Raw genomic sequence first — 57671 nt, forward strand, 5'->3', positions numbered from 1 at the left:
ACCGGAGTTTATACTTTATGATTAAAAGTGATATCATTCGGCTTATTTTTCATAGGGTCTAACGAATTTTAATTATTTGTCACCAAATCTTACTCATATTACATAAGAAATAAAAATATCAATAGGATTATTTATGGCAAAATTAATAATAGAATAATTCAAAGAATTTATATGTATTTAGGGTCTAATAAATCTCATGCATTTCAAGATCAAAACTATAAAAGGTAATAAATATCTTTATGTCATCAAGAATGAATGGATCGATGGAAAAGTCGTTCAAACAATTCAAAAATATGTTGGAACCGCGGACCATGTTTATGAGCTCATAACAAAAAACACTGAAAAAAAGGTAGCTTCCTACTCTTTTGGTAAACCAGCTGCCTTACTCAAGGCAGCTGAAGAAGTGGGACTAATCAAAAGTCTGAACAAACACATTGATCGGAAAAACATAAAAGGTCTCACACCAGCAGAATATCTTCTCCTAATCATCATCGGTAGATCTGAACATTCCTTAAGCAGAAATGTTCTTGATGACTATTTTAAAGAAAGTTCGCTTCAATTTTTCATGAAGCCAAAGTACAAACTCTCAAGTCAAAACTTCCTTAATTACATGGAAAAATTGGATGAAGAAACAATCCGCAAAATCGAACTTGACATCTCTCAAACCTTGATCAAAAAAGGAATAAGACCAACCAAGCTAACATTTGATACAACTAACTTTTACACTCACATCGAGCATGGGGAGGATCTTCCAAAAAAAGGTTTTTCCAAAGATAAACGATATGATAAGAACCTCATAGGTGTTGGTTTGACAACTTCAAACGGAAACCTTCCTTTTCAGACAATTACGTATCCAGCAAACGTTCCTGATGTAACTTTGTTCTCCGATCTGATTGACAGTATCTGTAAACGTATCGAAGAGATAGGGATTCCTCTTAAGGAAATAACAATTGTTTTTGATAGAGGAATGAACTCTACAGATAACATAGAACATGTTCTGGATAAAATGCACGTTGTTGGGGCTTTACCTTCTTCGATGTGCAAAGATTTATTCCATGTTCCTTTGTCCGATTTTGAAGAAGAATGGATAAATGGAAAACAGAATATCATCAAAGCTCATCGCGTAAACGGAAACTGGTATGGTAAAGAGTTTACTGGAGTCATAAAATACACTGAAATTACTAGTCGAAAACAGATGCATGAGTGGGAAATTAAAAAATCTGATATCCTGCGGAAGATTGAAGAAATAGGCTCAAAACTTAACCGTAAAGGAAAAGGCAGAAAAATGACCGCAAAAGGTCTCATGAATCGTGTTGTTGATGCAATTCCAAAGCAATATAGAGGTCTCTTTGATTATAATGTCGTTGAAAAAGAGGGAGAGTTACAACTTAATTTCAGTTTAAATGATGATCAGGAAAAAGAGTTTCTTTTAGGGATGGGAAAGACTGTTGTGTTTACTGATAAGGAAAATCTTGCAACAAAAGAAATTGTGGACATGTACGATTCCCGAAACATGATTGAAGAGGATATAAAGTGGCTGAAAGACAAGTTACTGATACCGATAAAGCCTGTGTATGTAAGAAAGGATGTGAAGATCAGAGCTCATGTGTTTCTCTGTGTAATGGGGTTACTGCTACACAATTATTTGCTTCATTTGATCGATGACCAGGAGCTAACAATTCAAAAGCTGGCCGATAATCTTGAAAAGATAAGAATGGGATTAGTATACAATGGAAAAGGAGAGGAAAACGCAGAATTTGTCGTAGAGGAAATGAATAAAGAAACTGCGGAGATCTTTACAAAACTTCAACTTGGGGAGTATATCCCAAGTTGAAGTCGTCAACTTAATTAATTTTTTGTTAGACTGTAAATAATCATAGCCAAGAGCCTTTCTTTTTTAAGATCTTAGAAACTCCGGTTTGAGAATAAAATTGGTTTTGGGATGAGCTCATAGATAATTTGCACAACCTTTTTTTTAAAGTTGCCCTAAACAAAAATTAGTTCATTTCTAGAAAGTAAAGTTAATAAAAAAGTGTATGTTTTTGCAGAAATGATGCACTACATCTGTTTTTAGAAAGTCGCCCCAGCAAAAAAATCTCTATTTATACTCTGTTGAATATTTAACAATATTTATATAGGCTGCCACTTTTTCATAATATACCATAAGGTGCTTAAAATAGATGATATTGTGGAAATAGAATATATTTTATCTGGTATATTAGTTATCCTCTTAATAATTGTACCCATTGGTCTTTTAAGACATTATACTCTTAAAATTTATAATAATGCTTATACTTTTAGTGATTTTGCCAAATGGATGTTCTCATGCTTATTACTTTTCTTTTTGTATTTAGCAGGGGAACCTTCGTTAACATTAGAATCTATAATAGAGATTTCTTTAGGTTATATTGGTTTGTTATTAGCTTTTGTAATTCTATTCTTTCTACTTCGAATTGAAGAAAGAGGCTTTGACTATAAGTATATAAAAGGTATTTTTCTTTCATTTATAATTTATCTATTTTTAGAGACTCTCTATTTTTCTAATGCTACCCACAGCTCTTTTCTCAAATCTTTTTCCTCTAGCTTTTATATTATATCGCTTTTCTTATTCTTTGCGTATAGTTTAAAAATATTATACAATTTTTTTGAAAAAAAAGAGAATATTAGATACCCTCTAATTTTGTTTACTCTTTTGGCTAACCTCTTTTTAGTAGGAACAATAAAAATTGGTTTTTATGAAAGTCTGAACCTTTTACTTCTTCTGATTGCGATGATACTAACAGTAGGTTTTGTATTTTATATGAATTGGTTAGAAATATGGATAAAACCCAATTCAAACGAAAAAAGCATAACCTCTATGGGGTCTAGCAATTATTTTATAAGTAGTATCTTTAGTAAAATTTCTGAATATGAAAATAAATTTTTAAATAAACAAATTCCTATTGAAAAAAGTGAATATTGTTTATATGACGAAGTTATTGATGCCATACTAAATAGTAAAAAATTAGACCTTAAGAATTATAACCTAAAACAACTTCAATTCATGTTAGTTTGTGTAAATCAACGGATAGATATTCTTCTTCAAGAGTTGTCTACATCTCAAAGTTATACTTTTACTGGGATAGCGTTAATAGTTGCTCCATTCGTTATATATTATAATTCATTTTCTAACTATTTTGTATATTCTCCAATTTCAGAGCCTATTACTCTCCCTAACTTAGAAAATCTACTTTCAAAAACACTTCATTTTGGTATTATTACAAGAGCCTATATTGGACTTATACTTATGTATATAGTATTCACTTTATTTACAGTATTTTTTTCTTTAGGTAATCCAAGCAGTAGAACAAATGTTTGGATACAGAAACATAAACGAATTAATATGTTATACGGATTTATTCCAGTTCTATTTGCACTTTTTATGGTGAAAAATTGGTTACAGTCAAGTGAAATAGATACACGCATGGTAGAAAGTGGGTTTATTTTACTGGCTGGTTTAGGTTGTTGTAAATCAGGAAGTATAATAAAAAGATTCTGTGAAAGAAGATTAGACAATGCATACAGACTAGTAATAGATATCAATCACAAAATAATATTTTCTGAAGAAAAACCTAGACAGTATCTCAAGGATGAATAAATATAGTGAAATCCAAAAAATTAAATTTCAATAATTAATCTGTCAACAATTAATAAGTGATTGAAAAATATCTATTATCTTACCAAAATTTCCATCAGGGTTTATTCTCTATAACTTTGGGTAAGAGATTACTGAATTGTACTAATAGATGTAAAATAAATTAGAGTTTACAACTCTTTTACCACCTCTCCTTAAGCTATTTTTTACTGCAAAATTCACAATTTCCTTTGATGCCGTTTTACTATTTTACTGTAAAATTTACACTTTCTCTTGATACCGTTTTACTATTTTTACTGTAAAATTTACATTTTTACATTTTACAGTAAAAGTATACACATTTTTACTTTTGACTTGAAACCAATGCTTCCCACTTGTTTACTCTATCCAGAACATGAGCGTTCAGACTAAACGGCTTATCTGACTTGGCGTTCTGCTTCATGTAATGCAAAGTACCTTTAGAAAACCCTAATTTCTTCCATTTCGCATAAGCAAGTGGAAGAATCTTCCTGGTCACAGTAGGTATTAATATCAGAATTTAATGTGCTTTCTCTCACATATTAAAAATATTAGTAACAAAGATAAATTATTTGTGTTGTTAAAATGTTTAATAATATATGACAGAAAATTTACAGAAAATATTGAAAGAAATCATAGCAGCAATCTCTGTTATAGCAGGAACAATAGCAATATATCATGTTCTTGCAATTCAGACAAACATACTATCCAGTTTCTTCAAACATCTCCCTTATGTACTGAGACCACCTTTTGTCCTGTTTTCTCCAGGAATTCTTGCAGCAATAATGTATAGATTATTCACCAAAAACACTGCAAAAATATTACTTGTCAGCATAATCACAATTGTATTATGGATCTACTGGTTCTCTGCTATCTACCCTGCATTAATCTATAATTAACAACAAAGAGCATGTGAACTAGGTCATACTTAATTTCGTTTAACTTGTGTATATTTTTAACCAGTACGTTCCATGTCTTCAACACCCTTCCCACATTTCCAGCCTTTACATAACGTGATCATTAAGAGTAAATGGCTTATCACTTTTTGCGTTCTGCTTCATGTAATGTAAAGTACCTTTAGAAAACCCCAGTTTCTTCCAATCAACATATGAAATATTGAGAATCTTTTGCCTTATGTCATAAGAATCAATTCTCTCAATTTCATACTCAGGCTTAACAAAGTCCAGTTTTTCCTTTTTGCTTGTAAGGTAATGAGCTAATTCTCTTACTTTCAGAAAGATAACATAGCTCCATGTGCTTTCTTTTCCCTGGTAACTTACTTTTTTATTCAGCATATTGGAGAACTCATTAACAATCTTCCTGGCTCCTGTAGGCTTTAGCCTGAGATTGTAATTCTCAGTTCTTATGAAGTCTTTACTTTCCATAATTCCACTTTCAACCAGGCTGATAACTGCAAGATCCACAAGGAACCTGAAAGGCTCCTGAAGATCATAGGCTAAGCTGTTTTTGCTGGGGTCATTTTGTGCAAAACTCTCTCCGCAAGAGCCGCACCGAATTAAGTATAGGGATTTGAGGTTCCAGCCAGTGATGATGTGAATGTCCGGTCCGGCAGCTATCGTGAATTATAATAATTCAGAATGGCCCAATGAACCTTATACCATAAAAGATATGTATTTACAAATATCAATTAGTTATTAATCAATAACTTTTTGTTATGAAAAAATAACTAAAAAACAAAATATTACAGTATATTCCAAATCTACCGGAGGCAAAGAAATGGCAGAAGCAGCAAGTTCTGATAAAGCAAAACCTTCCCCAACTCTCAATACAATTCTTATGGTAGAAGATACTCTAAAAAACAGCCCGGACAGCGTTGTAACAGTTGCGGAACTCAAGAGAATGCTGCCAAGGCAGGTAAATCACAATACACTGATGGTCATTCTGGATTATTTAGAGCAAGGAAATAAAATTGCTGTTGGACTTAAGGGAATAACCTGGATTCACAGCAGGAATGAAAACTTAAGAAAGGCCGTGGTTCAGGGACTTGAACTATGAAAGCTGTCAGAGTAATCCTTACTCCAGAGGCTGCAGATGTATATCATAATTTCATGAGCAAAGCAGCAGACTCAAAGCAGGAGGAAGTTATCCTTAACGCATTCATTCAGAAAGTAGAGCTGCTAAAGGATAATGTTCACTATGGGCAGCCTATTGCCAAAAAACTGATTCCTGCCGAATACAGGACCAGATATGGAATTACAAACCTGTTTAGAGTGGAGCTTCCTAATTTTTGGAGAATGCTTTACACGCTTACAGCAGGAGATTCAGGCATTGAAATTATCGTACTGGTTCTTGACATAATTGACCATAAAAAATATGACAAAAAGTTTGGATATAAAAAGTAAATTAGTGATTTACAAGTTTTGTCTTCTTTTGCATTTTATCTCGATGAACCAAACCTGAAAAAGAGAAGTAGCAACATTTCAGGTTAAAAAATAGCTGTTTTTCAGATTTTGGAAACGTATTGAATTTTCTATACAATAACTTCTTGATAATTGTGATTTTTCAGAACTTTCGGCACACTGCCGGTTTGAATTTTTATAGGAGATCTGTAGCTTCTGTTTTTGTATGTACTGAGAGTAATAGACAGAAGAAACCAGGAGTTATGCAGTCAGAAATAAGAAATATTGCAATGCTTTTTGAAATCATGTGCCTGAAAAAAGGGTGTTGAGCGGTTAGGGGGTTAGAATATGGGGAGTATTTTTGAAAGAAAATTTGATACCATTTGGGGGCTTGGTATGCTTACTCGTAGAGGGCGATAATTCCCAGAGAGTTAACCACTCAACAGTACCTATTTTTGCTGCTAAGTATTTATGCCTTATGAATTAATCATACTGAACTAAGATCACTAAACTCCGACTTCAAAAATCCATAACTATCATTAAATAAATTGAATCTTCTTCACAAAAACCCTGGAAAAATGGAGAAGAATATCTAAAAATTTAATATATGAAAAACCTGCTGAATACAACAATTCCTCCAATCCCTTATTTTTACTTCGATTTCAAGAACCGCGGTTGTTTCCCTTCTGATTTCTACCTGATCTATAAGAATATCACAGGTAAGAGTCTCACTGGTCAGGCTTTACATGATTTACCTGGCCCCGAGTTTTATAGAAAAAGCTTCAGGAATCTGATCCGGTTTTCCCTTCTGTGTTAACACAATATCAAATTAAAATAGTCTAAAGTTTTAAAGAGTGTTACACGCAGTTCAGTGTAAGCAAAAATTTTAAAACTAATGAAGTGTGATCTAATAATAAAAATGCTTTTCAAAGATAATTATGAGGAATCCCAACTTATAACATATTATTGATTATGTCTGCATGAAGAGCCAGGCAAACATTAATTGGAGGATTTATATTGAAATACGCATTTCAGAGAAAGACTCTCTTTATGATAATCTTGTTTTGTGCAACCGCAGGAATCTTAATAGCACCTGCATCTGCAGATGTTAAATACTGGAGCATATCTCCAGAAAATCCCAGCGTAGGAGACATTATAAAGATCTCCGGTGAAGCTGAATCCAAAGAAATAATTGAAGTATCCATTTTGCATGAAGAAATTGTTCCGGTTTCAGGGACAGGTTACGTTTATCAGATAAACAGTCTGAAGATCCCTCCGGCTGTACGTGGAGGAAAAAGTTTCTTTAGTGTCACAGCAAGTGGAGAAGATGACAGCGTTAAAGTAAAGGACATCAATGTAAGGGTAAAGAAGGGGAGATGGTTCTCCAGGCATGCTGATGCCTCAGACGATTTTGCGGGAATTTCCCAGTCGAATGTGCCTTCCTGGATGAACTATTTAGTGAAAATCGATGGAAATGTTCTCGAAAAATCAGAGGGCAATGTAATTCTTGCGTTCGAGTCCAGATACGAAGCTGTAAAAGCTGACAAGAAAGGGAATTTCAAATTCAGCTATGATACAAAATCCCTTCCCTCGGGCGACTACACAATAACAATAGGGGACGAAAAGAAAGAGTTCTACCTCAGCCCCGCAGAAGACTCCGTGGGAAAAAAGAAGCAGGCAAAATGCCTTTAAGCAGCTTCTTTAACCGCCGCTTTGAGTAATATGGCATTTACATGAAAGGGGCAGCAGGAAAGAGGAATCAGGAAAGAGGAATCAGGAAAGAGGAATCAGGAAAGAGGAATCAGGAAAGAGGAAATTTGACTCCATAGAATCAGAAATAATTCTAAGGAGCCATTCTTTCACACCTTTTATCTGCTGCAAATTCATATTCTGTATGTTTATTTCAAGGACTTTATGTATGTTTATTTCTGTATGTTTATTTCAAGGACTTTATGCATGTTTATTCAGGACTTTTTTAATTCCTTAACGGGAAAGCTCCACCTCAACCCCTGGAATACCTGAAACCGGGAGCTTCCGGGGAGAAAGTAAACAACCGTCCTCAATGTCCGAGACCCTGAATTTCACATCAACCGTCTTTCCTGAAGCCCTGATTTTTACAGTGCCTCCCTTTACAAGCCCCAGCTTGCGGACCATGCCCAGGTTCAGTTCGACAAAGGCGCTGCAATCTTCAACCCCGTGCCACATGAAAGGGGACAGAGAATAAACAAGCGAAGCTGAAGAACATTCAGGACAGGATTCCTCCGGGCAGGACTCATAAATGGACATGGAACAGGCTTCCGGACCAGGTCCCGGTTTTGAACACGGGGTTTCAACTTCAGCCGACACCGGGAAAAATTCAGCGGGTGTCCGGAAGGCAAACTCATCTGCTTCCTTTAACCCGATGACTTCAAACACCTCTTTCCGGACCGATTCAAAATCGAACTGTTTTCCGAAAGCTGCTGCCAGGCTGGAAAGAACATCAAAACCGGAAGTGGAGTTCCCGCCTGCCGAAAGAAGCCTTCCTTCCGCATTGAGTACTGTGCCCTGTTTGCGGTAAAAAGGTTCGGACGCGATTAATATGTCGGCAAGCCTGGAAAATTCTCCCTGTCCGGATGTCTGGACTATCAGGGTGTCCAGCTTCGAGAGAGCCTGTAATGCAGCCTCCCTGTCAGGAGCAAGTTCGAGAAGATCGGATTCCAGGCAGAAGAGAGCCTTTATTTTTCCGGAATTGATGTCCTCAAACAGCTTATCCAGAGTGCGCTGCTTTGTATGGGCTGAAAGCAGCGCTGTTCCTGCAGAGTTTGCAAAGGGCCTGAGGAAGAAGGAGTTTGCGCCGGAAGCCTGCGCAAGGTCCAGGACTGCTTTAATATGTGCCGGATCGGAGTAAGGGTGAATATCGGCTATAAGCACGGAGTCCCGGGAAGGGGATAATGACTTTCCGTACTCTTCCGGCTTCAGGCAGAACTGCTCATCAGCAACAGGCAGATGTCTGGGCCCTATGCAGACGACCTTCGCCCCGTTTTCTTTTGCCCTGAGAACCCTCCTGAGAAGCAGGGGATACTGGGAATAGGGGTCAACAAAGAGAAAGACCTGTTTTGCTTTTTCGAGTCCCTCAAGGGACATTCCCTGGAAAAGTGCAGAGTGCATTTTTGCCGGGAGTGAAGAGTAAATGCCCATCCCGGTCTCTACTCCGGCGCCAAACGCACCTGCAAGGGCTGAGAAAGCTTTCTGCTCTTCATTTGTAGTGTTTCCCACCGAAAAGAAAGCCAGGCTTTCTGCGGGCGCGGTTTTCAGAGCCTCGGCTGCTGCTGATATAGCGGCTTTTAGCTCTGACTTCTGTCCTCTAACCATCGAGGCCTGAGGCTCTGTGTAAGCCTGAGGCTCTGTATAATAGACCGGAAGCTTCAGCCCGAACCTGCAGAGTTTGCCTGCATTTACCGGGGAGCTTTTCCGGAAGTCCACTGAAACCGAAGTTTCCCCGGTTCCTGAGACCATTTCCCTTATATAGAGCCCGCAGGCAAGCCCGCAGCCCGGACATATGCTTGAGTACACATTTTCCCTGTTTTTCACCTGCATGAACAGCCACCTCCTTCATTATCCTCATTGTCTTCGGGTTTCAGGGCAAAAAAAGGCGGGGTCCTGTCGGACATGCCCGGAAGGTACCTGTATTCTTTCTGGACGGGGACGGCAAAGCGCTGATAAAGGCGCGTGAGAGGGATTTCCGCGGGGCAGACGTCTTCACACTGCCCGCAGCCTATACAGGAATCCGAAAGGTGCAGGAAGCGCACCATATGGAAAAGGGACATTTTGTAGCTGTCTGCAAGGGACGAGTAAGCCGTACATTTGGAATCCTCTCCGCAGGTGCAAACCGGGCAGACTGCTTTGCAGGCCCCGCAGTGGATACAGTTTTCAAGCTCCTTCCTGAAGTACTCGAAGCGTTCTTCTCCATTCTCAATCGGGGAAAAAACCTCAGCCTTCCGTTTCTCGCTCATCCCGAGCATTACCTTATTGACCTTTTCCCGGACAGAAATACTTTTTTCATCCGCCTGCATAACTTCGGCAAAGCCTGCACTGACAGCATTTCTGAGGAGCTCTGCCCCTTTTTCAGTCATGACTTCCACAAAGGTGCCCCTGCCTGCAAGGTCACCGGAAACGCCCCAGTTCCCGCAGGCGAGGTCGGCATTTGTTGGGATCTTTACCTGGCAGTAGCGGCAGGAGTCTCTCCTCCCAAGCCCGTCGGCTTCAAGGTCGTCAATGGGAACTGCATGTTCTTTTCCGTCCTTTGTGAAGAAAACCAGCTTTCCTTTTACGATTTCTTCTCCTGCAATCTCTTCAGGGCCAAGCCTGTAGACGGTCTCAAGCATTCTCCGGACCTTTTCAGGGTGCATTGTGCCCCCGCAGTTAAGGCCTATAACGTAAGTGTCCTCAGGGGACAGGGCATTCCTTTTAGCCCTCTCGACAACGGCCCTTGCGTCACACGGTTTTGCGGGCAGGGCTATTTTTCCGGAACAGGTTTCAGGCTTTAAGTACCTGGCAAGGTTTACGGGTACGGAGTGCATAGAGCCTGCTGATTCCAGGACCTCTTTCACGTCCGAGGTAAACACCGGATAGGCTTCGAATTCGCTGACTTTTTTCAGGATGAGCACCCTTTCCACAAGCCCTGTTTCAAGGGCAGATGCAAGCACTGATGTCACAAGCCCTCCTGAAGCTCCGCGCACCCGCACCTCTTCGGATGCAGCCCAGCCGAGCAGCCTGTCCCCGACTTTAATGTCGGCAGCAGCTTTCAGTTCGGACATTTCAGGCCACTCCTTCGGGTTTTAAGACACATGGGCCAAGCTGCCTGATCTGTTCCGTAACCTTACGGACAACCTCGGCAAACTTTTCGCCTTCTGATGCCGAGATCCAGTTAAGCTGCAGCCTTTCTTCTTCCAGGCCGAGTTCTTTTAACATCGAGCGCATGAAATTGAATTTTACAAGGGTCTTTTCATTTCCATTTATGTAGTGGCAGTCCCCAAGGTGGCAGCCCGTAATCATCACGGCATCGGCTCCCTCAAGGAAAGCGGAGAATACATGCACAGGGTCTACCCTGCTCGAACACATCACGCGGATGATACGCATGCTTGCAGGCTGCTGGAAACGTCCGATTCCAGCCCCGTCTGCGCCTGCATAGGAACACCAGTTACAGCAGAACATTACAATCCTGGGTTCCCATGACTCAGAGACTTCGTTTTTGTCAGGTTCCATTAGCGGACCTCCTCCGAATAAGTAAAGACATCTTTCACCTGGGCAAGGAGCTGGTCATTTCTGAAATGCTGCTGGTCGAGCGCACCTGTCGGGCAGCTCATCGCACAGGCCCCGCAGCCCTTGCAGAGGGCAGGGTTAACCCCGGATTTCCTTGCCTTATAAGAAATGCCCTGTTTTTCGATCCATACTTCCTTTAAGCTGATCGCCCCGTAAGGGCAGACCGCTTCACATGCCCCGCAGCCCACGCAGAGTTCGGCATTGACTTTTGAGATGACAGCACTTGATTCCAGAGACTTTCTGGAGAGGATTGTACATGCCCTCGAAGCCGCAGCTGCTGCCTGGGCGATGCTTTCGTCTACAAGTTTGGGAGCCTGGGCCGTCCCGCAGAGGAAAACCCCTTCGGTTGCAAAGTCCACAGGCCTCAACTTTATGTGGACTTCCAGGAAAAAGCCATTTGAGTCCAGAGGGACCTTGAACATAGGAGCAATCTGCCTGTTTGTTGCAGGAGCTACAAGCGGAGCGCTCAGGACTATAAGGTCGGCATCGATTTCCAGGTCAAAACCCGTAATCTCGTCATATACGCGGACCTCTTTCTCCCCTATCCAGGGCAGCCGGGTGTCGGAGTAAGCAATAAAGCGGACTCCTGCAGCCCTTGCTCTTGAATAGAGCTCTTCCCATGCCCCATAAGTACGCATTTCCCTGTACAGCACATGCACGGTAGCCGACGGGTCCATTTTCTTGATGCGGAGCGCGTTTTTAACTGCAGTTATACAGCAGACCCTGGAACAATACGGGCGCTCTTTGTTCCTGCTTCCGGCACACTGGACCATTACCACATGTTTTGCCTTAAAATCGCCTTCGAGCTTCGCTTCAAGTTCGGACTGGGTGATAACATTCGGGAATTCCCCGTAACTGAAGTATCCTGCAGGTGAAAGCTCCTCGGCTCCTGTTGCAATAACCGCAACAGCAAACTTAACTTCCTGTTCCCTGCCTGCTGTATCCCTGACCCGGCCTTTGAAATTTCCAACCGAGCCGCTGACCTCGACCAGTTCGGAACCTGTCAGGACTTTGATAAGAGGATGAACCCTGACCTTCTCGATAAGAGGGATAAGGATTTCCCTGGTTTTCCTGCCGTCCTGAAGGGCTGTTACATCCCTGAGGAGGCCTCCGAGTTCGGCTTCTTTTTCCACAATAAGGACTTCAAACCCGTTTTCTGCGATCTCGAGAGCTGCATTCAGGCCTGAGATTCCACCCCCAAGCACCAGGGCATTGTGCCCGAGCGAAAGTTCCTGTTTATAAAGAGGAGAAAGGTGCCTGATCCTGGAAACCCCCATCCTTACGATATCCTTTGCCTTCTCAGTGGCTTTTTCAGGCTCCTGCTGGTGAATCCAGGAACAGTGTTCTCTGATGTTTACAAGCTCAAAGAGGTAGGGGTTCAGCCCTGCATCCCTGCAGCTTTCCTGAAAGAGGGGTTCGTGAGTTCTCGGAGTGCAGGAAGCAACAAGTACCCTGTTCAGCCCGTGTTCCGCGATCATTTCCTTGATCCGTTCCTGGGCATCTTCGGAGCAGGCATACATTTCCTCTCTTGCAACTGCCACATTTTCGAGCGTGTCGGCATAACGGACCACTTCAGGGACGTTAACAAAGCCTCCTATGTTCGTGCCGCAGTGGCAGACAACCACGCCTACCTTCGGTTCGCCTTCTACAGCCTTTTCAGGAGGGAACTCTTTTTTGCTTTCCAGAGTCCCGCGGGCAGAAGAGAGCAAAGCCCCGGCTTTTGCGGCAGCCCCGCTTGCCTGAGCCACCGTATCCGGAATATCTTTTGGCCCCTGCACAGCACCTGCAGCGAAAACTCCAGGCCTGTTCGTGCTCATCGGGTCCTCTATTGGAGTGCTGATAAATCCGGCTCCTGTAAGCCCGACCCCTGCAATCCTGGCAAGTTCTTTACCTGACTCGGAAGCCCCTATGCCTATGGAGAGGACGACCATATCGAACTCTTCGTGGGCTATGCTGCCGTCCTCTTCTTCATATGGGATCCTCAATTCACCTTTCAGAGGGTCGGCTTCAACACAAGAAGGACGGGAACGGATGAAGCGGACTTTTTTCTCATTTTTTGCCCGCTGGTAGAATTCCTCAAAGCCTTTTCCGAAAGCCCTGATATCGATATTGAAGATTGCACATTCAATCTTCGGGTCGTGCTCTTTTGCAATCACAGCCTGCTTTACGGCGTACATGCAGCAAACCGAGGAACAGTACTTTCTCGATAATTTCTGGTTCCTTGACCCCACGCACTGGATAAAAGCAATCTTCTTTGGCTCCTTTCCTTTCGAGGTTTGGAGATGCCCGTGGTAGGGCCCGGAAGCGTTCAGAAGCCTCTCAAACTGGAGGGAGGTTACAACATCGGGGTGCTCGGGCCTGTAAGCCTCAAGCCCTGCCGGGTTAAATGCCTCAAAACCCGCAGCAAGAATTACAGCTCCGACCTTGAGGGAAAGTTCGAGGTCTTTCTGGGTGTAGTCAATAGCTCCTCGTTTGCAGACCTTTGCACAGTTTCCGCATTTACCTTTGTTAAGGTAGATGCAATTATCAGGGTCAATGGTCATTACCCTTGGAACAGCCTGCGGAAAAGCGAGATAAATTGCTTTCCTCGGGGCAAGCCCTTCATTGAACCTGTCTGAGACTTTTTTCGGGCATTTTTCAATACAGTCCCCGCAGCCCGTACACTTCGTCTCGTCCACGTATCTGGCTTTTTTCTTGAGTTTTACTGTAAAGTCCCCGGCAACTCCGTCAATGGCAAGGACTTCACTGTATGTGAGCAGCTCTATGTTCGGGTGCCTGCTGGCTTCCACAAGCTTGGGAGAAAGGATGCAGGCTGCACAGTCCGAAGTCGGGAACGTCTTATCAAGCTGGGCCATTTTTCCCCCAATTGTCGGCCCGGACTCGATAAGGTAAACTTTATACCCGCTATTTGCAAGGTCAAGGGAAGCCTGTACCCCGGCAATCCCTCCACCGACGACAGCAACTGCCCCGGTTATGTCCGTTTTCATGCTTTCAGCTCCTACAGATGTTTTTCAGATAAATTCGGCTTCAACACATTGTTTTTCAGCTTTTACTCCAGAGAAGCTGAAGCTCATGTCGGCACTCCGCCCTTTTCAAGCCCGGTACCTGCACCGAGTTTCCTGCCCGGAAACCTGCTTTCGGCTCTTTCTCCGAGCTTTGTATAGAACTCACTGTTCTGGATGCGGTTTAAGTGAATGCCCAGTTCTTCAGGGGAATACCCGAGAGCAAGCCCGAGGAACTGGGAGTAATGGAGTACCGGGATATTGAATTCCTTTCCCAGGCGGTCTGCAAGCTCAATCTGCCCCTGGTCGAACTGAAGGTGGCAGAAAGGACAGGCATCCACGATGCAGTCCACATTTGCGCTCTGCATGTGCCCGAGCTTTTTTTCGGTAAGTGCAAGAGCCACGTCCAGAACGGCAGAACGGGCTCCTCCACCTGCTCCGCAGCAGGCTGTTTTGTCTTCATATTCCACGCTGCGGGCTCCAGTAGCTTCTACCAGTTCGTCAAAAAAAGAGGGGTTTTCCGCGCTTCCGAGTTTTCTTTCATGGGACGGCTTTATCAGGTGGCAGCCGTAGTGCACTGCGACCCTGAGGTCGAGAGGGTGTGTGACTGCATCCCGGACTTTTTCTGGACTGACTTCCCTGAACAGGTATTCGACTATGTGCCTGACCTCAATCTTCCCGGAAAACTCCTTTCCGATCTCAGAAAGCTTCTCATTGACCCCGGCTTTTGCCTCCGGGTCTTCTTTTAAGATCCGGTTAGTGTCTGCAAGCGTTGCATAACAGCCGTTGCACACGGTAAGGATGTCCGCATCCAGAGATTCCGAAAGACAGAGATTCCGGCTTGCAAGGGTAAGCCAGGTCTTTTTGTCAAAGGACTGGAAAACTCCGGGAGCAGGGCAGCAGGAAGCTCCTTCAAGTTCCGTCAGGGAAATTCCAAGCCGTTCCATCACTTTCCGGGTGGCACTTTCAATCCCAGGATAACGGTTTGGGGCAATACAACCTAAAAAGAGAGAAAGGTTACGTTTTGAATTATCTGTAATGTTTTTCGTCATGTTTTTCAGCTTCTTATCGCAAATTCGTGTTTCAGGCTGATTTGTGTTTCAGGCTAAAGACTGCTGGTCAAACCCGATAAGCCGGTCAAACCCGCAGGCTTTAATGAGATGCCTTACTTCTTCAAGGGCTTCCGGGCAGGAGTGTACGGTTCCGGGCAGTTCGTCCAGTTCAAGCTCTTTTCGCTTTTTCCTGTTCTGCTCATCAATCGGAACACCATGCCCTGTACGCATCACGTACTCTGCGATTTTTTTATGAGCTGGAAGCATGACACCGTTTTTTACGGCAATACTTCGAAGCTTAAGCATGGTGTCCACGGTTTTTACTCCCTCTGGGCATCGTTCTTGACACCTGAAGCAGGTAGTGCAGTACCAGAGGTGCTCGCTGTTGAGCACACGGTCCCGCAGCCCCATTGCAGACATGCGCAGAAGTTTTTTTATGTTGTACTGAGGTACAACATCGGTAACCGGGCAGCCTGTAGAGCAGCCCTTACAGTTAAAACACATCAGAATCTTTTCGGCTCCGGTCTCCTCTTTGATTTCCTCAAAAAAGGTAGGATCGGATTCTGAGGTTTTTATAGGGTGTTTCATAGATTCATCCCTGATACAACTCTTAATATTTGACGTAAATAAGCAATTTTTCAGATTTTAGATGATTTTTCATATAGATGATTTTTCATATTTTGGATAATTCTTCAAATATTTTGCCCGTTCTCAGGAAAGCACTCATGCAATGTGTACAATTTCATACATTGACCTTCGCTACCTGAAAAAGGCAGGTTAAACAGGCCCCCTGTTCAGAAATCATCTTCAGGAAGTCGGGGGGTAATAATATAATAATATACTTAAAAGTTTCGCATATTTGTCATGATAAATAATTATAAATATAGCAAAAAAAAATATTTAAATAAAGATATATCAAGTGGCTGCAACTCATTTGAAAAAAATACAAATTAAAAAAAGTGAATACTGACCGACAGTAGAAATTTTTAAAAATAGTAAAGAACGTTCAAAATTATAGAAAACGTGAACAGAGCAAAAAATAGAGTGTAGATGGTGAAATTGCGTCTCCTATTTTTTCGCGGGAAGAGCCGGTTGCAGGCTAATGGAACAATACCCAGGATATTGTCTCTATTAATCACGGCACTGGTACAAGATTTGTTTTTTAATCTGGTTGGCAGGCAGGCTCCAGCTCCGCGCGGCGCAGGGAAAGAAAACTGAGGTATCCATTTTCCGGATTCCGGATAGATAAACCAGTTAATCGGAGACTACCGAAAAAATAGAAAAATTGAAAAAAGTGCAGAGACAGAATGTAGAAAGTAGAAAAAGAATAAAACCGTAAAAGTAGGAAATAGAAAAAAAGTAAAACCGTAAAAGTAGAAAAGGAAATAGTAAACAGGTTTCAGAACATCCGGACCTGTCTGCCAAGCCCTTCCCGGACAGCCCTCTCATAAACCATGTGCGCAGTTGCGACGTCCTGAATCGCAAGCCCTGTGGAGTCGAAGATCGTAATTTCCTCTTCACTCGTCCTGCCGGGTTTGAGATCGGCGATAATTTCTCCAAGCTGGGCGTGAATGTCATTTTCCGAGATGTAGTGCTTTGAAAGGGGTACGTTTACTTCCCCTGAATGGAGCGCCTGTACCATATCATCGACAATGATCTTGGAGCGGAGGAGGAGTTCGGGGTCGAGTTCTTCTTTTCCTACAGCGTCTGCCCCTATTGCGTTTATATGGGTCCCTTCTTTAATCCAGCTGGCTTTTACGATTGGTTTTCTTGTAGGGGTTGTCGTAACAAGAATATCGCAGTCGCAGACCTTTTCAATGCTTTCCTCATACTGGATTTCACAGGGCACGAAGTCTGCCATTTCCCGGATAAATTGTTCACAGCTTTCTTTTGTCCTGGAATTGATTTTCACAGTTTCGGGCTCAAAAACTTCACAGAGGGCTTCAAGCTGCGTCCTTGCCTGGTTTCCCGCACCTACAAGACCGATAATTTTAGAGTCCTTTCTTGCAAGGTATTTTGCAGCAATCCCTCCGGCTGCTCCTGTCCGGATGTCGGTAAGGTAAGTCCCGTCCATAATTGCCACAGGGGCTCCGGTTTCTGGGGAAATGAGAATAATTAGCGCCATTACTGTAGGAAGGCCGAGCGTAGGGTTTCCGGGATGGACGTTTACGATTTTTACGCCTGTAATGTCCTCTTCTTCAAGATATGCAGGCATTGTCCTCAGGTCGCCGTTGTAAGCTGTATAGTAAAGATAGGATTTGGGGGGCATCTGCACCTTGCCAAGCCCATGCTGTCTGAAAGCTCTTTCCACTACCTGCATATCAGAATGCATATCCACAACGCTTTTTACCTCTTCCTGAGACAGCCACAAAACTTCCATAACAGAACCCTCCACCGGAGCCATAGACCTTCCTCACATCCGAACCGTAAGCTGGCTTCCGGCTGAAAACCAGGCTTAAATCGAATAAAACCGGAATAAAAACCGGCAAGCAAACATTCACATTGATTTCCAGGCAGCACAAATTGCTATTTTTATTCGCGCAAATATGTATATATAACATATATCTTCACTCATTTAAAGAACTTCCTTCCTTAAAGGAGAAATTATGCAAGAGAGTTCTGCTGCTTTTTCCGGACCCTACCTGAAAGAAAAACTGCTGAAGCCTGCCAGAGACATCAGAAGCATTCTGCGCTGGGGTTATCCTAAATTTGCCACCATCCGCTTCGTGTCTGACCACTCTCAGCTCAGTGTCAAGGAACGAAATATTCTCACAAGGGTGATTATGCCCCCGGATAAAGTCGTATCCAGAGTCAGGAAAAAAATAGCCTGCGACGGTATAAGAGATAGGGACCTCCTCCTTGACGGGTACAATGTCCTCCTCAGCGTGGACAGCCTGCTGAAAAACGAACCCATGTGGTTCTGCGACGACGGATATATCAGGGACACCCGCTATTACTTTAGCAAGGCACGCCAGGCTGAAGATATCGAGGAGGCTCTGGATTCTGTTCTTGAATTTTTATCAGAAGCTCACCCGAAGTCAGTAACCTTCCTGCTTGATGCCCAGATCAGCCGGAGCGGAGAACTTGCCGGCTTTATCCGCCGCAAACTCAAAGAACATGGGATTTCGGGCGAGGCTCGGACCTCAAAAACTGCGGATTTCGACCTGAAAACTGAAGGCAGAAATTCCGAAAATAACCTCGTTGTCGCAACCTCCGACGGAATCGTAATTGACTCAGTCCTTCAGGTACTTGATATTCCGGCTTGCCTCATGGAAAAAATAGGAATTGAGCCTGTGAGGCTGTATTAAATTAGGGCTCTACTAACCTGAGGCTCTACTAACCTGAGGCTCTACTAATCTGAAGCGCTACTAATCTGAAATTGTACTTGACTGAGCAGGCAAGATTCATTAATTAATTACCAGAAACTCTGTCTGGAATATTCTGCCTGCCTGTAGATTTCTTCGGCTTCTGCGTACTGCCCTTTTTCTTTCAGCAGATCTCCGTATCCGCAAAGGCTTCCGAAATGTCCGGGATCGAGTTCAAGGGCTTTTTTGTACTGGACCTCGGCTTCGTGCCTGTGCCCGAACCTGGCAAGCAGCTTTGCATATTCACAGTGAGTTTCCACATCCCCCGGGTCAATTTTAAGGGCATACCTGAAGTGTACCCTTGCCCCATGAATAATTCCATGGTCTGCAAGCAGACGGGCATAGAACAGGTGGAGTTTCGGGCTTTCCGGGTCTGCTTTGAGGGCTTCTATGTAGTGGGCTTCAGCTTCCAGAGGTTCCCCTTTTTCATTAAGGAGGCGGGCATAACGGAAATTGGACTCCACATGCCCTGGATCAAGTTCAAGCGCCCGGATATAATGGTAGTTAGCTTCGGTTTTTTGCCCGCATTTGTAAAGCAAGATTCCATACCCGCAGTGAGCTCCCACATGCCTCGGATCAAGGAGAAGGGCTTTTTTGTACGCTTCTTCAGCGCCGTCCAGGTCCTGGAGCCTGTAAAGCAGGCAGCCGTAATTGCAGAGCGTATCAACATGGAAAGGGTGGATTTCAAGAGCTCTTTCATACTGGACTCTTGCAGCATCAAGTTTCCCGAGTTCGGCTAGCATAGCTCCGTATCCGCAGAGAGCTTCTATATTTTCCGGGTTTTCCTCAAGCACCTCTTCAAATTCCCTTGCAGCAAAATCCTCAAGCCCCAGCAAAGAAGCTGTTTTCCCCGCCTCCATGTGGGCTTCTTCCCGCATTTTCCCTGATAAAAGTAACGCGCATGCCCTGGAAAATGCATACTTTTCCCTGTACATCTTATCGTTGCCGAAAATAAAGGAGAGTTTCAGCAGAGTCTCTGTCAAAAGCGAGTGCTCACGTGAAAAAGAAATGACAAACTCAACGACCTCATCGAGATCACATTCATCTTCTGCAACCTTTTCGATTACATGAAAAACCAGCTTGTCTACGGCATCTATATCCATGCCCAAAACCTCCTAAATTTTACCTATACAGTTAATTTATTTGGCAGGCTATAAATAAATACCCATTTATATTCGTCCGACTATTATACGCGCAGTTATTTGGTTTTACTTAAAAACATTATTATATTTATGGAATACAGTATAAATAAATGTGGTTTTACTATATTGATTTCAAAACGAGTACGTTCAGGATTTTAAGATATGCTTAGTTGTTCACCATCAATTGGGCGATAGATCTCATTTTGAGGCTGCTGCATAGCACCCACAGCACCACCCACAAATCCTCATATAGACGATTTTTCCGCATCAAGCGGTTTTGCAAGACCACACCAGGGCTAATCAAAAGATAGCAAATATTATGATTTTTTGAAGTCAGAATAGCATGATATGTTAAAAATCCAATAAAAAGAACAACAGGAGTTCTGAAACCTGTTGAGTAAATTCCGCAAGTAAAGCATTAGGATTAATTATAGTATACTTGTATGTAATAAGAACAACAGGTAATGAATCAGGAAGCCACCGGTTTTAATGGGTGGCATTTCATATTATATATCGTACGTTCCTTCTCCTGTAAAAAGCTGACCATTTACTGTTGTCCATCCATCCTGAGATCCGGACAATTTAAACGGGATAAGAAAATAGTAATAGAGGGTAATTTATTCGATCCGGGTAATGATATAAATTACAAATTTTCCTCTCAAGCACGTTATTTTACGAAAAAGCAATTACAGATTTTAATCTGCAATTTAAATATGTGCTATCAATCTGATTATCCAAGTCCTGCATTATTTTTTTCTGAACTTCCATCCACCGCCCAGGCAGACCAAGCTTCCCAATAATCCAAAGCCTGGAGTAGAGTTATTTTTGCTCGATTCATTTTCACCTGAGCGATTACAGTTATCGGATTCAGAAATATTATTGTTTGAATTATTTAGTTCGACAGCGTTTTTTTCTTCTGAGGATGATAAGTTAGTTTCTTTAACTTCTGTACCTTCAGTTGCGTTAGAGGTAGCCTTTGCGCTTTGATTAGTTATATTGGAATCTACAGAGGGCCCAATAGCAACTCCTATAGGATATTTTCCTACTGTTACTGTGTCTATAACCGTGTTTGTGGTTGTGTCAATTACAGAGACAGTGTGACTCGCATAATTTGCCACATATACCTTTGTTCCGTCTTGGGTAACTTCAATTCCACAAGGTGCCTTTCCTACAGGCACAGTGGCTGTAATCTTGTTTGTGGCTGTATCAATTATATTAACAGCACCTGTAAGTGAATTGCTGAGATAATGTATCGCTACATATACCTTTTTCCCATCCGGGCTGACCGCAATTCCGCGAGGAATGTCTCCTACGCCCACTGTGTCTGTAACCTCGTTTGTACCTGTGTTAATTACAGAAATAGTAGCTGTGGAGTCATGACGAATATTAGAGTTCATCACATATGCCTTTGACCCGTCCTGACTGACTGCAACTTCAAGTGAATTGTTTCCTGTAGGTATCATGGTTGCAACAGTGTTTGTGGTTGTGTCAATTACAGAGACTGTACCTGTAAAGTTAGTTGAGTAACCGCCAGAATTCGCCACATATACCATTTTTCCATCCGGGCTGACTGCAATCCCAAAAGGAAAGTTTCCTACTTTCACTGTGGCTGTAACCTTGTTTGTGGTTGTGTCAATAATAGAAACAGTGCCGTAGCTGAAGCCCGTCACATATGCCTTATTTCCATCCGGACTGACTGCAACTTTTTGAGGATAGGTTCCTACTTTCACTGTGCTTATAACCTTATTTTTGGTGGTATCAATTACAGATACAGTGTTGCTACGTGAGTTCACAACATATGCCTTTGTTTCATCCGGACTGACTGCAACTCCAGAGGGATGTTCTCCTACATCTACTGTGGCTGTAACCTTGTTTGTGGCTGTGTCAATTACAGAGATATTATTGCTGTCGGAGTTAGTAACGTATGCAAATGGAGTTGCACTTACTACGCTCACCAGTATTAAAATCGCAAGTGCAGTTATTCCCAAAGCTTTTGTAAGGGTATCTTCTCTGCGTGCTTTATTATACATTGCCACACATGGGAGTGGAATTGAATAAGTGTCAATAGTTATTCCACTTTTTGAACCCCTGAATGTTTTCTCTTCTCCAATAATCTGTATCTCTGAGAAATTCATAATCCTTCATCCTGTTTATTCTTGCTCAGGTTGGAGGCGGCAAAAGCTCCAAAGAACCCGATTTATACTTCTCATTGAGGAATTGATCCGACGAAAGTCAAGAGTTAGGATAGTAGTAGTGTATCTGAGATAAATGGAGGCAGATTAAAAGTGGAGGAAAGATTTTAGCGAACTACTGAAATTACCTTTTCCTTTTTTGTTCTCCAGCTTTAAGCCATCAACTTTCCCTTCTCCATTAGCCATATAATAGGACTCAGCAATCAATTTCTTTAGTTCTGGTGTTTCTTCAGTGAGATTTGCCATTCCCCTGATTCCATAATAAACTATGAAATAATCTTCTCTATCTTTAAGGAAAGAATTCTTGTACACCAGGAAATATCCTGATGTTTCTGGACTTATATACCCAGTTGCATTAAATGAGTAAGGACCATAAACGGGGCTCCAGGAGTTTTTAGCTTCACGCTTTTCAATTACTTCCAGAAGTTCTGCACTAATATTCAGCTCTTGATGGGATACATTACCTTTTTCTTCCAGATACTCATAAAGGGTAGTTTCTCCTTTTAAAAATTTAGATTCATCGTCGAAGTACCAAACATTTATAAATTTTCCTCCAGAATAGTTTCCTGCATTACAATAAGGAGAAATTTTCGGAAAAAGTGATGTACAGCTCAGTTCATTTCCCTGCCAGGCTCCTGGTATGTACCATCCTGGCATGCCCTCTGAGGGGGGCAATCCTGGGCCTATTTTAATGAGGTCAAGCACAAGCCATACTCCGATAAGAACAACTATTAAAAATATTATGAATATTATCTTTTTATTCACTTTCTTGTAAAACATTTGTGTGCCTCAATTCAATAATAATATAATGGGTGGTTAAGGCCTCACCCATGTTGCCATAGCTCCAGTCCAGCTCCCAAAAGTTAGGTAGTGTTTATTACTCGTGTCCCATGTATCATGGATATAAATGAATAGGCTGACCTTTTACCATCAAGATCGTAGTAAACAGTAGATAGTTTCACAGTTGCGTCTTCCCAGTCTGAAAAATTAGATATGGATCTATAAATCTCTTTTATAGAGTAAGATGCAACTTCTTCAGCTTTTTTTTCGCTGACTTCATTTAATGAGTAAGTCCCATTCGATGATTCTTCCTGTGCACTTGCAACTGGTATCAACGCCATACCGACCAGCATTGCCAAAAGAAGTATGCTTATCGTAATTTTGATTCTACTCATTCGTCTAACTCCTAAAGTTATTCTTCCCCAGGAGGCAGAATCAGCAAGCTTAAATACACGCAAAGCTAACATAAATTATGCCTCTTAGGGCGTATTTTATGGAGTTCGGGTTATTGGGAAAGTACTTTTGAACTCCATAAACTCCTCATAGTCGACTCCTTATAAGTTTTCCGACCATTCTCTCTAACTATCCGTTTTTCATGCCCGTTTTGAGTCTACAATATTCTGAATCTTCGATAGCTTGATGATTTGGCCAGTAACTGCCAGTAACTATATGTATAAGCAGATCTCCTTGACATATATTCAAGAGTTTATATTGGAATGCAAGAATTCAAATTTATAATCATATATGATGATATTTATTGGCTGCTTACATTCTTACACCAAAAATATCTGTGTTTGTATCTCCTATGAGTCTGTAGCGTCAGGAATCTTCTAATCTTTGACAAGCCTCTCCATAACTTAGATCCTCTCTTTTTAGACAAATTCTTATAAAATACCGCCCGTAGCCTTACCTGTGGAATGGGCTTTTCCCAGCTCCGCCTCAAAAAAGTACCTCTCTTCAGGTTACCAAAGCAAAACTCGACAGCTTTCAGAGAAACGGAGTGGAGTTAATGCTCCACATGTGTCCGAACTGCCAGATACAGTACGACCGCTACCAGCCTGTAATTGAAAAAGAGTACGGGGTAGAGTACGACATGGTGCATATGAATATTGCCCAGCTCGTAGCTCTTTCAATGGGCGCAGACCCCTACAAAGTATGCAGTTTTTAGGCTCACTCCGTGCTTCTTGAAGGATTTTTTGAGAAGACCGGTATATTATAAATCCCGTTTTAAAGTTGAACCGGTCATCTTTTTTATTACATCGGGAGTGAAGAGGTCACGGTTTGAAGCGTTTTTAAAAACATGTATCTAAGTTACTGATCATAAATGTAGTCAATAGATACAGTAAAAATACTTTCATTATTTTCAAGCTCATTTTTTATTCTGATTGCATTTTCCTCTGGAATCCAATACTTAGATCCATCCGGCTTTTCAAAGCGAATATAGCACCAGACGAACTTTTTCACCTGAGTGTCATATTTATTCAGTATCGAAAGAAACTTTTCATCATTGACAGCCTGTTCGGATACCGCGATTACGTAAGAATCTCCTTTTCTGATGCCAGTAGCAGAAGAAGATATAATCCAATCTTTATTCTCTTCCTCCATCCCTTTTCTCAATTCGCGTCTTATATCCCGATTATCTTTGTCTACCATAATGTAGTATTTGTTTCCCACAGAACCCGCGTTGCAATCTATGCTATAGTTCGTATTCATGTTATAGTTCTTATAGTTTTCAAGAACAGCTTTAACTTCCGATTCGGAAGTTCCGTCTTTGAATCGGATATTCATCCCACTCACCTTAAGCTCATTGTTAGCTGGCGTTCTAATATCACTTAGTGGTTTTGTAAACAATCCCAAAAGCACTACGAGAGTTAGAAATACAATAAAAATAGTGATTACCTTGCCGATTTTACTCATACCAACACCTAACAAATGAGGAGGGGGTAAATCCCACTTATATACGGTTGATTTTTGAATCCGCGACTTCAACTGTTTTTATATCGGACCAGAATCTAAATGCATATACTTTTCCAACGACTTTTGGTCATCCAATCTTTGTAACTTTTTTTTGAACTTCCTCCCCCATATTGGCAAGCCAAGCTTCCCAATGATCCAAAGCTTGGAGTATTACCCATCAATATACCCAAGACCTACAGTCAAAATTTTCTCATTTGTTTCAAGTTCATTTTTTATCTTGATTGCATCCTTTTCTAAAACACAATTCTTTCCCACAATCCAGCCCGGTGACCCGTCTCCAAAATGGATATAACACACAACTGCCTTTTTCAACTGAAGGTTATTTTTTTCTAGTATTGTAAGAAAATTTTCATCTGGAACAAATTCTGCAGATAACATAATTATGTTATAATTTCCTTTTTTGATTTCAACTAAAGAAGTCCAGTTTTCATCTTTCCTTAATTCATTTATCTTATATTCATCTACTTTTACGTAGTACATTCCACACGAAATATTAGAATTGTAGTCTATGGTATAATTCACAGGTATGTTGTAATTTTCAAGAATGGCTTTTACTTCCGGCTCAGTAGTTTCATTTTCAAATTGAATAGATAAATCAACCACTTTAACTTCGTGAGATTGCTTCATCAGTACTACGATAATTAGAAAAACAATGAAAACAACTACTGCTTTGCTAATTTTTTTCATATAAGTCACCGTGAAAAATGAGGAGTTTTAACTCCTCACATATATACGATTAGTTTCAGAACCATATGCTTCCCAATAAGGTACACGGAAATACACAGGGTTAGGATCACCTATACGCAAATACTCATCCGAACCACTTATTTTGTATCCACGACACATTCGAGCATGGCCCCCGTCTCCATAAAATGCGCCAACTGCACTCTTGAAAGGCCTTCTATTGTCAATTTCATTAGTAGCTTCTGCAAATGTTATAGTACGTTACTCGCATGAATTAGGTTTATTTAATCCACTGCTTGAACGATAATAAAGTAACTGCTGGGAATTAGTAACCCCGTTAGGAGCTACTCCGTTCATCATCTCATATATAGTAGTTTGGTGAGGGCTTTCATCATTATAATATTCAGTAATCATTTTGGCAGTTGCTGGACCACAGTAGTAGCTCGTTATTTGCGCATATACAGTAGCACCGAGATCTACTTCAACATCAGTTCTCGAGTTTGTTATATCGGCACTGAGTTTTTTAATCTTTTCTTCAGTGACTGCCGCATTAATACTAACTCCCTTAGTAGCTGCTGCTTGTTCTATAGATTTAACAAGTTCATCACTTTTTTGCCAGTGTTTTAGATTATTTTCTATCCCATTCTTTAATCTCTGCTCATATATTGACCCTATTCCGGGTTCTGTTTCAGTTGCGGGTTTATCTGGTACCACATCAAGGGTATAAGCATCCACAAATATCCGATGTTCATCTCCTGTTGTTTTGTCCTTTACTATAGTCATTGCTCCTACGAGAGGATAATCGTATACAACCATCTGTGTCGATTTGATTTTTCCATCAGGGTATTCATTTTTGGCGATTTCTATTGATTTATTCATAACTGTAGTGGCATCAAAAGGTTTTGGCTCAAATAAAACAAGTTGGACTGTTTGCCCAAGCCTTTTATCTGCAGCAATGTCGATTATACCTATCAGGGTTTTATTTTTATAGACAGAAAATTGATAATATAATTTTTGACCAGTTGGATCGTAAAGCTCCAGTGGTTTGGAATCAACAGATGCACCTGTCCAGTTTTCAAATCCTGATGTGTTAGTTGCGATAAAGTTTATCATGTTTGCATTGGCATGCTTAAAAGCTTCCTCGGCAGTTACAGAATAATCTTTTTCTTCCTGTGCACTTACTGCCGGTATTAACACCATACCAACCAGCAGTGTTGCTAAAACAAGTATACTTACTCCAATTTTATACGGTTCATACTTTAATCTCCTGTGTATCTTATACCCAGGAGGCAGAATCAGGCAAGCTAAGCCTTAAATACAGACAAAGCTAACATAACTCATGCCTTTAGGGCGTATTTTGTGGAGTTCGGGCGGTACCTGGAAAACACTTCTGAACTCCATAAATCCCTTCGATCTAACTCCTTATAAGTTTTCTGGCCATTCTCTCTAACTATCCGTTTTTCATACCTGTTTTGAATCTAAAGTTATCTCCTGATCGTTGATAGTTCGATGATCTGGCCAGAAACTATATAACGAATACTCGACTGCAACCATATTCTGCATATTATAAAAATCAGAAGTAACACAAAATAAAATATACTAAGCCAATACCTGTATTGACTTATAGTATTCTTGAACTACTTTGCAGTCCCTGACTGCGAGATCATGCACAGGCTGGTACGATTCCCCACTTTTCTCCACAAGTTATCTTTCACTATTCTCGTCATGTACCTCGCGAGTTCTGGATCGACCTACCAACCAGATGAAGTAACAAATTGAAAGTCAGTGCCGCAAAGATCCGATCACTAAATTAAACTCTGTTCACACGCAAACTGTACCTTGTTTCCACGTCATACATGCCCTCAAGTTCTTCTTCGGTCAGGAAACCTTTCTCTATTAGCTTACTGAGGTTCTTCCTGTCTACTGATTCGACCATATCCCAGAGTTCACGTTCCACAAGATAATGCTTTAGCCTGTTAATGTGCCAGAGCTTCCAATCCGCCCTGTGCCGCCTGAGCTCCACATGCCCTATTCTCAGGACATCAATTTCTTTTTCCGCAAAGGTATCCATAATTCGGGCTCTAAGTTCTTCCCGCCTCTTTTCCAGAATGGATATTGCAGAGACAAGCTCTTCATACTCAAGCGCAACATCGGCAAGATCCATCTCTTCGGGGTCCTGCTCACTGATATCAAGTTCCATTGTCCTGTACTCCCGTTCAGATCCTTAAACTTCACAAATATATTTATTTTTCATTCTTTATTATTTAACTGCTTTTTCCTGCTTTCGGTCTTTCCTGCTTGAACTGGTTTTTCCTGTTTTAGTATATGCAGGTAATAAGGTTTAATAGCTGATATTCGTGCAGGAATTTATTATTGAATATGAGCTGCATACTGACCTTTTGTATCTGGCTCAGAAATGCTTATCGAGTAAAACTCCCTCTTATCTCATTAGAAAAATTTCCGACAAGCGGTCTTTACAATCTTTAAAACCTCTTCAGACATTATTTAATTGGATTTATCGGGGTGGTTCCATAAAATCAATAAATGACCTTGAAAAAGCAAAAACAAAAGAAGAACTGAGCCTTCTCCTCCCGAAGATAAATAACGTACTGGATTCCGAACCTGCCGTGCTCCGGATTGACCCGGCATTTACGGAGTCTATTATGCTTATCGGGGACATCCATGGAGACCTAGATGCCCTTAACTTTGTAATGGAAATGAGAGAAGAACTTGGCTGTAAATACATGCTTTTTCTGGGTGACTATGTAGACCGCGGGATGCAGGGCACAGAAGTCCTTATAAGGCTTTTCCGGCTGAAACTTGAGGAGCCTCAAAACATTTTCCTGCTCAGAGGGAACCATGAAACTGTGGATATGAACCTCTATTACGGCTTTTTTGAGGAAATTGGCTTTGATCAGGGTTTTCTTCTGAATGTCAGCAGGACATATGACAGGCTGCCGGTAGCAGCAATAATCTCGGGGCATACCTTCTGTGTGCACGGAGGAATCAATGGAACCGAGAGTGTTGATGCCATCACAAAAGAAGGCGCTTTTCCTTATCTATGGAATGATCCCTCGAACCGTCCGGGGCTGAGCACTTCATCAAGAGGTTCTACTGTTAAGGAATTCGGGCCTGATATTGTTGACGGCTTTTTAGAAACAAATGGTTTGAAAAAGATTGTGAGAGGGCACACAGCTCTCAGAACCGGATATGAATGGTGGTTCGACGGGAAACTGCTTTCCCTTTTCTCCTGCCCGGATTATGTCGGACTCGGGAACGCTGCTGCTTTTGCCTATATAGAGAAAGGAGAACTGAAAATTATTGCCTTTGGAAATCGGTCTCAGTAAAACCGAAAATTTGGCCTGAACAGGAAAGAAAAAGCCGGATTAAAGCAAAAAATCAGTTAAAATCAATGAAAAGTTGCTCCAGCCTGAGTCACTACTTCAAACTGGAGTCTTTATATATGCCGGATTGTCGATAGTTGTTATTTTTGAATGCCGGAATATTTTGGTTCGGATTATTTGGTTATTATTTGATGCTTAGATTTGATGCTTAGATTTGATGCTTAGATTTGATGCTTAGATTTGATGCTTAGATTTGATGCTTAGATTTGATGCTTAATTGCTCTTAATCAAGAATAATCCAGGAATCGGTCATTTTGTTCCCTATATCCGGATCGAGCTGCATTGCTTTCGTATACTGGATTTTAGCTTCGTCAAAACGACTCATTTTTCTCATGAGCAGTCCGTAGTTGTAGTGGAGTGGAGGATAATATGGATTGAGAGCAAGGGCTTTCTTGTATTCGTCCTCTGCTTCAGGTAAGCGCCCGAGTTCTGAAAGAAGGTTTCCGTAGCTGTAATGTCCCTCAACGCTTTCCGGGTCAAGACTTAGAGCTTTTTTGTATTCCATTTCAGCTTCGTACCTTCTTCCAAAGCGAGCAAGAAGGTTTGCATAGTTTGAGTGGACTTTTGCATCGTTCTGGTCAAGGGCAAGGGCTTCCATATACTGTTCTTCAGCTTCCGAGACCCTGCCTTCCCTTGCGAGGAGGTTTCCGTAGTTGAACAGAGTTCTCCTGTGCCTGGGGTTAAGGGAAAGGGCCTTCCTGTACTCGACCTCGGCTTCCGAAGAGCGCCCAAGGAAAGAGAGCAAAACCCCGAAGTTGTGGTGGAGGCTTGGGTCTTCGGGGTCCAGCTTCATGGCAAGTCTGTATTCTTTCTCGGCGTCCCTGAGCCTTCCGAGTTCAAAGAGCAGGTTTGCATACCCGCCTCTGGCAGGGACATAGTTCGGGTTACCGGCAAGTGCTCTCGAGTAACATTCCTCTGCTTCATCTACATGCCCGTATTCGGCCAGAAGGTAAGCGTACCCGGTATTTGCCTTTACATTTTCGGGCGAGGTTTCAAGAACGGTTTTATACTCATTTTCGGCTTCCTGAACCCTTCCGAGCTCTAAAAGAAGCTCAGAGTAAGCACATCTTACATCTGCATTTTCAGGGTTTTCGTTCAGGATTTCAAGGTAGCTTGCTTCGGCTTCAGGGGAAAAGCCCAGTACATGTGCTGCAATACCCAGCGCATAGCAGGAATCTTCGCGGAGCTTTCCGGAAGCCTGCATTAAGCAGACCTTTGCAAAAACGTATTCTTCCATGTGCATTTTTTGCTGCTTGCATGCGTTAGAGAGTTCAAGTAAAAGTTTTGGGGGATAAGATTTTTCTTTAGAGCTTTTCAGAGCAAAATCAGCTGCACAGGATAGGTTTTTCTGGTCAGATCCGATTATTCCAATAACATCGTACACAAAATCGTCAATAGCATCAAAGTCCATGTATCCGGCACCTCAGAAAAGTGAATGTTCTGGTAGGGGGTTGTCAGTGTAACATCCGGAGTATAGTTTACGCTTAATTGAATATATTAGTGAGTGAATATTGCGTATGATTATTAGACATACTATTAGTGTTTGAATAGTGTATAAGAGACCGAGTATAATATTATAATTATCGTATAACATTCTATCCCTTTATTACGCAAAATAAAACCACTGATTGCATTGAACGACAACGGTTTCATAAAAAAATATATTTTGCAGGATAAAAAACAAGGGATGTAGGGCAGGAGACGTAATAAAAATAAATCATTGATTATAAAAACATAAAAAGTGTTACTATTAACTGGAATGAAAAAACGAAAACTAAATAAATAAAAATACGAATAGAAAAGAAAAGCATATCTAATGATAGTATTAGCCAGAGGGAAAAGGAATTAAATAATTTTTACTAAGGCATAAATTCAACGTTTAAAAATAACTGGTTTGTATCAAATTAGAGGTAAACAGCAGGTAAACCATAAGTAAACCATAGGTTTATACTGTTTTTAGCTATTTTTACCGTTTTTATAATTTCATCAATTTTATCGCTTTTTTGGAAGTGCCTGAGAAATCTGTTGATGTTATTCCGGGAAACCTGAATGACAGTTCCGTTACATTCTTTTTAACTCCCTTTTGGTAATTATAAAGCCCATTTATTAGATTTAACTCCCTATTGGTAAACAGATGCCCCCTTTATCCAGCGCATAGTATTGCCTGCCGCTTTAGCCTGCCTGAGTCTGCCTGAACCCGCCTGAGTCCACCTGAGTCCGCTTGAGCCCACCTGCATACAATAGGTAAAAACGAAAGCATTAGCTGAACAGAAACTCTGAGCCAAAAATATCAACCGTGTTTTTTCAGAATTTTCATAATGATAAAAAACCCTGCAAGGTTTATTGCTCCTATCAGGAAATATCCTATCAGGTGCGTTGAGTTCCTGCCAAAAATCGAATCTCCGTCTCCGAAAACACCTGCAGAGCTGGTTTCTTCTTTTGCTCCCTCCAGGGAGGATTCACTTTCCTTTGTTTTGGCTCCTTTACTCCCGAATTCGATCACCGAATCAGTTTTAAGAGAAAACTCTTTCTCCTTTTCTTCAAGGCTATTTCCGGAATTCAGAACAGCCCCGACAGCATAGGAGTTCTCCGGCTCAAGGCCGAGGAAAAGGAACTGGTCATCGTTTCCTGGAGATGAGATTACTTTTCCATCTTTCCTGAGTTCTACGGATCCTTTTTCAGGAAGTTTGACTTTCAGGTTCACGTGCCCTGTAAGCAGGATCTGCTCTCCTTGCGTAAACCTGGGCCTGTCCGGGACATCAAGGATTCCAAGAAGGGTGGGAGCAAAGTCCTCCTGCCCGAATTCTCCCCTGATAACTCCGCTCTCGACATCCTGCGCATATACGATGAGCGGGACCATCTGCGCTTCATCCGATACCGAGTATTTTTCGGACTGATGCCCTCCTTTAGAACCATCTGCCGAAAAAGCCATCCCATGGTCTGAGGTCAGGACAAAAGCAAGGTTGTTTTTTTCACATAGTTTATAGAGGGATAAAAGCTCCGAATCAAGGTTTTCGATGCAGTCTATATATCCATAGTTGCCCCTGTAGTGCCCGCTCATATCAATTGCCCCTACATTGACAGTCAGCAAGTATTTTTGCCCGGGCCTGTTTTTTGCCATGTACTCTACAACAGCACAGGCAGTTTCAATACCCCACCTGTTATATCCGTTATACTTTTCCCCAGTCTCTTTTGAGGTGACATATCCCGGAGCCAGGTCAGCCTTCTCTTCCATTAGCTGCAAAAGCCCGGATGGCACCGGATTATCCTGGGAATGTTCATACTGCGCAAGCACTATCTCCATCTTCTTTAGTGAGTTGTTTTCATCCCTCAGGACAGCATCCTGTTCGGCGCAGATTGACCAGGAATCCCCTTTTTCCATTACAGCAATACAGAGATAGCCCTCACTGTGTAAAACATCGAAAATATTTGCATCTTTAAAACTAACAAACTCGCTGTCTGCACTCGGGTTTCCGGTAACAAGGACCGAGTGTCCGCCTTCGGTAAATGTTTGCGGAGCACGAAACTCGAGAATCCGGGCACTGTTTTTGCCTATTTCCGGAATATTCTCAAGCCTGGCGTTTTCAAGGGGTGTACCGTCAAGTGCGTGCGGTGTAAGCTCCGGATAGATAAAAGGGGCACTTAAGCCGTCAACGATCAACACGACTGCACCGTCAGGTGTATTGACAGGGTTTACCTCAACCTCGGTAAGTGCAGATGCAGGAACTGGAAAAACTGCAGAAAAGATCAACAGTGTTGTAAGTAAAACCAGAATTGGAAATAATTTGAAGTTTCGGATCCCGGAAATCATTGTAAATTATTTTAGATTCATCAGCTATAAAGAATTTCCCTTTTCAAAAAAATCTGCTGGCAAAGTTCGTTGCCTTTATACATTTTGTGAGACGTAGAGGACATATATACATACGGGGCTGTAGTGAAATCTTCAGATCTAAATTTTTTATTTAATATCCAGGTTTACAGGTTACCTTTTTAAAGGTTTATTTTTTTAAAGGTTTATTGTACCAGAAAGAGTAAAGGTATAACACTTGCCAAACATACCAATAACATTCTGAAAAACCCTATCATATAATCCAAAAAACAGGGAGATTCCCCATGAAGATGAACCCACGCTGTACCTACTGCCTGCTTTCGAGAGTGCATTTTCAATCAAAGCTTTCAACGGATGATGAAGATCTGATCTGCAAGACGATTCATGAATGCCTTGACGTCATGAATAAACATTATGACCCCGAGGCGGTATCAGCATCCGTAGCAACTAAAATTCACCGAAAGTGCTATGAAATCCTCGAAGACAATGATCCATATGAAGTCACAAAAAAGCTCATCAACCAGGCTGCATTAAAAGTCCTGCCCGCAGCAAAAGAAAAAATTTACGAAAACTCTCCTGACGACGGGGAACTCTTCAGGCGGGCAGTGCTTGCGTCGGTTGTCGCGAATTATTTTGATTTCGGGATTATGGGCTTTGATGCCAGCGAAGATAAATTTGAAGCTGCTTTTCTAAAACTTTTCGAACATGGGCTTGACGTTGATGATACCCCAAAGATGATGGGGCTCCTTAAGGATGTTGTCTACATTGCCGACAACTGCGGAGAGATCCTTTTTGATATTATAGTTTTCGACGTGATAAAAAAACTCGGCGGAAATATCACACTCGTGGTCCGAGGAGGTCCCATTCTCACAGATGTTACATTAGAAGAGGTAAAAGAGTTTGAAATCGATAAAAAGGTTGACAGGATAATGACCACAGGTTCAAATGCTGTAGGTATCCTGATCGAAGAAGCCCCTGCCGAACTTCTCGACGTAATGAAAGACGCAACCCTTATCATCAGCAAGGGCATGGCAAACTACGAGACCCTCTCCGAACATAATTTCGGGCCGATTGCCTATATGCTCCTTACAAAATGCGAGTGTGTGGCTGAAGACCTCGGGCTTGAACAGGGCCTGTCTGTTGCAAAACTGATGAACTTCCCCTGAAGTTCGCGCCTGTCGGATCTTTTGTCCTGATATTTCGGGGTATATTTTTTAAGATTTTCCGGCTGCCGGATTTTTTCGGCAACTTTTTATCGAGCAGAGCTACACATTAAATATAGTTAATGAAAAATACTTTAAGGTCAATGCGGAATTTTATCAGATTTGGCAGTTTCAAAATACAGGCAAGCCAGATATTTATTGATATATAATTATCTATTATCTAAACCGTATAAGAAGAACAGTATAAGGAGAGATCTAAGATGTGTGAACTTAATGTAATTATGCTTCGTGGAGAAAACCGAGAGAAGGTCATGGAGTCTGTAGCAAAGATTCTGGTTGAAGGAAACTCAATTCAGCTTACCGGAATCCTCGGAGATAAAATGACGGTTGAAGGCTCAATAAAGGAAATCAATTTCTCACGCGGGGAAGCCCTTATTCTGTCAAATTGATTTTTTTTACTTTTTTACTTTACTTCTTCCTGAGTTTTACCTGCTTATTGACCTTTTTTCTTTAGCAGGAATAAGATCATCTGTTTTAGTGGGAAGATAGGTCTGATAAAGAGTCTTGCTAATTTACTGAAGAACCGGTGAATTTCTAACCTTTCGGAAAACCATCTGGAAGCTCCGGAAGCACTGAATCTCTCCTCCAGTTTCTTTAATTTGCAATAACTACCCGGGAAAAGCATTTATCTATTCTTCTCTATAACCTCAATGTTACCTGAGATATAACAATCAACAATCAGGCGTAAATTTAAAGCACTCAAAATATTTATCACTTAAATCAGTATCTTAGTTCGAAGATCGGGCAGTTTTTAGCATCTCTTAATTTCATACGTGCATTATAAATCCATGAAACACTTTAAATTTATGCATATATGTAGATTAGTTTAATTCACTACCCGGAAATCGCAAACTTATAAAAAACAATTTTCAGTTGTTCAGGCTATTAGACTGTAATTCACTCTAATTTAGTCTAATTTACTACAAATTAGACTAATTTATTTAGACTAATTTACTATAATTTAGACTAATCCTGAATTGGATAGTTCAGGATAAACAGGACAGGATAATAAATGGCTAAAGCAAAGATTGCAGTAAACGGTTACGGAACTATAGGGAAAAGAGTTGCAGACGCCGTACAGGCTCAGGACGATATGGAAATCATAGGCGTTTCCAAGACAAAGCCAAACTATGAGGCTGCAGTAGCCCACCAGCTAGGGTATGACATCTATGCCCCTGCCGCCAATCTGGGAGCTTTTGAAAAGGCAGGAATACCTGCCGCCGGGAGCATTGAGGAAATGGTGGAAAAAGCCGACCTGGTTGTGGACTGCACTCCTGGAGGAGTGGGGGAAGCTAATAAAGCCCTGTACGAAAAAGCCGGGGTAAAGGCCATCTGGCAGGGTGGTGAGGAGCACGAACTTACGGGTTTTTCCTTTAACGCCGTCTCAAACTACGAAGGGGCTCTGGGCCTTGACTTCTTGAGGGTGGTTTCCTGCAACACCACAGGGCTTTGCAGAGTCATCTATCCCATAGACAAAGCATTTGGGGTAAAGAAGGTAAGGGTAACTCTTACCCGAAGGTCAGCCGATCCCAATGATATAAAGAAGGGACCGATCAATGCAATCGTACCGGACCCGATAAAGCTGCCTTCCCACCACGGTCCCGATGTGAAGACTGTTATTCCCCAGATCAATATCACCTCAGCCGCCATGAAAATCCCGACGACCCTCATGCACCTGCACACCGTGAACATGGAGCTTAAGAACGAGTGCACTGCCGAAGACATCAGGAAAGTGCTTGGTTCCCAGTCACGAATCCGTTTCGTAGGACAGGGCATATCTTCCACGGCTGAAATCATGGAAGTTGCCAGGGACATAAAGCGCCCCAGAAACGATATGTGGGAAAACTGCGTCTGGACTGATTCCGTCACCATGCACGAAGGGGAACTCTACTTCTTCCAGGCTATCCATCAGGAATCCATTGTGGTCCCTGAAAACGTGGATGCTATCCGCGCAATGATGGAGCTTGAGAGCGACGGCGCAAAATCAATCCAGAAAACAAATAAAGCCCTTGGGCTCTGAGCCTTCCCGAGGCTCTTGATTTCCGGGACTCAGGGTATCTGATACACTTTCTGACGAACATTCTAGTGAAATTTCTGACGAATTTCCTGAGTCCTGATTTACGAAACCTCAGTTCCAGGTACCCGAAAACCTGGTATGTGGAACCTGGAACCCTGAGATAAGAAGGATCCGACCCTTAATGACTTCAGATTCAAACTTTTTAAAATTGTGCCGGGAGGCTTTCAAGGCTGCATACGATGCAACCTGTGACCTTGTGGGCACTGATTCGGCAAGCAGCTTCGTATGTATGGGAGCTGACGGGACGCCGACTACCGGTATAGATCTTGCAGCAGAGGATGCCATTATCGAGGTGTTTAAGGCAGACGGCAGGTCCATGAGGATACTCAGTGAAGAACTTGGTGAACTTGTTATCGGGAAGTCTCCTGAGTTTTCTGTTGTGCTTGACCCCCTCGACGGGACATATAATGCTTCTGCAGGAATTCCTTTCTACAGCGTTTCAATAGCTTTTGCCTCTCACGACCTCTTAGACCTCAGGTTCGGGTATGTGAGCAACCTTGCCCTCAAGGAAGAGTATTATGCAGAAGCCGGAAAGGGCGCATATCTGAATGGGAATAAAATCAAACCCTCCGCGAATTCGGACCTGAATAAACTCTGTGTCAGTGTATACGGCTACAGGCAAAACGTGGAAAGGACCAGAAAGATATACAGCAATGTCCGTCGCGTGAGGTTGTTCGGGAGCGTGGCGCTTGAACTGTGTTATGTAGCCTCAGGCAGGCTTGATGCCTTTGTGGATGTCCGAAAGGCTCTGCGTGTAACAGATGTGGCAGCAGGTCAGCTTATCCTTGAAGAAGCCGGTGGGCTTGTTACGGACGGATACGGAAAGACTTTAAGACTTCCTGATAATGTTACTGCCAGAGTGGAGATGGTCGCGTCCAACGGACACGTACATAAAAAACTTTTAAGCTTACTCGCAGAGGGATAATTTGGCAATTAAAAAAATAGGGCTCGCATCGCGCTGTGATAGTCCTGAAGTACTTGAGATGGTAAGGAATATTATCGCGAACTTCCAGTCGAAGGTGCAGATCTATGTTTCCACTGCCACAGCCGATGTCCTGAGAATTGAGGGGACTCCTGTCGAAAGAATGAGGGACGAGGGAGTCGAACTTATCATAACTGTGGGAGGCGATGGGACAGTCCTGCGGAACATTGCCAAAATGAAAGACCCTCTTCCCATAATGGGAATTAATATGGGCACTCTCGGTTTCCTTGTAGATGTGGAGCCTGAAGATGCAATTGAGGCCATAGAGGAAGTTCTCTATGGTTTTTCGTATCTCGAAAGGATGCGGGTAGACGTTTTCCTTAATGGGGAGATGCTTGAAACAGCCACTAACGAGGTCGCTGTAATGTCTGCAAAACCCGCAAAGATTATTCAGTTTGAAGTCCACATTAATGACTGCCGGCTTGATGATATTCGCGCGGATGGTGTGGTTTTTGCAACCCCCACAGGCTCAACGGCCTATGCAATGAGCGCCGGAGGCCCTATCGTAAACCCGAGGGTAAATGCAATCGTGGTAGTCCCTGTTGCTCCTTTCAAGCTATCGTCAAGACCCTGGGTTATCCCTTCGGACAGCGAGATTACAGTAAAATTATCAGACCCTAAAAAAGAGGCTGTAATTGCAATTGACGGGCAGAAGTCTTACAGGATCAGGGCTGATGATGTTGTCAAACTGAAGAAATCAAAATTCCCTGCGCGTTTTGTAAGGATTTCAGATACCTGCTTTTACGAGAGGGTTCAGCGGAAACTTTCCTGAAAAACCTTTTTTCAGGTTTGACTTCTCATTAACTTTAATTTTTCTTATGGCCCCAGTTTTTTTAGAACCTTTTTCTTAAAATCCGGGTTTTACTCCTGATATTCCCTGATATTTATATTCTGACACTTTCATATCTCAGGTTAAAGAACTGAAAGCGTCTTTTTTACCCCGAATATGGGAACGTTGCTCTCGGAAACTCTTTTCCTCCAAGGAAAACATTTATACAGGTGTAGGTAAAGCTAATGCTTAATTCTACTAAATATAAGATTTTTTGACTTTTAATGGCGTTTTAGCCTCGTACTTTCTTATCCAGGCCTTTGAATAATTTTTCAGGGCAATTAATACAAATATCATTAAAAATAATCATAAATTCCTCAAAATGATAAAAATCACGGGAAACAATAACCATGTCAGAGAGCGAGCAGTACTCCAGAAATACACTTATGGACTTCGTCGAATATCGCCCCCTTGATATCGAAATCTGCGACGTGACTCTGCGCGACGGGGAACAGACCCCTGGCGTTGTGTTCACGAAAGAACAGAAGCTGGCAATGGCGAGTGAGCTTGATTCCATGGGTATTGAGGTTATAGAAGCCGGATTTCCGGTAGTTTCTGCATACGAAAAGGAAATCGTAAAGGAAATTGCAAGCCAGGGCTTTAATTCAAGGATCTGCTGTCTCTCAAGAGCAGTAAAAGGGGATGTAGACGCTGCCCTTGAATGTGACGTCGATATCGTGAGCATTTTCATTGCAATGTCCGACATGCACCTCAAATACAAATACCACAGGAGTTTTGAGGAAATGCTCGGCTGTGCCAAGGAAGCCATTGAATATGCAACTGACCACGGTTTAAAAGTGCGTTTTGCAGCCGAAGATGCAAGCCGTACTCCGGTTGACCGTCTCAAGCAGGCTTTCAAAGAAGTTGAAAGCGAGTACAAAGTGCAGTATGTAAGCCTCGCAGATACAGTTGGCATCCTGAACCCTATCACAACCCACTACCTTGTGAGCGAGATCTTTAAGTCCGTAAACACTTCAATCTGCATCCACTGCCATGATGATCTCGGCATGGCTACCGCTAACACCCTTGTAGCCGCCGAAGCCGGGGCAAAGCAGCTCCATACAACAGTCAATGCAATAGGAGAACGGGCAGGAAACGCCTCCCTTGAAGAAGTGATGGTAGCTCTCAGAGTACAGTACGGGATCGACCGCTATGATACAACAAAGCTGACTGCACTTTCCAGAATGGTCTCGGAATACTCAGGCATTACACCCTCGGTAAACAAAGCCGTTATCGGACATAATGCCTTTACCCACGAATCCGGAATCCACGTCGCTGCAATCCTTGAAGAGCCGAGGACCTACGAACTCTTCCTCCCTGAGATGGTTGGCGGAAAGCGTAACCTTGTTGTCGGAAAGCACACCGGGACAAAAGCCTTAAAAGGAATCATCAACAGCATCGGCTTCTGCCTCGAACGGGACGAACTCTGTGCCCTGATCGAAAAAGTCAAGGTCTGCACCGAAGAAAAGCGTAAAAGCATCTCGCGGGAGCAGCTTGAAAAGCTAATTAGTCAGGTCAGGCAGGAACAGAAAACAAGTAAACCTGAAGGGGAAGAGAAGGTTTCTATCTGAAGTGTATTACTCTATATGAAGTGTATTACAGATCTTTCTAACCCGTACAACCTTTTCGCTGTACTGTATCGTTTTTGTCACGCTCGATGCAGGATAGCAGACTTAAAAACGATATGAAGAAGAGAAAAAGCAAGTAGTAATCTAAATTTGCTTTCTACTGTATTTTCAAACTTCTTCTTTCTTACTTCTACTCTTTTCTTCCTTTTGAGAAGGGCCGCCAGACAAGCTGGCGGAGGAGCTTATTTTTACCTGGATTTAAATACAGGTTCGGGGTTAAGAAAAAGTATCATTTCAGATCGTGATCTGTTTATAAGTGTTATCCAGGATCCCGACCTGCGGTTGGCTTAATATTGTTTTTGTCTTAACCTGACAGGCCGGCTCCAGCCCACTGCGGCGCGAAGAGAAACTGAAAAATTCTGTCTCGGGCTCTGGAGTATATTTATCAATATATACACAAATTAATCAGAGAGTACTAAAAAACGGAAGCTGACATCTGATATTAGAATTAGGGATAATTGGATTAAAGAAATGGGTTGGTCAGATATCAAAGTTAACTTTTAATACCTCACACTGTGGCATATTTTTAATTTGTACACCCTCCAGTGTTCCTGTTACCTCCAGGCTATCAAATTCATTTGAACCGCAGAGCACGTCCTGATTCGGGTGTGTGCCAGGTGTGATATTGCAGTTAAGCACAGTCTTTTTACCAGCCGAAACTACGATTGGAAGCCTTGGTGATGCAGGATGTTTCTTTGGAAGAACTATTAATGGGGACCTGATTTCCCGAATCATGAAGAGAACGCATTTAAGCCCTTTTTCAGTTTTCTCATCCACTGAAAACGCAGAGGCAACAATCAGGTCATGAGGTTCCAGTCCGAGTACAATTTCTTCGTTTTCAGTTTCCAGAAAGTACTGCCCATTCGGACCTGCTTTCACAATAGCCACTATTCCTGCTGTGCCGCGCAGGAGAAGCATTTCACTTTCCTTCAGTGAAATGTCTTTAGAAGAGGTCGATTTTTCCATGTTAAAAACAAGTATCTAAAAAATCCAGTTGATTATCAGGACTCTGCTACATTTGCAGACTGGCAGGAAGGACACTTCACATTCTTGCCAATACCTTTGAATTTATTCCCACAGTCCTTGCATGCATACTGTTTAAACGGCAATTTCCCTTCCATATCGATATCAAACGAATCTCCAACACTACACATATTATTACCTCATTGTTTTATCAAAGGGCTTACTATAATGATATAACCCACATATTATTACTCATACTTATACAATTAATATCTTTCTATGTCTATCTCCGGGCAAATTCTGACCTCAGTACTTCTATCAGGGCAATCCTTTTCAAAAAAATTAAAAATTAAGAGGTATATGTGGAAACCCACTCCGGTCTTTCCGGCGGGTTTGCCTCCAGCATTTCTCTCCATTTTTCATCGGTCAGGCGATCGGACATGGGCTGCTTGAACTCGTAGTAGCTCATAACGGGTCCGGCTCCTACAAGGATTCTGCCGTCCGGAAGCTTATATGCCACTACGACCATATCCACGTATCCGACTCCTTCTTCCAGTACAGCTCCCGTGTTGCCGTCGGTATGGACATCAGCCACAACTGTGGTTTTTCTGGCTTTATCGTCGACGTCAGCTATGACCCCTTCAAGCTGGTCTCCGAAATTCTTGATGAACTCGTAGTCTTCTGCTGTCAACTCTTCATTTTCGAGTTCCTTTTCCGAAATTGCCTGAAGCCTGGAAAGTATAATTTCAAGGTCTGTAAGCCTTGTTTTGGATGTCGGGTCAAGCACGCCCATTTCATCCAGGCCCTGGTTTGTCATCTTCGTTAAGGCGAGCAGCCTCGCGTAGAAATCAGGGACCGGTTCCACATAACCTACAACTGGTTTTTCTTCAGGAGGCATGGGCATAGATGTTTCAACTATAGTGTAACTCTGCTTGGCATAGAGGATAGTGTCGTGCCTGAGTTCGGTCCAGGAAGCCAGCGAGGTGCTCAGTTCCTTATCCTGCCAGGCATCGGTCTGCATGAAGGTAGGGTATCCTTCCCCATAGTCCTTCAGGAGGGGCTGGAGGGAATAGAGCCAGGACCAGTAGAGGTTCCTGTTCCACTCGGCTGCGCTGAAATTCGAGAATTCCGAATCCAGTTCCCCATACTGAACACTGTAATTTTCGTAGCTGGAATCGTTCAGTTCGTCGAGCCAGTAAACCGCCCTTTCCGAGCCAAGGAGAGCCATTGCATCAAGCCCGCGCGGGAAGCCGCGGATAGGTCTTCCTGCCCCTGAGATTACGAAAGTGAAGGGCTCTTCCCTCTCTCCCTGATATTCTCCTGTATAGGCCCCTACCAGGTTTGAGAACATGTAAGAGTCCGGGATGAAGCGCTGCCCCATGAAACGGAAGCCTGTGGTATTTTCGAGGCATTCGTCAGCCTGCTCCGGGGTGAAGGGCGGCTCCAGGACACAGTTCCCTGTGCCTCCGTAGATCTTCGGGCCCTGGTATTCGGCAAGTACGGTCTTTAACTCCTCTACCGTTGTTTCGTTAAACTCCCTTTCTCCATTGCCAAAGACAGAATCCATTGCTTCCATATATTCGTAAGGCCCCAGGTCATCGGAAAAGCCCACATAAAAAGCCGTAACCCCGTAGATCCTGTCCCAGTTTTTGAGAAGCTCAGGCTCGTTTTCGAGCTGAGAAGAAATCAGGCTTGCCTGGATGGTCTGGATGCGGGCATCTTTTGCAGGATCTTCGGATTTAATCAGTTCATCCTTCAGGAGCATGCTTATCCTGCCGTGCCACATAAAGGCTCTGAAATAGTTTTGCAGCTTCTCAGAGCGGGTATAGTGGCCTCTTGGCACGTACTGAGAATAGTCCTCCTTATAAAGGAAAATCGGAGAGGGGGCAAAACCTCCGTGAGCTTCTATCAGAGTAAGTTCGGCTTCAACCTCTTCTTTTACAAACGAAGGGACCTCAAACTGATATTGTTCTGCCGAACCTGCCGGGAAAAGAGCCTCATCAACAAAGCCGTAAGGGTCTTCTGCTGCCTGTATCTGCTCAGGCTTCGGCTGGAGCAGGCTCAAAGCAACCGCAAAGTAGGCTGTGTTTCTTCTTGCGGCTTCCTTTTCCTCTCCTGAAGCACTGTTAGAAGCACTGTTATATTCTTCTACCGAGGCGTTTAGCAGGGCAAGGTCAGTCTCCCAGAGAGTATCGTAAAACTCCTTTTCCTCTATCTGGCGCAGGGTCTCATCAAACTGGATGTGGTAGAGGTGCAGAAGGGAGTCCGTAGTAATAAAAACAGGTATTTCCTCTTCTTTGAGGGTAATGTACATTGAAGTTATGTCCTCTTCTGCGGGGTTGTAAGGGTTTTCTATTACCACAAAACCATTACTTTCCAGCATTTTAAGAGCGGATTCGTTCAGAGGGATTCTGCCTGAAAAGTTTCCATAGTTGGAGATTTTATTTCTTTCCAGGGGCAACTCATAAGAAGGCGCTTTTAACTCGACATCGAGGGCTTCCAGATTATAATTTATCGGCAGGGAGGCACCCTGGCCCAGAAGCCCCGAATAAGTTACAGCCTCGGTTTTGAGTACATCTGCGGCGTAGCCGGGCGTGTCCTGCTCTGTCTCCTGGCCGGAGCAGCCAGCAAAAAAAACGAAAAGCAAAAGCATCAGGAAGATTGATGCGAATTTGATTCTAAGATCCATTCTCTATACCTCAGGCAAAACCAGTAAAAAATAAGTTTAACGTAAAATTATTAAGTTTTTTGTATGTAAAAAAGATTAAACCCCTCTTTCCCTGTTATTCGTTAGGGCTCAGAGGGTCTATTCTGAAAAGTAGAATCATGAATAGTGCAGCCACAGCTCCTGAGCTCAAGAGAAGCGGATCTCTGGTTATATTAAGAAGTGTACCCGCAACAAGTAGCAAAACCCCTATTAACAGCAGAATTTGGAATTTTCTGTTCAAACTTTTTTATCCCCTTTACATCCCATATTGAGTTTTAAAATTTTTAAATTATTTACATAAGTCATTAAAATATACCCTGATTCCCTATAACTAATTGTTTCTCTTTAGTTATTTATTTTTCCGCAAAGCATTTAATTCTTTATTAAACTTCAAACCATTTTGAAGTTATGTTTTGAAGAAAACAGGCTTATGAATCTGAATAAGAGAACAAACCTGGTTTATTGAAGTCTCTATGGAAAACCAGCTCCAAAAAAATAAGGGTGAATATTTTTGGGTTCAGTGAGAAAAAAGTTGAGCCATTGTTAGAGAATAAAGTTGACTATTTTCCTGCCAAAAATAGAATAATAACTGAGTGGAAGTTATCACAATTTTATGTAAGTGTGCGGAGGTTCAAAGCATACAATCTGGATTAAAGCCTCCAGTTTGTTCAGGTTAAAAGTTTGTTTGCCGAGTTGCACTTTCCTATTTGCACCTCACCCGAATTGCGCTTTGGGATCACAGGAAATCGAAGATTTCCTGGGAGTTGCGATGTAATCGCAACAGTACGCGGTCCGTTTCAGCAGAGTTGCGGCTCTGCAGTACGCTGCCCTTTTCGCTGCGCTCAAGAGGGCTAATCTATGGGTTTTAGCAGTGAGCTTCGCTCGCTCAAGCAGACTAATTTATAGTTTATTGCAGTGAGCTTTTATCAAGAGGACTGAATTACAAATATCTCTGATCCATACAACCGTATTCGCTCTACCGAACCGTCTTGTCACGCTTGACGCAGAATAGTGGTCTTTCCTGCAAAAAGGTAGAGAAGAGGAAAGCCAGAAGTAAAAGCGACAGGAAAAAAGCAAAAACTAGAAGAGATAGAAAATTAGACTGGAAAAGTAATTTGTGGTCAAGGGAAGGTATTACTCAGGTAAGGGGGATTTCTCTAAAAATCCCCTCTAAAATTCAGGTTCTCCTGGTAATATTATAAATTCTTGAATCTCAGGGCAGGAATTGAATTTTTACGCTGCTGTCAATTACGGTCACACTGGACTGAAGCTCTTTTTCTTTACTTTTAAGTTCTTCCTTTAAAACAGTCAATTTCTTTTCGGAAATTTCAACTTCTTCTTCAAGCAGGCGGGCTCTTGCCAGCAGTTCTGCCTCCTTGTGTTCAAGGCCGGCAAGTTTTCCGGTATCTGAGCTTGAGAATTCGGCTTTTTTTGCTTCAAACGCTTTTTGAGCTGCAATATATTCTTTTTTCTTCTCTTCAAAGCCCGAACTTGCAGATCTGACCTGTGCTAGGGTTTTCTCTTTTTTCTGAGTTTGTATGTCAAGGGCAGGATCCTCAAAAACCTTCTGAAGCTCCGGGAAAAAAGAAGGGTCAAGGTTTACAGGAGCTTCAAGGCAGATATCAAGCTGCTGCTTTACCTCTGGCTTTAAAGTATACCTGCTGCTTTCATGGAGTTTTTTTATCTTTGAGAGGTTGCCTGAAAAAGGAATGACAAGGGAGTTCAGGCCTGTTTCGGCTTTTTTGAGCCTGTCTCTGGCAATATCTAATTCTCCCTGAAGGCTCTGCAAATTTTGCCAGGCTTCTCCCTGTTTGAAATCTTCGAGAGCCTGACCGGTTCTGGCAATTTCATCTTTTAAAGTCTGGATTTTCCGTTTTTTAGATTCGATTTCCAGGTTTTCAGCCTCCATTGAGGCAGATAATTCCTGAATATCTTTCATGCCTGTAGAAGCTGCTTCAATAGCTTCCATTTCCCTTTTATGCCCCCGAATCGTTTCCCTTAGCTCATTAAGGACCTGACCCAACCTGCCAAGGCTTTCAGTAACGTCTTTTGACTCCTGAGGAAAGACAGCCCTGGTGTATCGGAAACTCTGGTTCATATGTTCAAGGCAGGTGTCCAGATTCTGCACAGCTGCTTCATGAAACCCTTTAAGAGCCCTGAAATCCGTATTCTCCATAACTCCTAATTTATCTATGAAGACTCCGACCTGTTTTGTTACATTTTCCCGGTTGCTCTTTGCTCGTTTTACAGCCCTTATGTCAAAATCTCCCTCAACTTTTGCTTCCAGAAGCCTGGAATTGCTTTCTTTAAGCTCAGAAATCGCAACTTCAAGCTTTCTGAAAAGGCCCGAGACATCCTTTTCTATTTCAGAAGATATTTTTTGAGAACTCTCTTCCAGCAATGCGGGCAGTTCATCAAAACTAACTTCACTGGAAATAATTTTCTCGTGAGAGCTTTCTTGTTTTCCGAAGAGCTTTTTGATCCACTTCAATTTAGGCCTTCCTGAATTTGATGAGTTTAATAAATATATGCAGCCAATAAATCTATAGATTAATAATTTTATACGGTTTAGAACTCGTTAGGGTTTAATACTTAAAATAATTAATAATTTAATAGGATAAATAATTTGGTAAAGTTAATTATTTGACGCAGTTATTTGGGGTATATTTCTTAAATCCCTATATGTGTTAAAAAGCGAGGGAAATAAAAAATGGGTGATGGAATAAGCAATGGAATTGATGGAATAAGTAATGGAATAATAGAACAGATGATTCCGTATACTGATATAACAGTATCCAGGCTGATTTTCGCAATAATAGTGCTGATTGGAGGATTTATTTCAGTAAAAGTTCTTGTTTATATTTTCAGGAAAGGAATACAGAAAACAAAACTACCTGACCTTACGACTCAGTTTCTGGCACATTTTCTGAGCATCCTCCTGTATGTGATAGTTATCCTGGCCTTTTTGAAGAGCCTGAGCTTTGATGTGGATAGTTTTGTAGTCGGGCTTTCTGCGATAATAGGCCTGGTTCTGGGCCTGGGGATGCAGGACACCCTTACGAACTTATCAGCCGGAGTATGGGTTGCGGCAATCAGGCCTATTGACATGGGAGAGATGGTAATAATAAACGGACAGACGGGAAAAGTAAAAGCAGTCGGGATTATGTCGACAGAACTCCTGACCCCTGACAACCAGCTTATAACAATCCCGAATAAGCTTGTCTGGGGAAGTTCCATTGTCAATATGACCCGCATGCCTACAAGACGGGCTTCCGTGGATGTGGGCATAAGCTATTCTTCAGACATTGAAATAGCTATCAAGATAGCTCTCGACCTTATGAAAGGGCACCCTCTTGTACTCCCGGACCCTGAACCGGCAGTGGTCACTACCGAACTTGCTAATTCTTCCGTAAATTTGCAGCTCAGGGCCTGGACAAAAACCGGGGACTTTGCGGCTGTAAAGAATAATCTGACTGCCGGGGTCTTTGAGGCTTACAGAAGAGAAGGAATTGAAATTCCCTTCCCTCAGATGGATGTACATGTAAAGGAAATAAAAACGGAAATAAGTGAAATTCAGGCAAAAAGCATTGGAATAAAAGCATTTGAGTAATTATAAATGGATAAAATACAGAAAAAATGCAGTTACAGGAGTTTACCGTAAGGCAGGGCTGCTTCAGCAAAAATCTAGACAGCTCTGCCTTATTTCTTAAAATTGCCTGTCAATTGTCTGTCTTTGTTTCTCAGCAGGTTATATGAAACACTGCAGAGACTCTGCCTTCGATTTCATTCCAGCGTTCAACTGCCCAGGGAGTCGGGAAAAGCTCTATTCCGCATTTTTTTCCCGTGAAAAAGTCTTCCGCTTCCTCCGAAAGTTTCACAAAACCTGTCTGCCCGGTCCCTATGATGATTTTTTCGGTCCCTTCCTCATAAATATGCTCTGCTTCTTCAAGAGATATTTTATGAGAAGTCCCGTACTTTTCTTTTGAAAGCATTTTCTCCCGGTTTTCAACCCTGCCGTCGAGGCGGATGAGAATATCGTAATCAAAAGTCTCTCCTTCTACAGTAATCGAACCAAAACTTGTGGAATCAATCTTTGGTTTCATGGCTACCTCCTGAAATTAAAACTGAAAACGAGATTTTATATTTTACAATTGTTTAGCACGCTTCATATAAATAACAGGAAGTTTGCTCCAAATACATAAACTCACATCAGTTTAGTTGAAAGGAATAAAGGAATACTTATTTATATTTATTAGAAAATATTAAACAGTGACACTATAATAAAAATACAAATATGACCAGAGGTGAAAAAACGATGGGACGCCATTCGTTAGAAGATTTTATCAAAAGCACAGGAGAAAGAGCCCCTGGGCAGGGAGTTTTTGAACTGGAACGAGAACACCTGCTAGAGGTAAACCTCAACGGCATGGTATGGACAAAAATGGACTCCATGGTCGCATACACAGGGGATATAAGGTTTATGCGGGAAGGGGGCCTTGAACACGGGCTTGGAAAGCTCGTGAAAATATCCCTTGCAGGAGAAGGTATCAGCCTCATAAAAGCAGAAGGACGGGGAAAACTCTACCTTGCGGACAAAGGGAAGAAGGTCTCGGTTCTGAAACTTGAAAACGACTCTATCTTCGTAAACTGTAACGACATCCTGGCTATTGAAAACTCTATCAACTGGGATATCAAGATGATGAGAAAGCTCTCAGGAGTAATGGACAATGAGGTTTACAACGTAAAACTTGAAGGAACCGGTATAGTTGCCATCACCACCCACCATGACCCTCTGACTTTCAGGGTAACTAAAGAACGTCCGGTCTTAACTTCCCCCAGCGTCACAGTTGCCTGGTCAGGAAACCTTGAGCCGGAGATAAAAACCGATATCTCCCTGAAAACTCTCATTGGAAAAAGCAGCGGAGAATCCGTCCAGATGGTTTTCAGAGGAGAAGGATTTGTAGTTGTCCAGCCTTATGAAGAAGTATATTTCCAGACGCAGACCGAAAAAAGAGTTTCAAACGTAATTTACACTTAACCCAAATTGGGTTTTTTACTCCGGAAAATAAGAAAGGGCAAGGAATAAATTGTGCCTTTTCTTCTTTCCCGTATTTTCTTGCCATCGCTGGATAGTAACATAATTTTTGTAAGTTAGCCCTCTTGAGAAAAGCGAAAAACAACTTCACTTATCCATAAATTAGTCCGCTTGAGCGAGCGAAGCGAGTGAAACGGACCGCGTACTTCCGAGGCGCAATTCGGGTGGTCCAGCCTTATGAAGAGGTATATTTCCAGGCGCAGACCGAAAAAAGAGTTTCAAACGTAATTTACACTTAACCCAAATTGGGTTTTTTACTCCGGAAAATAAGAAAGGGCAAGGAAAAAATTGTGCCTTTTCTTCTTTTCCGTATTAATTTTCAGAAGCCAGGGCTTGAACTTCCTCGCCGCAGGTTGTCGAAAGCCTGTCCTTTTCTTTATTTGCACATTCCATTGCGTCTTCCACAGCCTCCCTGATGATATATCCGGCTTTGTGCAGGATAGTATCCCCGATCTGGGGGTCTTTGTCCATGCTTCCGGTACAGGGGTAGGAGTGATGGGCTCCTGAGACGGTTTCTTTGTATCCCGAAAGATCGGTCCAGCCGAGCTTTTTTGCGACAAACCAGGTTGAGCCACATGGGGCATCCCGGATTACGCCTGCTCCGATGAACATCTTCCCATCAGGGCTCATCTCGATCCTGAGCACCGGCCTTCCGAAGCCAAGGTCCACAAAAGCATCTATGATTGGCTTTCCGGTCTTTTCAAGGGCACAGAAGGGTTTTGGAGCCTCGAATTCAACACCTGTGGCTTCGAGTTCTTTTCTGAGCTGCTCAAGGACACCGGCAGGAGTCTTCTTTGAGTCTTCAGCAGGTGCAATTACGGCTTTTGCCCCCGTTTTCTGCACGACTTCCGGAAGGGCTGCAAGGAGGTCGGGGTGGATCCCTATAGCAAGGATCAAATCACACTCCGGAAGCTTTGGAGGCAGGAACTGGGCGGGCTCTTCAATAAATGGAGGCAGGTCGTCCGGAAACTCATGGATTCCCACAATCAGGTTTGCATAAGATTTCCTTGCCTGGCGGCAGTGGTTGCAGAGCTCACCGCACGACACGCAGAAACTTGACGGATTTATAAGATTCTGGATAACTTTTTTTCCGAGTTCGCCTGAATAAAGTACAAGGATTCTCATAGGTTTGCTCCCCCTTTATCAAGGATTCCAAAGGCACTATGCAAATTCACTTTCTTTGTAAAGATTCCCCCGCCTGTTTTGTTTCTCAGAATGAAAAAATACAGAGAAAAAAAATCTGCTTTTGCGGGAGTTGCTGATATGCTTTTAAAATGCAGCTCTGGAAGAAAGTACTTCAGACAGCACACACTTCTAACAGCAGATGACTTTTACCTGTTATCATCTTACTATACATTATAATTATTTGTTTCAATCTATAAATAAGAGGAGTTTCAAAATAGAAATCAGTATCCACAACTAAACTCCTGTATGAGCGCTCTATGCCGGATAAAAAAAGCTGAAAACCGGGGGAAGGAAGAAAAGAGAGAAAAAAAGAAAAGGTGAGGAAAAAAGGAAAAGATAGAAAAATCCGCGGATCGGTTTTCTTTCATTCTCCAAGTTTTAAAGCCCCGTGCGGGCACATCTTGATGCACATGCCGCACTGGATACACTTCTTTTCGTCCACGCAGAGGCCCCAGGTCTCATCAAAAGCATAAACCTTCATCGGGCAGACTGAGATGCAGGCTCCGCATTCAACACATTCTTCCTCATCCCTGTGAATGGGCCGGTCCAGAATTGCAACTATTGCCCCTCTTGATTCGAGAGCATTTTTAATCTTGTCGAACCTGGAATCTTTCACATCTGCAATCAGTTCTCCGTAAGTCGAGTCGATATTAGCGACCATGATATTAAGCAGGATTCCTGTTTCGATAATGGACTCGGAGATAATGGGATTATGGATCCTTTCCGTAGGGATGCTGATCTTTATTTTCACGCTCAGTACCTCCTTGCAAGAAGTTTGCTTATATTGTCACTGGTGATTATTCCGAGGACCTGTCTCTGTGCATCGATTACAGGCATTGCAGAAACGCCGTAGCGGTCCAGCCTGCGAGCTGCAAGATCTACAGGTTCGTTCGGGGCACAGGTAAGGACTTTTTTCGTCATGACGCTTTCTACGGAATCAAATCTGTTTTCGGCGACGGCTTTTGAGATATCCCAGGCGGTCAGGATTCCTACCAGTTCACCTGTATCCGAAATCACAGCAAGGTGGTTGAAGGAGTTCTCCCAGATTTTCTTTGCAGCGTCCTGAACCGTCTGGTTCTTTTTGATTGTTACAATAAAATCGGACATGACGTCTTTTACGAGAGGTACTGCCTGAGTCTGTTTCATGGATTTTGCCGAGCCTTCACAGCAAATCCTTTCCACAGGCATGCTGACAAAGAAGTTCCCGTGCTTTACCCATTCCTTAAGTTCATTTGCAATCTTTCTTGCGTTCTTGAAGCTTGAGAGGGAGGAGGTCGGAACATCCTTTCCATCAATCTGCACCGAGCCTGATCTGAGATCGGCATAGTTTACCTGCTTTATCACAGGCTTATCCTTGCTGCCCACAGCATAGTCGAGGACACTGGTCATAATGTCCACGTCACGCACTGCAGTTGAGGCTGCGAGTTTTTCATTAAGAATAGGGATCGGAATTCCAATTCCCATATAAAGGGTTGTCCCATAGCCTGTAAAAGAAGCAGCCCTTAAATAATCAGGATTCATTTCTTTCAGGTTCCCTTTAAGCATGAGGGTCCCAAACCCGCTGGAGGGGGAGTGCTGGGTCCCGTTTCCGATAATGTAGCCCTGGGCTCCACCCATAAAAATCCTTGTGCCCATCCCGATAGTTTCATAGCTGGGGTCATTTGAGAGAGGAGAAAGCACTCCAGCTCCGGAATAGGTTACATTCCCGAAGTTGGGCAGAAGCTCTCCCATATAGGTGTTCAGAATCCTTTTTGAACTGTTTGTTGCAGCAGCATATTTCTGGTAGGCATTCCTGGGGTTGAGAAGGACTGCCTCGTTCAGGTCATTAAGGGTGATTGTCGTATCAAGTACTTTCCTGGGGTAACAGTCTGTCCCATAGGAAGTTGCATGCACATCGATTTCTTTTCCCCTCAGCAGGTCTTCAATAACATGTGCTCCACCATACTGTATCCCGCGTGTGTCCGAGATCTGGGCAGCTCCAAGGTAAGCGTCAACAGCAGCCAGCCCGCTGTATGCCTCCACATTATTGAACCAGACTTTCTGAATCTTAATTGGGGGTTCCGAATGACCTAGATTAAGCATCAAACCTGAAGAGCACATGGCTCCGAAAGTGCCTGTAGTGACCACATCCACTTCTCTTGCGGCACCTTCCACGCCAAGGTTTTCAACAATCCCGACCATTTCCTCGGCTGTGACTACATTGACGCTTCCATCTTCAATTTTTTTATTGATCTCATGAACCGATTTTTCAACCATGCGGGTTTCCTCTTAGTACAAATTTATCTGGATGGTAATTTTTGCCAGAATTATATATTACTTGTGATAATCCCGGGGTAACAGCCACTTCCGGAAGAGGTGAAAAGTTCTGGCTTTGCATCATTTATTTTAAGACTATCGCTGTCAGATCTTCATTCCAATGATTAATAGTCATAATTATGAGCTATATATATTACTTACGGTAATTGAAAGTCTCTTTCCACAAAGGCTATTTCTTAAATTAGCAATAATCGTTCACACCATATACAGGTTGAATAAAATTGAATTTTTATAAGTCAGGAAGTAGGGTTATTTTCAGTAAGTTTCTTATGCTTGCAGGATATTACCCGAGATCAGGTGATTTATTGACACGTGTACTTGCTACCGGAACTTTTGACATTTTGCATCCGGGACATGTTTATTTCCTGACCCAGGCACGAGCTCTTGGAGATGAGCTCTTCGTCATTATTGCCAGGGATTCCAATGTGACTCATAAACCGAAACCAATAGTTCCTGAGGAGCAGCGGTTTGAGATGGTAAATGCACTTGGAACGGTGGACAAAGCCCTTCTTGGTAGTGAAACAGACATGTTCGAACCCCTGAAAGAGATAAAGCCGGACATCGTTGCCCTGGGTTACGATCAGTATTTTGATATTGAGCTTCTGGAAAAAGAACTTACTAAAAGAGGGCTCCCTGCAAAAGTAGTAAGGGTTCCATTTTCAAAGGAGTGCCCCCTCTGCAGTACCGGCGCAATCATAAAAGAGGTCCTTAAACGGTATGGGTAAATTTACCCCTACCGTTTTTATTAAGAAAATATTTTTTGATCTCTTTTTAAATAGGTTGCTTCGGAATAGTGTTTTATGCAAATATCTTTTCAAGCCTGTCAAGAGCTTCCCGGATTCGATCAATGGATGTTGCGTAGGAAATCCTGATAAAGTCCTCGCCGGAAGACCCGAAAGCAATTCCTGGGGTCACTGCCACATGAGCTTCCTTCAGGAGCCTTTCAGCAACCCTGGTCCCGTTTCCAAACTCACTCACATTGGCAAAAGCATAGAAGGCCCCGTCTGGCTTTTTGCACTCAAGTCCTATTTTATTCAGCCCGTCGATGAGGATATCCCTGCGCATCTTAAAGCGGTCAACCATTGCCTTGACGCCGTCCTGAGGGCCCTGAAGGGCTTCAAGCCCACCGTACTGGACAAAGGTAGTGGCGCTGCTTACAGAGTGGGACTGGATCTTCTGTAGAAGTTTATAGATCTCAGGGGGAGCTGTAAGGTATCCAAGCCTCCAGCCAGTCATTGCGTATGCCTTGGAAAAACCGTTTACAGTGATGGTTCTCTCCTGCATCCCATCAAAACTGCCAATACTGATATGTTCCCGGTCATAGATGATTTTCTCATAGATCTCATCTGAGACTACCAGAAGGTCATGGTCAATTGCAAGATCGGCAATGCACTTGAGGGTCTTTTTCCCGAATACTCCACCTGTCGGGTTGCCCGGGCTGTTTACAACAATGAGCTTTGTTTTATCATTTATGTAATCGGCGAAATTGTCCGGCAGGAAACCTTTCTCAGGAACCGTAGGAACCCAGACAGTTTCTGCTCCTGCAAAACGGATGCAGGCGTCATAAGTTACCCAGGCAGGATCAAAGAGAAGGGCCTGATCCCCGTCGTCGAGGGCCCCCATCATCACTTCGAAAATCCCCTGCTTTGCGCCCGGGGTGACCAGCACATCTTTTTCGGTCACATCCAGATTATTTTCAGTCCTCAGTTTTTCGGCAATAGCTGCCCTTAGCTCCGGAATGCCTGCAGAAGGAGCGTAGTGGGTTTTTCCCTCATACATAGCCTTTGCTGCAGCATCGCAGATGTTTTTAGGGGTGTCGAAATCAGGTTCGCCAAGGCTAAAATTGATAACGTCTGTACCCTCTTTAATCATTCTGGTTGCAATGTTGGAGATCCTGATCGTTGCGGATTCTTCTACACGCTTGAGCCTTGCGGATGTCATAGGAATAGTCCTGCTTTGTTACTTTTTTGCTAGCTTATTGAAGCATCAAGGAACTTCACAGCCGCCGCACCAGCTTTACTGCAGCTTCTACTGCCCTTTTAGCATAGTCGACACGTTCATGAGCAGCCATCCTGGTCATACCCGGACCCGGGATTCCGAGAGTTACTGGCTTGTTGAACTCAAGGGAAAGATCCATGATCTTCCTTGCGGCATGCTGCATAACCACCTGGTCGTGGTCGGTCTCACCTTCGATTACCGACCCTATGGTAACCACTGCATCAATGTCTTCCCTCTGGCAGAGCTTCTTGATTGCAAGGGGCATGTCAAAGACTCCTGGCACGAGAATTGTCTCTTTAACTGTTGCCCCCAGAAATTCCGCATGCTCTCTTCCAAGCAGCTCCATCTGATAGGTCAGATCCCTGTTAAATTCAGCTACAACAAATCCTAGGCTGATAGTCATCTAGTAAGGTCTCCAGTCTTGTTTTTAACTTAAAGTCGCTTCACATTCTCAAAGGACCTGCGTCCTCAAAACCCTGCCTCTGACCGGTACCGGCCTCCCTGACCAGTTTTTCCGGCTTGAAGAGCAGCTTTATCACGTTTAAGGCGTGTTCCCGGGTCCGCTTGTCCATGAGAAAAGCGAGTTCTTTCTCGTCTTTTCCTTCATCCTCATGGACAAAGACCTCGATAATATGGGTATTGGTCATGAGCTGGGCCATGATAAGGCCCTGAGAGGCTTCATGAGCGCACATTTTGTCTTTTTGCTCCCTGCCAGGCATTCCAAGGGCCATTACGATATCGCAGCCTTCTTCTTCGATAAGCTTTTTGGCTGCTACCGGAAGGTCCTTTATCCCGGGCACGGTTACCCTTTTAATCTTTACGGATACGTTATTCTGTATCTCGTCGATTGCTGCACGCCCCATATTATAGCGCGCAAACGTGGTATCTGCAATTCCTATTGTGGGCATGTGAATCCGATCGGAATTTAATGATTAATATTCTTCTGGTTTTCCTGAAACGTTTATAAACTTTGGTTATGAAAGATTTTTTAAATCCTCTCATAACCTGTCAATAACGCGTGTTGCAGCTTCTGTGCCTGCTCCCACGCTGTCAATGTAACCCCGCTTCTTCAGCACGATTTCCATCTGCTGGATAGTGGAAAGAACATCCCTTGCAGTTACATTCCCCATGCTTCCAATTCTGAAAATCTTGCTCTTCAAGCGTTCCTGCCCGCCGGCTATAATAATGCCCCGCTTCTTCATGTCATTTTTAATGTCTTCCCCATCAATCCCTGCAGGAGATTTCATTGCAGTGATGGTGTTGGAGTACTGGCTGTACTCGTTAAGCTGAGGGAACATCTCTATGTTCATTGCGCCGGCTGCTGCCCTTACGGCTTCGGAAAGAGTCGCGTGCCTTCTAATCCTTGCCTCCATGCCTTCTTCTTTAACGATGTGAAGGGCTTCCTGAAGAGCATAAAATAGAGGAATAGCAGGAGTGTAAGGTGTTTCCGGCTTGGGTTTATCCCCACTCTTTTTATATGCCTTAAGGTCATTATAGTAAGGCCTCTTCTTCATGCCATTTATAACCTCAAAGGCTTTTTCGCTTACGGAAACAGCTGCCATTCCAGGTGGAGCTGCAAGGCATTTCTGAGAACCAACTATTGCAATGTCAACGCCCCATTCATCGACTTTGACTACATCTCCCCCAAGGGAGGTTACGCCGTCCATAATAAAAAGAGCATCGTGTTTTTTTGCAAGTTTGCCGATTTCTGCAGCAGGATTCATGATACCTGCAGAGGTCTCGTTGTGGACAAGGGTGATGGCTTTTGCTCCTTCCTCGAGCTTTTCCTTAACCTGTTCAAGGTCAACAGGAAGACCCCATTCAAACTCCAGGGGCACCACTTCGGCATAGAGGGATGCAAGGTCTTTGAAACGCTCTCCGAATTTTCCGTTTTCTATAGCAATAACTTTATCCCCTCTTCCGGCCACAGACCCGACTGCAGCTTCCATTCCCGCAGTCCCGGAACCACTGAGCAAAAAGATGTCGTTTTTTGTCTGAAAAACGTCAGCAAGAATTTCCCTGCAATCAGTATATATTGCGGCAAATTCAGCACTCCGGTGGTTGATCATCGGTTTTGACATTGCTCTAAGGACTCTGGGTGCGACAGGTACGGGACCAGGCATCATGAGAAGGGTATCTTCCAGATCCATTTATATAAGACTCCACACTTTTTCAAAGATTTAATCGGTTTTTGTTTTCTATATATAAAGGAAATTTATGTAAACTCTATAATTTTCAATCATGTAGTCCTGAAATAATTCAGGGTTATATCTTTATGATACGGTGTGCCAGGATGGCTCTGCAGTATCTCATGCCCTGATACATTTTCGACCGCATTTGCCATGTTTATTCGGCAATTTCAGACAGGTTGAGCACTGAATTAGATTAAGGATTCAGGTTTAAATGAATCCTAGTATATAATTCATGTGCTTTCCATGTTCGGTCTCAGATTTCCTTCAAGGAAAAAGGATTCCGGTTATTGGTCCTGGAGGAGCTTCATCACGTCATGTTTTGTTACAACGCCGACGACTGTTCCTTTTTCTACCACAAGTACGGCAGGGTTTCCTTCCAGTATATGCGAAACTACTGAGATCGATATTCCAGGAGATACTGTCGGGAACGCCTCCCCCATTATCCCTGAAACTTTCAACTGAGAGATGGATTTTTTCTTGCTCTCGCCCATCAGTTTTATGATCATATCTTCCGAAACACTTCCAACCGGAATACCCCTTTCAAGCACGGGAATCTGTGAAAAACCATGAATATGCATAAGGTTTACCACCTCTTCTACCGAGTCTTCAGGAGAAACATGAATTGCAGGGGAATGCATCAGATCCTTTATGATGATCTGCTGCTCCTTTTCAGCCTCCTCAAAAGCATTAAGGATTTTCCTGACCGTTGAAAGCCTGGGGTCTACATCTCCCGATTCGATACGGGCTATAAGAGGCTGACTGACACCTGCCCTTTTAGCCAGGTCGCTCTGGGTAAGCCCGAGTTCATTTCGTCTTTTTTTAAGATCTTCGGGTGTTGGAAGCTGCATATATATTACCGATAGTAATTATGGTATTTAATGTCATTGGTTAACATTATTTAAAGAGTAGATATATAAATTGCTTTCGGGAACACGAAATACCGATCAGAAAAAAACCTGCAAAATAGGTTTTCAAAAAAGAACAAAATCTAAAAAGGGTCAATTTAAAACAATGATCAATGCGAAGACAGTAAAAAAATATTAAATAAAAAACAAAGAAAAGAGAACTATAAATAAAATCAATATTAAAAAGGTAACTATTCAGCGCATAAAAATCAATATTAATAGGCACCTTAGTAAATATAAAATGGGCAAAAGTCGTTGATTCCATATTATTTTATTGTTGATTATTGATTGTGTTTTTCAGTTTTACAAAAGGTGGTATGTTCATGTATTCAAAATCTTAAAATCTATATCAATAGAATAATTTTGGGTGCGATGAGTATATTCAAAAAGATTGAAAATAGAAAAGTAAAAAAGAATAAAAGATAAAAAATAAATCTGTTATATTTTCATTTTTAGATATAAGATGGATTTTCTATTTCCTTGGACTTCTTGGTCCTCAGTTCGCCTTTAATAGCTTCATAATATTTCATGGTATCCGGAGTAACTGAAGGCCCTGTATCTGCAATCGCTTTAAGGAAATGTTTCTGTTTGACGTTTTTTGCATGGATTTCTTCGCGCAGGGCATACCTTCCTGCCTTTTTGCATATGGCTGCGAGATCTGCACCTGTGTACTGGTCAGTCAGGTCAACGAGTTCTTCAATATCCACATCCTCTGCAAGAGCCATCTTCTTTGTATGGACCTTGAGGATTTCCCTCCGGGCCCCTTTATCCGGGATAGGCACAAGGATAAGCTCATCAAAGCGCCCTGGACGGATCAGGGCCGGGTCTATG

52 protein-coding genes (1 of these 52 running past the window's edge) are annotated in these 57671 nt (G+C 42.7%); 19 read left to right on the plus strand and 33 right to left on the minus strand.

Annotation, left to right across the window (positions count from 1 at the left end):
• Positions 1 to 196 precede the first annotated feature (196 nt).
• The 3 genes from EO93_RS15260 to EO93_RS15270 all read left to right on the plus strand — a co-directional run bounded on the left by EO93_RS15260 (position 197) and on the right by EO93_RS15270 (position 4551).
• Positions 197 to 1834: an IS1634 family transposase gene (locus tag EO93_RS15260; protein WP_048163435.1), complete on the plus strand. Its 1638-nt coding sequence runs from the start codon at positions 197 to 199 to the stop codon at positions 1832 to 1834.
• 354 nt (positions 1835 to 2188) lie between these two features.
• Positions 2189 to 3637, plus strand: a complete 1449-nt coding sequence (locus EO93_RS15265) for a hypothetical protein (RefSeq protein ID WP_048163436.1) — start codon at positions 2189 to 2191, stop codon at positions 3635 to 3637.
• 614 nt (positions 3638 to 4251) lie between these two features.
• A complete protein-coding gene (locus tag EO93_RS15270) occupies positions 4252 to 4551 on the plus strand; it encodes a hypothetical protein (protein ID WP_048163438.1) in 300 nt (99 codons plus the stop codon).
• A 105-nt stretch (positions 4552 to 4656) separates the two neighbouring features.
• Here EO93_RS15270 and EO93_RS15275 read toward each other — a convergent pair whose 3' ends face one another.
• Complete coding sequence (locus tag EO93_RS15275; RefSeq protein ID WP_342764215.1) at positions 4657 to 5229, minus strand: CRISPR-associated endonuclease Cas1; 573 nt, start codon at positions 5227 to 5229, stop codon at positions 4657 to 4659.
• 160 nt (positions 5230 to 5389) lie between these two features.
• Here EO93_RS15275 and EO93_RS15280 point away from each other — a divergent pair, with 160 nt between their 5' ends.
• From EO93_RS15280 to EO93_RS15295, 3 genes are all read left to right on the plus strand, one after another.
• Complete coding sequence (locus tag EO93_RS15280; RefSeq protein ID WP_048163439.1) at positions 5390 to 5668, plus strand: hypothetical protein; 279 nt, start codon at positions 5390 to 5392, stop codon at positions 5666 to 5668.
• On the plus strand, positions 5665 to 6015 hold the full coding sequence (locus EO93_RS15285) for a hypothetical protein (RefSeq protein ID WP_048163441.1): 351 nt from the start codon (positions 5665 to 5667) through the stop codon (positions 6013 to 6015). Before EO93_RS15280 ends, EO93_RS15285 begins: the two co-directional genes overlap by 4 nt.
• A 1014-nt stretch (positions 6016 to 7029) precedes the next feature.
• Positions 7030 to 7704: a hypothetical protein gene (locus tag EO93_RS15295; RefSeq protein WP_156161353.1), complete on the plus strand. Its 675-nt coding sequence runs from the start codon at positions 7030 to 7032 to the stop codon at positions 7702 to 7704.
• Between the two features lie 291 nt (positions 7705 to 7995).
• Here the strand turns inward: EO93_RS15295 and EO93_RS15300 are convergent, their stop codons facing one another.
• From EO93_RS15300 to ala, 7 genes are all read right to left on the minus strand, one after another.
• On the minus strand, positions 7996 to 9588 hold the full coding sequence (locus tag EO93_RS15300) for a hypothetical protein (protein ID WP_048163445.1): 1593 nt from the start codon (positions 9586 to 9588) through the stop codon (positions 7996 to 7998).
• Positions 9579 to 10808, minus strand: coding sequence for a Coenzyme F420 hydrogenase/dehydrogenase, beta subunit C-terminal domain (locus EO93_RS15305; RefSeq protein ID WP_048163447.1), 1230 nt, complete (start codon positions 10806 to 10808; stop codon positions 9579 to 9581). The genes EO93_RS15300 and EO93_RS15305 overlap by 10 nt, the downstream gene beginning before the upstream one ends.
• A 1-nt stretch (position 10809) precedes the next feature.
• Complete coding sequence (locus EO93_RS15310) at positions 10810 to 11256, minus strand: hydrogenase iron-sulfur subunit (protein ID WP_048163448.1); 447 nt, start codon at positions 11254 to 11256, stop codon at positions 10810 to 10812.
• Positions 11256 to 14300 carry a CoB--CoM heterodisulfide reductase iron-sulfur subunit A family protein gene (locus EO93_RS15315; protein WP_048163450.1) on the minus strand — a complete coding sequence of 1015 codons (3045 nt, stop codon included), beginning with the start codon at positions 14298 to 14300 and terminating at the stop codon, positions 11256 to 11258. The genes EO93_RS15310 and EO93_RS15315 overlap by 1 nt, the downstream gene beginning before the upstream one ends.
• An 83-nt stretch (positions 14301 to 14383) precedes the next feature.
• Positions 14384 to 15367, minus strand: a complete 984-nt coding sequence (hdrB, locus tag EO93_RS15320) for a CoB--CoM heterodisulfide reductase subunit B (protein WP_082107684.1) — start codon at positions 15365 to 15367, stop codon at positions 14384 to 14386.
• A gap of 48 nt (positions 15368 to 15415) precedes the next feature.
• Positions 15416 to 15955 carry a CoB--CoM heterodisulfide reductase subunit C gene (gene hdrC, locus EO93_RS15325; protein WP_048136136.1) on the minus strand — a complete coding sequence of 180 codons (540 nt, stop codon included), beginning with the start codon at positions 15953 to 15955 and terminating at the stop codon, positions 15416 to 15418.
• An 811-nt stretch (positions 15956 to 16766) separates the two neighbouring features.
• Positions 16767 to 17747: an alanine dehydrogenase gene (ala, locus tag EO93_RS15330; RefSeq protein ID WP_048136205.1), complete on the minus strand. Its 981-nt coding sequence runs from the start codon at positions 17745 to 17747 to the stop codon at positions 16767 to 16769.
• Between the two features lie 226 nt (positions 17748 to 17973).
• Here ala and EO93_RS15335 point away from each other — a divergent pair, with 226 nt between their 5' ends.
• The gene (locus EO93_RS15335; RefSeq protein WP_048163451.1) at positions 17974 to 18675 is read left to right on the plus strand and encodes a DUF434 domain-containing protein; all 702 of its coding nucleotides are present in this window, start codon (positions 17974 to 17976) and stop codon (positions 18673 to 18675) included.
• Positions 18676 to 18782: 107 nt separating this feature from the next.
• Here the strand turns inward: EO93_RS15335 and EO93_RS15340 are convergent, their stop codons facing one another.
• From EO93_RS15340 to EO93_RS15355, 4 genes are all read right to left on the minus strand, one after another.
• The gene (locus tag EO93_RS15340; protein WP_048163453.1) at positions 18783 to 19835 is read right to left on the minus strand and encodes a lipopolysaccharide assembly protein LapB; all 1053 of its coding nucleotides are present in this window, start codon (positions 19833 to 19835) and stop codon (positions 18783 to 18785) included.
• Between the two features lie 785 nt (positions 19836 to 20620).
• A complete protein-coding gene (locus tag EO93_RS15345) occupies positions 20621 to 21904 on the minus strand; it encodes a cytochrome D1 domain-containing protein (protein ID WP_048163526.1) in 1284 nt (427 codons plus the stop codon).
• Between the two features lie 249 nt (positions 21905 to 22153).
• Positions 22154 to 22846: a hypothetical protein gene (locus EO93_RS15350; RefSeq protein WP_048163454.1), complete on the minus strand. Its 693-nt coding sequence runs from the start codon at positions 22844 to 22846 to the stop codon at positions 22154 to 22156.
• An 83-nt stretch (positions 22847 to 22929) separates the two neighbouring features.
• On the minus strand, positions 22930 to 23313 hold the full coding sequence (locus EO93_RS15355) for a hypothetical protein (RefSeq protein WP_048163456.1): 384 nt from the start codon (positions 23311 to 23313) through the stop codon (positions 22930 to 22932).
• A 542-nt stretch (positions 23314 to 23855) separates the two neighbouring features.
• On the opposite strand from EO93_RS15355, the gene EO93_RS18350 reads away from it, so the two are divergent.
• Entirely contained in the window at positions 23856 to 24014 is a 159-nt protein-coding gene (locus tag EO93_RS18350; RefSeq protein WP_235284300.1) for a hypothetical protein, read from the plus strand.
• Positions 24015 to 24157: 143 nt separating this feature from the next.
• On the opposite strand, the gene EO93_RS15360 is transcribed toward EO93_RS18350, so the two are convergent.
• The 4 genes from EO93_RS15360 to EO93_RS15375 form a co-directional block, all read right to left on the minus strand.
• Complete coding sequence (locus EO93_RS15360; RefSeq protein WP_048163457.1) at positions 24158 to 24763, minus strand: UPF0228 family protein; 606 nt, start codon at positions 24761 to 24763, stop codon at positions 24158 to 24160.
• A 210-nt stretch (positions 24764 to 24973) separates the two neighbouring features.
• Complete coding sequence (locus EO93_RS15365; protein WP_048163459.1) at positions 24974 to 25510, minus strand: UPF0228 family protein; 537 nt, start codon at positions 25508 to 25510, stop codon at positions 24974 to 24976.
• Positions 25511 to 25768: 258 nt separating this feature from the next.
• Positions 25769 to 26707: a GTPase - sulfate adenylate transferase subunit 1 gene (locus EO93_RS15370; RefSeq protein WP_235284301.1), complete on the minus strand. Its 939-nt coding sequence runs from the start codon at positions 26705 to 26707 to the stop codon at positions 25769 to 25771.
• Between the two features lie 610 nt (positions 26708 to 27317).
• Entirely contained in the window at positions 27318 to 27707 is a 390-nt protein-coding gene (locus tag EO93_RS15375) for a hypothetical protein (RefSeq protein WP_235284302.1), read from the minus strand.
• A gap of 157 nt (positions 27708 to 27864) precedes the next feature.
• Here EO93_RS15375 and EO93_RS15380 point away from each other — a divergent pair, with 157 nt between their 5' ends.
• The gene (locus tag EO93_RS15380; RefSeq protein WP_235284303.1) at positions 27865 to 28854 is read left to right on the plus strand and encodes a metallophosphoesterase; all 990 of its coding nucleotides are present in this window, start codon (positions 27865 to 27867) and stop codon (positions 28852 to 28854) included.
• 280 nt (positions 28855 to 29134) lie between these two features.
• Here EO93_RS15380 and EO93_RS15385 read toward each other — a convergent pair whose 3' ends face one another.
• Both EO93_RS15385 and EO93_RS15390 read right to left on the minus strand, forming a co-directional pair.
• A complete protein-coding gene (locus EO93_RS15385) occupies positions 29135 to 30322 on the minus strand; it encodes a lipopolysaccharide assembly protein LapB (protein WP_048163461.1) in 1188 nt (395 codons plus the stop codon).
• An 879-nt stretch (positions 30323 to 31201) separates the two neighbouring features.
• Positions 31202 to 32662 (minus strand): sulfatase-like hydrolase/transferase, encoded by a 1461-nt coding sequence (locus EO93_RS15390; RefSeq protein WP_235284304.1) that lies wholly within the window; start codon positions 32660 to 32662, stop codon positions 31202 to 31204.
• A gap of 362 nt (positions 32663 to 33024) precedes the next feature.
• Between EO93_RS15390 and EO93_RS15395 the strand changes: the two genes are divergently transcribed.
• The 6 genes from EO93_RS15395 to EO93_RS15425 all read left to right on the plus strand — a co-directional run bounded on the left by EO93_RS15395 (position 33025) and on the right by EO93_RS15425 (position 39422).
• Complete coding sequence (locus tag EO93_RS15395) at positions 33025 to 33906, plus strand: DUF89 domain-containing protein (RefSeq protein ID WP_048163464.1); 882 nt, start codon at positions 33025 to 33027, stop codon at positions 33904 to 33906.
• A gap of 257 nt (positions 33907 to 34163) precedes the next feature.
• Positions 34164 to 34352, plus strand: a complete 189-nt coding sequence (locus tag EO93_RS15400; RefSeq protein ID WP_048134691.1) for a CooT family nickel-binding protein — start codon at positions 34164 to 34166, stop codon at positions 34350 to 34352.
• A gap of 623 nt (positions 34353 to 34975) precedes the next feature.
• Positions 34976 to 35983, plus strand: coding sequence for a type II glyceraldehyde-3-phosphate dehydrogenase (locus tag EO93_RS15410; RefSeq protein WP_048163468.1), 1008 nt, complete (start codon positions 34976 to 34978; stop codon positions 35981 to 35983).
• Between the two features lie 178 nt (positions 35984 to 36161).
• Positions 36162 to 36965 (plus strand): bifunctional fructose-bisphosphatase/inositol-phosphate phosphatase, encoded by an 804-nt coding sequence (locus EO93_RS15415; protein ID WP_048135040.1) that lies wholly within the window; start codon positions 36162 to 36164, stop codon positions 36963 to 36965.
• 1 nt (position 36966) lies between these two features.
• Positions 36967 to 37794, plus strand: coding sequence for an NAD(+)/NADH kinase (locus tag EO93_RS15420; protein ID WP_048163469.1), 828 nt, complete (start codon positions 36967 to 36969; stop codon positions 37792 to 37794).
• Between the two features lie 407 nt (positions 37795 to 38201).
• A complete protein-coding gene (locus EO93_RS15425) occupies positions 38202 to 39422 on the plus strand; it encodes a homocitrate synthase family protein (RefSeq protein ID WP_048163470.1) in 1221 nt (406 codons plus the stop codon).
• Positions 39423 to 39959: 537 nt separating this feature from the next.
• Here EO93_RS15425 and EO93_RS15430 read toward each other — a convergent pair.
• From EO93_RS15430 to EO93_RS18545, 4 genes are all read right to left on the minus strand, one after another.
• Positions 39960 to 40445, minus strand: a complete 486-nt coding sequence (locus tag EO93_RS15430; RefSeq protein WP_048163471.1) for a hypothetical protein — start codon at positions 40443 to 40445, stop codon at positions 39960 to 39962.
• Positions 40446 to 40480: 35 nt separating this feature from the next.
• Complete coding sequence (locus EO93_RS18020) at positions 40481 to 40633, minus strand: hypothetical protein (protein WP_200895046.1); 153 nt, start codon at positions 40631 to 40633, stop codon at positions 40481 to 40483.
• A gap of 158 nt (positions 40634 to 40791) precedes the next feature.
• A complete protein-coding gene (locus EO93_RS15435; protein ID WP_048163473.1) occupies positions 40792 to 43131 on the minus strand; it encodes a DUF3160 domain-containing protein in 2340 nt (779 codons plus the stop codon).
• A 732-nt stretch (positions 43132 to 43863) separates the two neighbouring features.
• A complete protein-coding gene (locus EO93_RS18545; RefSeq protein WP_255350240.1) occupies positions 43864 to 43995 on the minus strand; it encodes a hypothetical protein in 132 nt (43 codons plus the stop codon).
• 152 nt (positions 43996 to 44147) lie between these two features.
• Here EO93_RS18545 and EO93_RS17695 point away from each other — a divergent pair, with 152 nt between their 5' ends.
• Complete coding sequence (locus EO93_RS17695) at positions 44148 to 44351, plus strand: hypothetical protein (RefSeq protein ID WP_156161354.1); 204 nt, start codon at positions 44148 to 44150, stop codon at positions 44349 to 44351.
• An 11-nt stretch (positions 44352 to 44362) separates the two neighbouring features.
• Here EO93_RS17695 and EO93_RS15440 read toward each other — a convergent pair whose 3' ends face one another.
• Positions 44363 to 45640: a hypothetical protein gene (locus EO93_RS15440; protein ID WP_048163474.1), complete on the minus strand. Its 1278-nt coding sequence runs from the start codon at positions 45638 to 45640 to the stop codon at positions 44363 to 44365.
• A gap of 219 nt (positions 45641 to 45859) precedes the next feature.
• Here EO93_RS15440 and EO93_RS15445 point away from each other — a divergent pair, with 219 nt between their 5' ends.
• Positions 45860 to 46759, plus strand: a complete 900-nt coding sequence (locus EO93_RS15445; protein ID WP_048163476.1) for a mechanosensitive ion channel family protein — start codon at positions 45860 to 45862, stop codon at positions 46757 to 46759.
• Between the two features lie 130 nt (positions 46760 to 46889).
• On the opposite strand, the gene EO93_RS15450 is transcribed toward EO93_RS15445, so the two are convergent.
• The gene (locus EO93_RS15450; protein ID WP_048135022.1) at positions 46890 to 47252 is read right to left on the minus strand and encodes an Mth938-like domain-containing protein; all 363 of its coding nucleotides are present in this window, start codon (positions 47250 to 47252) and stop codon (positions 46890 to 46892) included.
• A gap of 212 nt (positions 47253 to 47464) precedes the next feature.
• Here EO93_RS15450 and EO93_RS15455 point away from each other — a divergent pair, with 212 nt between their 5' ends.
• A complete protein-coding gene (locus tag EO93_RS15455; protein ID WP_048163477.1) occupies positions 47465 to 48187 on the plus strand; it encodes an AIM24 family protein in 723 nt (240 codons plus the stop codon).
• A gap of 369 nt (positions 48188 to 48556) precedes the next feature.
• Here EO93_RS15455 and EO93_RS15460 read toward each other — a convergent pair whose 3' ends face one another.
• The 3 genes from EO93_RS15460 to EO93_RS15475 all read right to left on the minus strand — a co-directional run bounded on the left by EO93_RS15460 (position 48557) and on the right by EO93_RS15475 (position 51685).
• A complete protein-coding gene (locus EO93_RS15460) occupies positions 48557 to 49369 on the minus strand; it encodes a DUF166 domain-containing protein (RefSeq protein WP_048163478.1) in 813 nt (270 codons plus the stop codon).
• Positions 49370 to 49793: 424 nt separating this feature from the next.
• Positions 49794 to 50180, minus strand: a complete 387-nt coding sequence (locus tag EO93_RS15470) for a 4Fe-4S binding protein (RefSeq protein ID WP_048135013.1) — start codon at positions 50178 to 50180, stop codon at positions 49794 to 49796.
• 2 nt (positions 50181 to 50182) lie between these two features.
• Positions 50183 to 51685, minus strand: coding sequence for an L-aspartate semialdehyde sulfurtransferase (locus EO93_RS15475; protein ID WP_048135012.1), 1503 nt, complete (start codon positions 51683 to 51685; stop codon positions 50183 to 50185).
• Between the two features lie 329 nt (positions 51686 to 52014).
• On the opposite strand from EO93_RS15475, the gene EO93_RS15480 reads away from it, so the two are divergent.
• The gene (locus EO93_RS15480) at positions 52015 to 52470 is read left to right on the plus strand and encodes an adenylyltransferase/cytidyltransferase family protein (RefSeq protein ID WP_048135010.1); all 456 of its coding nucleotides are present in this window, start codon (positions 52015 to 52017) and stop codon (positions 52468 to 52470) included.
• A 73-nt stretch (positions 52471 to 52543) separates the two neighbouring features.
• On the opposite strand, the gene EO93_RS15485 is transcribed toward EO93_RS15480, so the two are convergent.
• The 6 genes from EO93_RS15485 to EO93_RS15510 form a co-directional block, all read right to left on the minus strand.
• The gene (locus EO93_RS15485; protein WP_048135008.1) at positions 52544 to 53686 is read right to left on the minus strand and encodes a pyridoxal phosphate-dependent aminotransferase; all 1143 of its coding nucleotides are present in this window, start codon (positions 53684 to 53686) and stop codon (positions 52544 to 52546) included.
• Between the two features lie 55 nt (positions 53687 to 53741).
• On the minus strand, positions 53742 to 54146 hold the full coding sequence (gene ribH / locus EO93_RS15490; protein WP_011032198.1) for a 6,7-dimethyl-8-ribityllumazine synthase: 405 nt from the start codon (positions 54144 to 54146) through the stop codon (positions 53742 to 53744).
• A gap of 40 nt (positions 54147 to 54186) precedes the next feature.
• Positions 54187 to 54651: a riboflavin synthase gene (gene ribC, locus EO93_RS15495; protein WP_048135006.1), complete on the minus strand. Its 465-nt coding sequence runs from the start codon at positions 54649 to 54651 to the stop codon at positions 54187 to 54189.
• 90 nt (positions 54652 to 54741) lie between these two features.
• Positions 54742 to 55893 (minus strand): alanine--glyoxylate aminotransferase family protein, encoded by a 1152-nt coding sequence (locus EO93_RS15500; protein WP_048135005.1) that lies wholly within the window; start codon positions 55891 to 55893, stop codon positions 54742 to 54744.
• 326 nt (positions 55894 to 56219) lie between these two features.
• Complete coding sequence (locus EO93_RS15505) at positions 56220 to 56783, minus strand: CBS domain-containing protein (RefSeq protein WP_048163482.1); 564 nt, start codon at positions 56781 to 56783, stop codon at positions 56220 to 56222.
• Between the two features lie 509 nt (positions 56784 to 57292).
• Positions 57293 to 57671 carry the 3' portion of a CDC48 family AAA ATPase gene (locus EO93_RS15510; RefSeq protein WP_048135002.1) on the minus strand. The gene runs 1916 nt beyond the window's last position, so only the last 379 of its 2295 coding nucleotides appear in the window; its start codon lies off the right edge, out of view — the gene reads right to left on this strand; it ends in the stop codon at positions 57293 to 57295.

It is taken from the genome of Methanosarcina sp. 1.H.A.2.2 (assembly GCF_000979975.1).
Taxonomy (GTDB): Archaea; Halobacteriota; Methanosarcinia; order Methanosarcinales; family Methanosarcinaceae; genus Methanosarcina.

What these genes read in the sequence shown, in the direction of transcription:
- EO93_RS15260 (WP_048163435.1), top strand. Translation starts at nt 197, where the DNA reads ATGCATTTCAAGATCAAAACTATAAAAGGTAATAAATATCTTTATGTC.
- EO93_RS15270 (WP_048163438.1), top strand. Translation starts at nt 4,252, where the DNA reads ATGACAGAAAATTTACAGAAAATATTGAAAGAAATCATAGCAGCAATC.
- EO93_RS15280 (WP_048163439.1), top strand. Translation starts at nt 5,390, where the DNA reads ATGGCAGAAGCAGCAAGTTCTGATAAAGCAAAACCTTCCCCAACTCTC.
- EO93_RS15285 (WP_048163441.1), top strand. Translation starts at nt 5,665, where the DNA reads ATGAAAGCTGTCAGAGTAATCCTTACTCCAGAGGCTGCAGATGTATAT.
- EO93_RS15300 (WP_048163445.1), bottom strand. Translation starts at nt 9,588, where the DNA reads ATGCAGGTGAAAAACAGGGAAAATGTGTACTCAAGCATATGTCCGGGC.
- EO93_RS15305 (WP_048163447.1), bottom strand. Translation starts at nt 10,808, where the DNA reads ATGTCCGAACTGAAAGCTGCTGCCGACATTAAAGTCGGGGACAGGCTG.
- EO93_RS15310 (WP_048163448.1), bottom strand. Translation starts at nt 11,256, where the DNA reads ATGGAACCTGACAAAAACGAAGTCTCTGAGTCATGGGAACCCAGGATT.
- EO93_RS15315 (WP_048163450.1), bottom strand. Translation starts at nt 14,300, where the DNA reads ATGAAAACGGACATAACCGGGGCAGTTGCTGTCGTCGGTGGAGGGATT.
- hdrB (WP_082107684.1), bottom strand. Translation starts at nt 15,367, where the DNA reads ATGACGAAAAACATTACAGATAATTCAAAACGTAACCTTTCTCTCTTT.
- hdrC (WP_048136136.1), bottom strand. Translation starts at nt 15,955, where the DNA reads ATGAAACACCCTATAAAAACCTCAGAATCCGATCCTACCTTTTTTGAG.
- ala (WP_048136205.1), bottom strand. Translation starts at nt 17,747, where the DNA reads ATGGAAGTTTTGTGGCTGTCTCAGGAAGAGGTAAAAAGCGTTGTGGAT.
- EO93_RS15335 (WP_048163451.1), top strand. Translation starts at nt 17,974, where the DNA reads ATGCAAGAGAGTTCTGCTGCTTTTTCCGGACCCTACCTGAAAGAAAAA.
- EO93_RS15340 (WP_048163453.1), bottom strand. Translation starts at nt 19,835, where the DNA reads ATGGATATAGATGCCGTAGACAAGCTGGTTTTTCATGTAATCGAAAAG.
- EO93_RS15345 (WP_048163526.1), bottom strand. Translation starts at nt 21,904, where the DNA reads ATGTATAATAAAGCACGCAGAGAAGATACCCTTACAAAAGCTTTGGGA.
- EO93_RS15350 (WP_048163454.1), bottom strand. Translation starts at nt 22,846, where the DNA reads ATGTTTTACAAGAAAGTGAATAAAAAGATAATATTCATAATATTTTTA.
- EO93_RS15355 (WP_048163456.1), bottom strand. Translation starts at nt 23,313, where the DNA reads ATGTTAGCTTTGCGTGTATTTAAGCTTGCTGATTCTGCCTCCTGGGGA.
- EO93_RS18350 (WP_235284300.1), top strand. Translation starts at nt 23,856, where the DNA reads ATGCTCCACATGTGTCCGAACTGCCAGATACAGTACGACCGCTACCAG.
- EO93_RS15360 (WP_048163457.1), bottom strand. Translation starts at nt 24,763, where the DNA reads ATGAGTAAAATCGGCAAGGTAATCACTATTTTTATTGTATTTCTAACT.
- EO93_RS15365 (WP_048163459.1), bottom strand. Translation starts at nt 25,510, where the DNA reads ATGAAAAAAATTAGCAAAGCAGTAGTTGTTTTCATTGTTTTTCTAATT.
- EO93_RS15370 (WP_235284301.1), bottom strand. Translation starts at nt 26,707, where the DNA reads ATGGTGTTAATACCGGCAGTAAGTGCACAGGAAGAAAAAGATTATTCT.
- EO93_RS15375 (WP_235284302.1), bottom strand. Translation starts at nt 27,707, where the DNA reads ATGGAACTTGATATCAGTGAGCAGGACCCCGAAGAGATGGATCTTGCC.
- EO93_RS15385 (WP_048163461.1), bottom strand. Translation starts at nt 30,322, where the DNA reads ATGGACTTTGATGCTATTGACGATTTTGTGTACGATGTTATTGGAATA.
- EO93_RS15395 (WP_048163464.1), top strand. Translation starts at nt 33,025, where the DNA reads ATGAAGATGAACCCACGCTGTACCTACTGCCTGCTTTCGAGAGTGCAT.
- EO93_RS15400 (WP_048134691.1), top strand. Translation starts at nt 34,164, where the DNA reads ATGTGTGAACTTAATGTAATTATGCTTCGTGGAGAAAACCGAGAGAAG.
- EO93_RS15410 (WP_048163468.1), top strand. Translation starts at nt 34,976, where the DNA reads ATGGCTAAAGCAAAGATTGCAGTAAACGGTTACGGAACTATAGGGAAA.
- EO93_RS15415 (WP_048135040.1), top strand. Translation starts at nt 36,162, where the DNA reads ATGACTTCAGATTCAAACTTTTTAAAATTGTGCCGGGAGGCTTTCAAG.
- EO93_RS15425 (WP_048163470.1), top strand. Translation starts at nt 38,202, where the DNA reads ATGTCAGAGAGCGAGCAGTACTCCAGAAATACACTTATGGACTTCGTC.
- EO93_RS15430 (WP_048163471.1), bottom strand. Translation starts at nt 40,445, where the DNA reads ATGGAAAAATCGACCTCTTCTAAAGACATTTCACTGAAGGAAAGTGAA.
- EO93_RS18020 (WP_200895046.1), bottom strand. Translation starts at nt 40,633, where the DNA reads ATGTGTAGTGTTGGAGATTCGTTTGATATCGATATGGAAGGGAAATTG.
- EO93_RS15435 (WP_048163473.1), bottom strand. Translation starts at nt 43,131, where the DNA reads ATGGATCTTAGAATCAAATTCGCATCAATCTTCCTGATGCTTTTGCTT.
- EO93_RS15445 (WP_048163476.1), top strand. Translation starts at nt 45,860, where the DNA reads ATGGGTGATGGAATAAGCAATGGAATTGATGGAATAAGTAATGGAATA.
- EO93_RS15450 (WP_048135022.1), bottom strand. Translation starts at nt 47,252, where the DNA reads ATGAAACCAAAGATTGATTCCACAAGTTTTGGTTCGATTACTGTAGAA.
- EO93_RS15455 (WP_048163477.1), top strand. Translation starts at nt 47,465, where the DNA reads ATGGGACGCCATTCGTTAGAAGATTTTATCAAAAGCACAGGAGAAAGA.
- EO93_RS15460 (WP_048163478.1), bottom strand. Translation starts at nt 49,369, where the DNA reads ATGAGAATCCTTGTACTTTATTCAGGCGAACTCGGAAAAAAAGTTATC.
- EO93_RS15475 (WP_048135012.1), bottom strand. Translation starts at nt 51,685, where the DNA reads ATGGTTGAAAAATCGGTTCATGAGATCAATAAAAAAATTGAAGATGGA.
- EO93_RS15480 (WP_048135010.1), top strand. Translation starts at nt 52,015, where the DNA reads ATGCTTGCAGGATATTACCCGAGATCAGGTGATTTATTGACACGTGTA.
- EO93_RS15485 (WP_048135008.1), bottom strand. Translation starts at nt 53,686, where the DNA reads ATGACATCCGCAAGGCTCAAGCGTGTAGAAGAATCCGCAACGATCAGG.
- ribH (WP_011032198.1), bottom strand. Translation starts at nt 54,146, where the DNA reads ATGACTATCAGCCTAGGATTTGTTGTAGCTGAATTTAACAGGGATCTG.
- ribC (WP_048135006.1), bottom strand. Translation starts at nt 54,651, where the DNA reads ATGCCCACAATAGGAATTGCAGATACCACGTTTGCGCGCTATAATATG.
- EO93_RS15500 (WP_048135005.1), bottom strand. Translation starts at nt 55,893, where the DNA reads ATGGATCTGGAAGATACCCTTCTCATGATGCCTGGTCCCGTACCTGTC.
- EO93_RS15505 (WP_048163482.1), bottom strand. Translation starts at nt 56,783, where the DNA reads ATGCAGCTTCCAACACCCGAAGATCTTAAAAAAAGACGAAATGAACTC.